Genomic DNA, 57,264 nt, shown 5'->3' on the forward strand with positions numbered 1-57,264 from the left:
CCCCGCTACGCACCCCGAAACCGGAAGAGCCGTTAATCGATGAAAACGTTGCACTGAGGGCATAGCCGGCCTTGGGGTCCTGCCGCAGTTTTGTTGTTCTTAACCAGAAAGTGGCCGCACATATCGCACGACAGCCGATTCCTATTAGCCATATGAATTGGCATTACCGCACCAGCAGCAGTCCTCCCACCACAGGTCTATGGCTATCCGATGTCGATTTCACCGATCAGGCTGTTGGAACCGATTCAAAATCAAGATCACCGTATTATCCCAGGCTGCCTTGGGAATCCGTATCGGTTTATCCACACGAAAAGTCCCTTAAGCCGTTAATTCTCAGAAGCCGATTTCTGCGAAGCAGCAAACTGATTTCACCACGTATAGAACTCCAGAATGTTTCCGTCTGGATCCGAAATGTAGGCGGAATAAGAACCCCATGGCATTTTCTTGGGTGAGGCAGAAGCCTCGCGATAGGAATCTGGAAGTTGACCCCAATACTCGTCGACGTCCTCGACAGAGAATTGGATTACTGCTCCGCCGGGGGTTGCCGGACTAGTGTTAGTGGCTGAAGCAAAAACTGAAGAATCGAATACGCCAATTACGCTGCCATCAAACGACACTTCAAAATATCCTTCTTCAGCAGACAATGGCTTTGCTTCGGAGTTTGGAAGTTGATGGTAGAACTCCCATGAGGCTTCGATATTGCGGGTCAAGATGGTCAAATGATCGAATCGCATGATTGGCATAACCTTTCTCGCTGGGCCAAAGATTAGTCGCGATTATTCCAAATGCCCTTTGCCCGTGTGCGGTATTAGAAATCGAGGCTATTGGATTCTTCATGCGGTGGCTTGGAGCCTTCAAGCAAAGGAACCAAAGCAAAGGCACCATTTGCGGGGCCCAGGATGGAAAACCCCAGGTGATTACATGCGGAGTTTCGCATAAGGTGTCAGTACTTTGGTTCCTTTGCGGCTGGGGGGCACTCGAGCTGGGCACCTCATCGAACGCCCATGGTCAACCGCCCCTAATCGAACTCGGGGGCCGCGAAACCGTCTTCCTTGAGCCACTCCACGTGCGGCGGGGTGTTCATGCCCCACTCGGTGCGGGCGAGCAGGAAAGCCTCTTTCACCTCGTCCTCGCCATAGCCGCCATCGCGCAGGAACTGGCGGAAGCCGCGGGGGCCAGGTTCTTTGATCCACAACCAGACGTAGTCTTCCAGGGTGTGGTCGCCCAAGATGTCTTCCATGCCTTCTGGCAACAGCTCACGCCCGGCGCGCACGCGCTCCTCCAAGTCAGCGTCGAAGAAGTCGTAGAGGTAATCCAGGCCGTCTTCCAGCTGGGCGTACTCATAGGCGTCCATTGATTCGCTCCTCTCGCCACCATTCTTAGTCACGGATCAGCGCTCCCCTCAACTGTGTTTCTTTGCGCCGAGGGACATCCGGTCGACGTCGGCAAGCACTTCGTCCACAATCATCGGGTTGAATTCCCTATCGCGGCGCAGGCGCAGCAACTCTTGTTGGGCGCCGGCGAGGGCTGTTCGCCGTGCCGCGAGGGCCACCTCACGGGCCTCGATGGCCATGCGCAGACGCGTTGTAGCGTCCTCACCATCCTCGTCCTCACCGAGGCGGTCCTCAAACCATTGGGCGATATTCGCCGCAATGTCGGGGTCCAGTTCCTCATACTTCGCGCGCATCGCAGCAATGCCGGCTTTACGCGCGCGGGAGGTAATGGTCGCGCGCATCTTATCCGTGGCTGCCTGCGAATACGTAGTGAGGTCGAGCTGACGCATAAGCCACGGCAGCAACAGGCCGGGAATCACCATGGTCATGAGCAGCACCACGAGGGCGATAACGGTCAACTCGTTGTAGAAGCTCAAACCACTTGGAACAGACAGAACCAGCGCAAGAGTCACCAAACCGCGCATGCCGGACCACGTCATAAGCAGCACTTCTTGCAGGCGCAGCGGCGCCAGGCGTGGCTTCCCGCGGCGCCTATTAATGAGATAGAAGGCGTACATCCACACCAAGCGCACGAGGAAGGCAACAACGGACAGGATGACGCCGATGATGACCGCGTGCCAGAGGTCCGCACCCGCGGCGTCGATGGCGCTGAACACGGTCAGGCCGATGAGGCCGAAAGCCACGCCCGTGAAAAGCAGCTCGACGGTCTCCCAGAATGACTGGCCGGAGAGGCGGTCCTCCGCTTGAATCGGTGCGCGGGAGTGCAGTTCCACCGCGGCAATCACCACCGCGATGACACCGGAGGCACCGAGTTCCTCCGCGGCGATGTACACGGCAAAAGGAATCACCCACGTCAAGGCATTGCGAGCGACAACCTCGTGAACCGCGCCGACGAACCACGAAGACACGCGCCCCACGACGAGCCCGAGGATGGCGGCTACAGCCGCGGAGTAGAGGAACCGCGTCACCGCCTCCCCGGCGTGCATCTCACCCGAACTCGTCACGGCTTCCAAGGCGAGGTGGAAGGCCACAATAGACGCGGCATCATTGAACAGGCCTTCGGTCTGCAGCACGGAAATGATGCGTCGCGGGATACCGGCAGGTTCTGCCACGGCCTCGACGGCCACCGGATCCGGCGGGGCAATCGCGGCGCCGATAAGGATGGCGGCAGCTAGCCCCAAGCCTGGCATGAATGCGCGAGCGGTGAATCCCACCGCAAGGGTCGTAGCCACCACGAGCAGCACGGACAGAGCCAGGATGGTCATCCACTGCTCACGAATAACACCCCACGATGTTCTCCTTGCCAGCGCCCACAGCAATGGCGGCAAGAAGATCGGAAGAATGAGGTCGGCGGGTACGGCGAACTCGAATGTGCCATTCGAAAAAGTGGCGTATACCGAAACCGCCACCGCCGTGAGGATGGTCAGAAGCGCTGGCCAGGGAAGCCCGATCTTGTCCCCCACCGCCATGACAATGACGGTCAACAGCATCAGGCCAATAAGGACAAATAAAACTTCCATACGCGCTTCTTTCCCCGTTTAAGTTTTTCTGTTCTCAGACTACCGTTGTGCGGCCGGCGAGGGAGAGGAGCTACACAGCGCCATCCCAGACGAAGGCCTCCCGCGATAGCTTCTCCGCCTGAAACTGTTGGCACAGCTCCTGTACGGAAGAGGCCTCATACCCTAAGGATTGGGCCAAGAGCTTGACGACGTCCCCCGCATCCCTACCGTGCCCCTCGAGCAGCTGACGCAGGGTCACCGCCCCATCGCGCTTGGACAAACGCACACCCTCAGCGTTGAGCACGAGCGGCACGTGAACGAACTCCGGCTCCGGATAGCCCAGCTTGTGCGCCAAGTATGCCTGACGCGGGGCAGAAGACAGGAGATCATCGCCGCGCACGATCTGATCGACGCCTTGGAAGGCATCGTCGACAACAACCGCCAGGTTATAGGCCCAGTCCATGCCCTGGTTCGGATCCGCCGGGGGCTGGCCGCCGCGGCGCAGGATGAAGTCATCCACTTCCCCGGTGTATTCGCCGGCGAGGTCGTCGTGGATGGTGAAGGAGGAAGCGTCGGCACGCAGGCGTATGGCTGGCACGCGGTTCTGGGCGGCGAGTTCGGCGCGTTTGGCGGCCCGCTGATCGTCGCTAAGCGCACGGCACGTCCCCGGATACTGCCCAGGGATGGCATGCGGCGCGCGGGAGGCTTCCTGGATATCTTTGCGCGAGCAATAGCACTCGTAGGTAGGAAGCTGCGCCAGGGCCTCCTCATAAGCCGCGTAGCGATCCTGCTGGTAGATGACTTCCCCGTCCCAGTCCAGGCCGAGCGCGGCGAGGTCCTCCAACTGGCGCTGCGCTGCCTCCCGCGAGGAGCGCTGCGTATCGATGTCCTCCACGCGCACAAGGAAGCGGCGCCCGCTGCTCCGGGCGTAGAGCCAGGCGAGCAACGCCGTGCGCAGGTTACCCAGGTGAAGATCGCCGGACGGGCTCGGGGCGTAGCGTCCGGCGGGGCTAAGAGAATCCATGGCCACCAGTCTACGAGGAGCCCCGCGCGCACCGGAGTCCTCTACTAGACTCTCCCCCATGGCTTCTGATGCGACGTATCCCCTGCTTGATTCTGCCGACGCCGAAAAAATGCTCGCCTATGCGCGCGCCCAGGCTCCCGGGCTTTCTCTTCCCACCGATGAGTCCGCCCACATTGATGAGCAGATTAGCCGAGTACTCGCAGATGATACTTTCCTAGGCAGCCTGGAAGATGCCGTTCCCGCCGCCCTCTATTTGGAGGCCCGGGAGACCCTCCGCGTGGCCGCCGGCACCATCAAGAACGTCGACGATTCCTTCACCATTGCCGCACTCGGCGCGCTGACCGGACAGCCATCGCTGGTGGCCGCAGGCTATACCCGCGTCGCCCGCGCATGGCTGGATCACAACGACACCGAGGAAGCAGAGAAGTTCGCCGCCAAGGCAGCCGCGGCTGGAGATGACACGGCGTTGAATGAGATTGCCGCCGCCCGCATCGCAGCAAGCCACAAGGACTTCTCCGAGTCCGCCCCCGCCAGCGTGGATGCTTCAGCCGACGCCAATAGCCCATCCTCGAACTTCGGCAACAGCGTCTCGCTGGCCGAGCTCCAAGAGCGCCTAGAAGCCGCCAAGAGCGGCGAAGCGAAAACACACGCTGCTGAATTCGTGGCTATCAACGACGCCGTGACCGCAGGAGAATTCGACGGCGCAGGGGCCACGATGGGGGATATCCTCCGTACCATCCTCGAATCCGCCGTAGGCGCGCTGTGGGCATCAGACTCTGCCGCCGACTGCGAGCGCGTTGCTGCGCAATCCTTCACCATCCTGTCCAACGCACGCGCGGATGAGGAATACCAGCAGCTCCCGGCACCGATGCTGGCCCGCTTTTACAGCGATGCTGCACAGCACTCCGCTGCGGATGTGGAGCAGCGCGTGGCCTGCTTCACCGCTGCTGCCCGCGAGTTTCAGCGCTACGGAGACCTCGACGGCGAGCTCCGTTCGATTCTCAAGACCGTGACCCTCGACGTACAACACCGCGCCCCTGAGGAAGCCTATGACATCCTGGCCTCCCGCTACGTGGATTCACTCAAGCTCCAGAGCCTGCCCGTATCGGCCAAATGGACCGTCCTTTATTCTGAAAGCCTGCTTTTACAGGCGCAGGACATGTACAAATCCAAGCAGGTCTTGCTCAATTTCTTAGACCGGCACCCTGACACCGAGGCCACGACACCTTCGGAGCACAACGCCCTCGCGGAAGTCGCCGAGCTCCTAGGTGATCGCCACGCCTCCACCGGCAAGGCCGACCTCGCTCGCAGCATGTACTTCTTGGCGTACAACCTGTTTGAAAAGGCCCACAATGTCCGCGCGCTCGAGGAGCTACGCAAGAAGGCCTAGGCCCCGCGATGCACGAGGCCTAGCCTCATCGCGCCTGGCCACCGAACCACTGCCGGTTCGCCGGCAACCACAGCAGCACAATGACCACCGCCGATGCGATGGACGCGGGCATGACCGAACTCGCCGGAATGAGCAGCACCACGATGGCGCTGATAACGGTCAACGCAACTCGCGCGGACTGCTGTGCATGCAGCACATAGGTGGTGAGGGCACACACCAAGAGAACCAGTACGGCAAGTAACACGCCCAGCTCGGTGGAAAGCTGGTCCGTGCGGGTTACCGCCGCCGGGCTGTTCTCAAAGGCGATGAGCCGGCAGATGTTGTAGACGGTGTAGCTCGTGATGAAGACCTCCAGCACCGCTACGATCTTCAACGGCCACGGTGCCCATTGCGCCTTCATATCGGCCGCGCGGCGGGCCTGGCGGACGGTGTCGCTGACCTGCCCATAGCGATAGTCCGGCGCGGGTGTGGCAGGCGAGCCCGGCTGTGGGGTTCCTGGAGACTGCGGGTTGCCGAAGGTCATGACACATCCTCAGCAAAGACGCCGCGTTGACTCAGCAACCAGCGAATGGGATCCAGCACGCGATAGGGCGCAATGCCGCTGCGGGCTAGCTGGCGGCCCGTCGGGGCCTCACCCAACGCGGAGGTCACGAAGAAACTACCGCCACTCGGCGCTGCCGAATAGATCTTGTTGATGAGGTCGTTGGCACCCAAGAAGCGCAACAACGATTCGGCTTCGAGGTGAACCATCCAGCGGTCCGAATCGCGGAAATTCCACCCGGTATCCCGGCGGAAGGCGGAGCCGCGGTTGGCCATGAGCTTCTTCCAGCGCACGTCATCAACTTGTTCCAGCCTCTGCACCGTGTCGAACTTCGAGATTGTCACGGCCAGCGGCGGCGGAGTATCCGTGTCGAGCAACGCCAGCAGGTTATCCAGGACCCGCAAGGAATCCGCACCGAGCTCACCAATATTGGGGATCAGCCCGTGGATAAAGTCCTGAATCTGCTGCACGCGCAGCGGGTCAAAGAGGAAAATCACCAAATCCGCGTGGGAGAAGAACGCAAGATTCTCGCGGTCGGCTTCGTTCTCCGGCGGGTTCTCCAAATCCTCGCCCGCCACGTCACGGAAGACCAAGTAATTCATGCGCTCAAAGCCCTGTTCATCGGGCCACTTGCCGAGCTCAAAAATCAGCGGATCGCGCTGGTAGGCGTCGGTAGCCACCGCGCTCGGCGTGGGGTCCATGGCCCGCATCTCCTCAAAGAGCGGCTTTTCATATACCTCCGCGTAGCGCTCCCGGGTGGATTCATCCGCCGCTTGCACGGAGCGGTTGTGTTTGTGCGCCAGCTGCTTGAGCTGCTTAATCATCACCGCGGTATACAGCGACTTACCGGAGTTACGCGCGCCCGCCATGGCAACGCAATGCGTCACGGCGTCGGTCCATCCCTGCGGCAACTCCCGGTTGGTGTACGGGCTCACCGTCACACCATCCTCGAGCGGTTTAAAGGTCCACGGGCAACGTGCCTGGGTCATTAGTTCCTCTCCTTCAGCATGGCGGTGACGCGGTCAGTCAATTCCGAAAGCTCAGTGTTGGCTCCGGATTCGAGCTGCTTGACGACGTCCCCGTCGATCACCGCATAGGCCACATGAGCCGGAGTCCCGTTGATGCGCGCGAGCTCGAGCTCCTGGCGGCCGATGGCGCTGGTGATGAGTACAACGGTGGGCACCTGGGTCTCCAGCATGGAGGCCACGGGAGAATCGGTGATGTAGATGACCAGCGAGGACGTGGAGGTGAGAGTCGGCAAGCGCCACGGCCGCTGGCCTACGCGCTCCGCTCCACTATCAATCACACCCGCGATGAAACGGGTGAGCTCATCCACCTTATGGGTCTCGATGCTGTCCTGCCCGTCAGTGGCGCGGAAGTGCCGGAAAGCATCTGAGAGCGCATCGATGTACTTAGCGGCCGCTTCAATGATCTTCGGAGTGACGTTGACCTGCATGGAGGCAGAGCCATCGATGACCACGGTGACATCATCGAGGCCAGCGACATCCAGCTCCGCGCGGCGCATTTTGGAACGCACCTCGCGGGCGGAATCTGTGATTCCGGCGCCCTCGGTCGTGCCGAATGCTTCCAAGAGGTAGCTCCCAGATTCCGGGGTGACCTCGGCGAGGCGTTCGGCGGAGTCCTCGGCGGCGTCGATAAGCACGCGCGGGAACGTCACCGAATCACCGGCGTTGCTTACCGTCAGGCGCACCTCGCTGCGCAGGCCGAAGGTCCCATTCCGCTTGGGGCGTACGACGATGGTGGCGCGCTCAGGCAGGGAGTGCACCATGATGGAGAGGTCGTGGACGCGCACGGCATCAACGCCTTCTCCCATAATCGCCAGCTCCATCGAGGCGCCGCCAGTTCCCATCTCGAAGGCTTCAACGCGCAGGATGCCGTCTGAGCCGATGCGGCGGGACTCTCCGTCCCGCAGTGTGTATTTAGCCATGACGCTTCTTCCCTTCTCTTACCTTCCGTGGAATCCCATGTTTCGACCGTGCTCACCGAGAGCTGCTCCCCGGTGTTGCCATGCTGTGTTCGGTTCAAAATGCGATGGGCCCGGTCGTTGCTGCATGGGAGCTGAGCGCTCCGCCAGCAACTGTGTCGTGCCATCTAGCAACATGGCGACGCGCCCCGTGGCATAGCGCTCGCAATGATCCAGTGCGATGATTCCGGCGAAGTGCGTAGCGGTGAGGTATCCGATGTGCTCGAGCTCGCGGTCCTCCCAGGGCTGCAGGGCATCCTCTGCTAGGAGGTTGAAATCCCGCGGGAAGTAGAAAACCCAGGAGGCAACAATCGCGGACATCAACAGCTTGTCCAACCCCTCACCCAACGAGTTTTTATCGAGGTAGGCCAGCTGGATGGAGCGACCACGGTGGGTATCAAGGTGCTCGATCCACCAGCGCGGATCGAATTCCTTGAGCCTATGCCACTCCTCGGCGCTGAGCCCAGGAACGTTGGCGTTGCCGCCCGACGCCGTTGCCGGCGCGGTGTCTGCACCAGCTGACGGCGCGGCCTCCGCCTTCGTGGCAAAAGGGTTCTCCTGCGCCGTGTTCGGCTCAGGCGCATCGAGGGGATTTGGCGGAGTACCCGCGGGTCCATGACCCGGGAGCGCAAAAGGTGAGGAGTCTGCGATAGGTGCTCCGAAATCAGCTGGGTCCTGACCCCAAGAATCGTCAAAGCTCTGCGCGTCTCGCTGTGCAGGTTCGCTACCCGTTGCAGCGTTCTCCTCTGCTATGGGTGTCGAAACAGTGCGCTGCTCGGCCTGCTCTTGCTGTGGCTCCGGAGCCGCAGACTCAGCTTCTTCCGCGGCATTTTCTGCATAGGAGCTGACGTCTGGCAGGGCCTCATCGAGGGCGAACACGACCGGATTGCCGGGGATCGCCGTCTCCGCGAGACGCTGCTTCTCGCTCGGCGGCACCACGAGCATGGTGGAGGTGCTCAGCGGGAACTCATTGATGGCGGCGGCTTTTTCAAAAGTGGAGAAGCCGAAACCATCCTCCCCCACCTCGCGGGCGGTGGCAGCAATCCACAGCGCTGCCTGGTTATCAGGGGCCACGAGGATGACCAGGCCGTTGCGGGAATTCAACACTGTGGCCATGGCAGAAACCAGCGCACGGTTGAAGCTCGGATTCGGGTTCGGGGCTACCGCCTTGAACGGTGCGGGAAGCTTCTCTGGGTAGCGGAATTCGCCATCCAAAAACTCTTCCAACAACACGTCCGAGTGCAACGGTCCGCGCGCTGAGATCTTTTCCGGAATCTGCACCTTATCCACCTCGTAGATGGAAAAAGGTGCTGGGATGTCAGGAGAAAACAGGACCGTCGCCGGTGCCGGCGGGGTTCCCGTGCGCGAAATCGAGGTGTAGGTAAAGACGTTGCCGCCGCGGCCGGTCGCATCCAGGCCCGCGGGGACGGATACCATGGTGACCCACTTTTCCGCCTCAGGGGTGAGCGCAAAGACCGCTGTACGGCGAACCAGTTCCGCGCGCTGCTGGGCAGAGGGGAAATCCGGGATCGTCGTGCCGTTGTTGAGAGAGGTCGGCACGAAGGACACGAGCTCAGCCAACTCTTCTTGGGTGATATCACCGGCCTTCTGGCCTACACCCCAGCCACCGGCGCGGCCATTGGCACGGGAAAATGATGCATAGCTAAAGGCGCCGCCCATAACTACTGGCCTCCTTGAAAGTACTGATCCTGCGAATAATCCTGCCCGTAGTTCTGCTGGTCGTAGTTCTGCTGCTCATACTGCGCCTCATAGTTCGGAGCCTGATTCTGCATGGGTGGGTACAGCCCCAGTCGGTAGGACACATCGCCTTCTACCACCACAGCTTTATCTGATGCGCTCAGCGTCGAGGAAGCATCGCTGTAGCTTTCCGAGAAACCACTGAAGGCATCATCACCACCGAAGCTGTCGAACGAGGTATCAACCTGGCTATCAAAGCCCTCGACGGCGAACAGGCGGATGAAGCCGCCGCGCTGAATGCGCTCGCCTAATGCCACCGTGAAATCTGGGTGCTGCCCGCGCATCGGGCCCAAGCCATGAGCCACGTGCGTGGTGCTCTGCAGATTGGTCTCCACAATGCCGAGCGCCTCGCCGTCTTCGGGGAAAAGCGGCAGGCGGTCAGCTCGGTAGACCACCTGGCAGGAGAACTGGCGCTTATCGCCGTTGCCCAAGCTCCAGAGGAACACCCTGGCTTGGCCTTGGGAGGAATCGACCTCAAAGTCATAGGTCACTGGGCGCAGACCTTCGTACTGGATCACGCGCTCATTGCCCTCGGTGCGCTTGCCTGCGAAGACCGCATAAGGCTTCAGCCGCACGGTATCACCGTGCTGATCGAGGTGCAGGCGGATGCCTCCCTGGAGGTCGTAGTCCTCTTCGCGGATCTGATCGTGCTCGCGGTTGGTGGAGTACTCCACCGCCGTTGCACCCTTCGGCCAATCGAAGGTAATGAGCTGGCTGTCCACGCGCTCAATGAGCCGGAACTGGTCATCCTCAATGGACTGCACGCGCTGCAGCACCTTGGATTCACCTACCCAGGCATCAGCATCGTTGAAGTTCACTGGGGTGATGTAAACCTCGTACCAATCTGGCGGCCACGGCACCGTGGTGGTTTGGAAGGAGCCCGGTTCGGACACACCACGGGTCTCACTGATAGCACTCGACAGTGCGCTTTCGACGTAGGTCTTCGGCACTGCGGACGTGCGCAGGTCCGCCTGCGGGGCGGTGGGCGTGAGATAAATCTTTACCTCGCCGGTCTTGGGCGAGTACCAATCCACCTCGATGGTGTCCTGTCCGTATTCGCTGCGGCGCTCGCAACGGGAGAGCTCCAGCTTCTCCAGCTCGCTGGCGAGCTTCACGGAGCGCTGGACTGCGACTTCGTCTTGGCTTTGCTCAGTAGCGCCGTGGAACTCCGCCTGGCCCAGCAAGGAGATGACGACGGTCTGTCCGGTCTCTTGCACCGGAATAGTCGCCTTGCGCCCGCTGCTGTCCACGTCTTGTTCGAAGCGCGGGGACAGCTTTTCCTTCTCGCTATCGCGGCAGGCATAAACCATGGCGCTCGAGTGCCCCGGCAGCAGGTCCCAAGACACCTGAATGGCGCCCTTGATGGTGGACACCTGAACGTTCACCGGCGGGAAGACCACGCCCGTGTCTCCCATGAATACCGGCTGGCTGTTGACAAGCTCACGAAGGTCGCGGCCCTTATAAGCCCATACCGCGTAGTGGCGCAAGCCTGTCTCGCCCGGCTCGTGTTCACGGTAGGCGGTTCCCTTCGTGTAGACGAGGGTGTCACCGGCATCCGGGGACGCCACCATCTCTGCGTCATCGGCGACGACTCGGTAGAACACCACCTCATCCGGCGCGTGCTCGAGCTCCGGCCACCACAGGCGCACCGGATGGCGCTGATCGGAATCCTCCGGCTCCGGTTCTGGCTCTATGCCGTAGCCAGGCTCTTCTTGAGATTCCTGCTCCAGCGCCGCCTCTTGCGGCACCTCGACTTCAAACTCGATGCCGGGGGCTTCCCAGTTCGGGTCCTGGCGAAACTGGTACTCCGCCTTAATCCCGAAACCAGGGATGGTGATGTAGTCCTCTTCGTTAACCTGAGTCTTTTGCTCTTCCTCTGCCTGCAGTGCCTCCCACTCGGCGAAGAAATCGTGCGGCTGTGCCGCTGCTTGCGCCGGTTGGGGTTGAGCCGCGGAACCTGTCTGCGCTACACCGGCGGCTGCAGCGGCACGCTGTGCTTGCTCGCGTTGGCGGGCCTGCGCTTCAGCCTGTGCGGCGCGCTCGCGTTCTGCGCGCTCCTGTGCCGCGCGTTCTTGCGCGGCACGTTCTTGCGCTGCCCTCTCTTGTGCCGCGCGCTCCTGCGCAGCACGTTCCTGGTCCACCGCAGCATTGCGCGCCTGCGCGCTCAGCTCCGGGTGCTCGACCGCTTCGCCGTTATACGCGGCGGCAATCTGCTCGGCGAACTGCCTAAACGGCGCTGATACAGCTGCACGCACATCATCGGCGTTTACGCGCTTGAGCTGGTGCAGGGACTTAAGCTCACTCAGCGGCACATCCGCAATCGAAGGTTTCTGATTGTGTGTCATCAACGTTCCTTAAGAAGGTCTCGTCAGAAAGTTTCGTCGAGGTCTGAGAGGTCCGGCGCTTCCGGCCGGCCAAACGACGGCTGCGCAGTCGGGCTTTCGCTATTGCTCTGCCCCGGCGACTTGAAGCCCATGTGGTCCATGTCATCCAGATCATCCAAGGAGAAGTCCGAGGAATCCTTAAAGGACGGAGCACCAGACGCCGCATCCGGGATCAGGTACTTGAAATCAGTGATCCTTCCGTACTGCACCACGGTCACAGAACGTGAGAGCTGACTGGTCAGTGCGGTCTGGCTGTCCACCTCCACGATGCGGGTGCGCGAGCCGTCGATTTCGGTATATCCTTCAGCGCCGCCCGCATTGGTCAGCGCATTGGGGCTAAAGGCCTGAAGAGCACCCTTTTCCTGGTTCATGCCGTCGAGGAACTCGGCGGTGCTCTGAACGCGGCTGCCGCCTTCCTCGCGGAAGGTCACGCGACTGAGGTATTGCTGCAAGCTGCGGGCCATGCGTGGATCCGTAATGACCTTCTGCCATTCCTGTTGCTTGAGGTCGCGGTCCTGCATATAAGGGTGGTCAAGGCTGCGCGATAGGTTATCTAACGCAGTGCTGGAGCCGAGGCCAGCCATGCCCCACATCTCATTGAGCGCCACGGCCGAGTGGCCAGTGCGGTTGCGCTCAAAGGTGTCATTCATGTCATCGAGGAGGGACTTGAGCGAGCGGTGTGCCCACTCCGTCTGGAAAATGTGGGAGCGGATTTCATCCGTCATGCGCACGGCATCATCGCGGTTGAGCACGGCCTGAGCAATGCGAGCGTTCTCCGGAAGGCCCGACTGCGGCGTCCGCAGGTGATCGCTCGACGTCTCCTTGCGCCCAAAGGGCGCGTAGATAGCGCGGCCCAGCAATGCCGACCAGCTCAGGAACTGGTTATAGGCATTAGAGATACGCGAGATTTCGGCCGAGGCCGTCGCCAGATTCTGCGCGGCGATCTCTTGGTTGCGGTTCAACAGCTTGCGGCGCTGCACGTAGTCAAAGATCTCACGCTGAGCCTTGGTAAAGACCGCCCAAGAACACACAAGGAAAAGAAGAACAGCCAGGATGATGCCCACGACGTACCACGGCCAGTCGAACCACTGCAGGTACTCACCCAACGGCAAGTCCGGGTTGTAGCGGCCGGCCACCATGTAGGTCATCAGAGCAAGCACTACGAAGAACACAATCCACATCGTGCGCAGCTTTCGGGTCAGCGCTTTGTTCTCCGCGTTGAAGTCACGCGCTTGGAAGCTGTTGGCCAACTCTTGCAGTTCACGTGCCTTGGCGTGTGCGTCGCGGTACTTCTGCTGGGCGTGCCCCAGCTTCTCCCACAGGCCCTGGCCCACCTTCCACGCGAAGGTGGTGCTGTTCTTTGCTCGCCACGAAGCAAACTCGTGCTTCTTGCGGCTGACAGCTTCATTGCGGGTCTGCTGGCTGGTGTACTCAATATCGGCGGCGAAGCGCTCGGCACCCACCGGATCGAAAGGCGCGACGGTTGCTTGGGACTCGTGCGTATAGCCCAGAGTGCTGGTCATGAGCGGATGGAAGCCCTCGAAAGAAGCGCTGACATCCTGCACGGACTGGCCACCGTATTGCACGATGTACATGTTGCCCTGGTTATTGCGCAGCCCCTTGGTGTCGATGCTGTCGCGCCAGGATCCATCGACAAGCCCCAGCGCATAATCGTGATAGGCCTCCCACGTGCGCGAGAGTTGCGGCTCCTGGCCCAAGGAGAACTGCTGCTCGCGGGCAACTCGCATGGTGTGCTCACTGGCTTGGCGCAGCTCGTCGACGCTCGTCGCACCGCTGCCCTTACCGGAGTGCCCGGCCAAGACGACCTCCACGCTGGAGTCCGCACCGTAGAGCATCTTCTGCAGGAAGGTAGCCGCGTTCTTGTTCATTGCACCGCGCTGGCCCTCGACCCAATCCTGCGGCTTGCCCACCACGGTGGACCAGTACAAACGCAGGTTATCCTTCAACGCCGCCCAGCCGCTGACTTTGTGGGACTGCAGCTCCTCATAAGCGGTCGGAGCGCTCACCAACGGGGAAATCTCCTGGTTGATGAACATCTGGGCGCACTGATCCGTCAGCTGCTCCGGATTGGCGTAGTGCACGGCGCGAGAAATGTTATTGACCTGCGGCTGCGGTAGGCGCTGGCCGGGATCGAAGACGGCCTTCCTGACCTTGTCCTCAATATCACCGGCATCGATGGTGCGGTGGAAGGCACGCACCAAACGGAAGCGCTGCCGGTCACCGGTCTCGATGACGCGATGCGTATCCGGGTCCAGCACTGCCGGCTCGGGCATGCCGCGCCACAAACCGAAGATGCTGGCTACGGCTGGGGCTGCAAACTGTGCAAGCTCGAAACCGTTGGCAGTGCGCTTGATGGGGCGAATACGCGAGGAGGCCGGGGTTCCACCCTCCTCTGGGGAGAGCACGAGGTTACTCCAGCCCTGCAGCGGAGCGATGTCCACGCTCTCGCGCGGAAGAGCTGACAACAACAGACGCACGCGCAGGTTGGAGGCTTGAATCAGGCGCTGATCGACGGCCCCGACCCACTCCGTGAGCTTGGCGACGTCCTGCGGCTGTGCCGCATCCATCGGGTCAATGGTGGCGAGGAGGACGTCCCCGCTGAAGCTGCGGAGGGCATCGTCGAGCGTCGACAAGCGCGCCGTGCCCTCCTCCGTAAAGGAGCGCACAACGGCCCCGTTGATGGGGTGGGCATAGTCAATCCAAAGGAAGTCCTGCAGAAGGCCAACCGCACGCAAATCACTAAGACGCGAACGGATATCATCCGCCGTGGCGCCGTGTCCGAAAAAGATTACGTTCGTCATTAGAAGGTGTCATCCAGGTCGTTGAGGTTGAATTCCGGTGCGACGTCCTGGCCAAAGCCGGAATCGGAGCTACGCACCTGCGGGGCAGGCTGGGCGACGGGATTCTCCGCCACAGTCTTGGCCTGGTTCAGGTAGTTGCGGATAACCGGAACTACCTCGATGACGTCCAGCGCCAAGTCACGGTAGTACGGCGTATGCGATGCGACCTCGCGGGAGCGTACCTCCGCAAAGGGCTTTTCCTTCCGTCCCTGTCCCGGCAAGGAATTGGTGTGGCCCGGCACAAAGTGATCTGCGCCGCGGGTGAACTTATCCAGCTCCTCCACGAAGGATTCGTAGCGGTCCTGGATGGAGGTACCCATGACTCCGCGGTTCGGAGCTTCACCGGATGCCAAGAACTGCGCGAGGCGGTGAACCACCGGGTGCGTGGATGCACCGGAATGGGCGAAGTCCAGGCCGTCGTCGAAAAGCCCGCGCAACAGCTGGTATGGGTAGAGCGAGGAAGCGAATCCGTAGCGCCCGGTTTCCTGCACCTTCGCGTAGGCGATGAAGATGGACTCCAGAACCGAAGGCATCCAGTCGGATTTCTTGATCATGCGGCGCGGCGAGATAAGCAGCGGATCCGGGAAATCAACCCAGCCATTCACGCCACCATCCGTGTCATCGAAGATGTGGGCTGCCGCATTGGCTGCATCGGCGTTGGAAATGTAAACGCGGCCGGTAATGCGTCCGATGATCCAGCCCGCCACCATGGCCTGACGCTCCGTCTTCGTCAGCGGCAGGGCTGCCGGCAGCGGACGGGTGCGGCGCTCCGACCACCAGGAACCATCGAAATTGTCCTGCTTCTCGATGTCCTTGGCGATGTAGTTGAACATCGAAGAGAAGACGATCGGCGAGTAGTTGGGGTAGGAACCGAAGATCTCGATGTGCTGAACGTGATCCGACATGTTTAGCGAGTTGCGCAGAGCCACCGTGGAAGGCCCGTCAATCTCCGGGCGGCTGAGCACCGACTCCAGCTGGGAGGCAATGCCAGTTTCTGCGGAGCCAAGCTCCGCAAATGGGATATCGGAGAAGGAGTAGGTGTACTGCACGGACTTGCCGTGGATGCGCTGAACCATGTCGTCGTTAACAGCAGCCAACGGGCGGGCATAGCTCAGGGCCAGCTGGAAAGCCTCGATGAAGCGGCGCTGGCGCTCAGCGTGCTCGACCTCGTTGATGTCCGGGGTAAGAGTGAGGTAGCGGCGCAGATCCACCGAGTTGAACTTCTGGAACTCATAATCACGGCGGTTAATCCACTGGCGCGAGCGCTCCAGCAGATCAGTCGGGCGGATCTTAGCGTGGTAGTGCGCGCGCTGCGATTCGCGGGACTCACCACTTTGCGGATGGCGCGAGAGGTACTTGGACACCCAACCAGCACGGTTGGAGTAGGCATCGTTGGTACGCTTCTGCGGGGCCAGGGTGTCATTCGGCGCCTGGGCCGCATCGAGCGACTCCCATTCACCGCGGATGACCGCACGCACCGCAAAGGGATAAGCCTGCTCGTAATTGGTGACATCCGAGGTGGACTGCTGGCCCTGGATGGTACGCAACATCTGGTCCCGGTAGTCCGAAATGAAGGTGTTGACATCAGTCAGCATGATCTCGTTCTCGGCACCCTTGAAGCGGGTTTCCACGACCTCATCGAGCTCTGTTGGCCACGAGTTGACCTCGTCTGTGCGGACGTCGGCCAACTTGTTGGTCTCCGGGCGCTTTGACACGGCCTTCTCCAACACCGCGTGGGCATCCCCCAGCTCGCGCTTAAGGTGGAAGAGGTTCTCATCGGCATAGTCCTGCAGGACATCCTTGAGCAGGTGCGCAATGGCCATAAGGGCGTAGCTGTAGAACTGGTTGAAGTACAGACCCATCAGAGCATTAACCGTAGGAGTCGGGTCCGTCATCTGGCCCTTGCCAGTCAGCGGGCTGAGGATTGGATCCGCGCCTTCCGGCTTCGCCAACACGCGGGTGTTCTGGTAGTAGCCAGAGTACTCAGACAGGCACGGCAGGAGACGGTCAGAGTTGGTGAGCACATCCGTGATCTTGGAGAGCATCTCGCGCACATAGGGCACGCCCACCGCAGCCAGCTCCGACTCCACGGTGGCGAGGACACCATCGCTGAAGAAGTTGGCGTAGCGGTAAACAATGTCATACGCAGCATTGTTCAGAACCGATGCGATGGCCTGCTCATTGCGGGGATCGGCCATGTTGCCCTCAAACTCTTCGCGCCATTCGTTGACGTTGCGGCCCTGGCCCACCGGAATGAAGTTCTGCAGGTGCTTCGCGGCGCTGTCCGCGGCTTGCTGGGCTTGGCCACCGAACACACTGTTGAGCCAGTTCCAGACGCTACCGCTATCGATCTGTCCGCCCTGTGCCCAGGAAGGATCAAGCGTCATAGAGCTAAAGGCGCTAGGCAGGCGCTCCTCCAACTTCTTCGCAATCTGCATCTCGCCGGCCTCGGGGTTCTGCGGATCGAGGTGGCCGTTGAAGAGGCGCTCGAAGGCGCTGCGGGCAAGGCGCTGGGAAGAGTATTCGGCAAAGCGGTCACGGCCCATCGAAACCTGGGCATAACCCAGCGAACCCCAGGGCAGGCGCCCCCACGGCGTGCCGTCCGGGCGATCCCAACCGAAGAAACGGCGGCCGCCATCACCGGCCGGGGTGTTAGTCAGCGCGTAGGACACGAGGTTATCGCTGGCCTTGGTGGAAGCCATCAGCCCCGCCAACGCGCGGCCCAAGCCGCGGTAGATGGACATGGCGGAACCATCGCCGAAGCGAGCGCTGGTGGTGCCCATCTTGGAACCAATGGGGAAAATACGGCCGAAGGTCTGCCCCTCCGGCGGGGTTCCCATGTCGAAGGCCTCAAAGATAGCGCGGTCGTGATCATACGCATTACCCATCTGTGCGGCGACAACCTCACCGAACATAGCCAGCGAGTTCGGCCACGCGCCGGCCATGTCATCCGCCTTGTTATCGGCGAAGATTTCCGGGGTGTACATGAAGATGAGGGTGCCCTGCGGGTTCACGTTCGGAATAGTGGTGAGTACACGGCACACATCCAAGAACATCGAGGCGCCCGCGCCACCTGCCATGGAGGAGACAACGAGGACAACCGGCTGGGAATCACCGGTATCGGTGTCCAGCTTGGTCTGCTTGTAGTTGAGGCGGTTGAGCTCCTGGATTGCCTCCTGCGTGAACATCTCATCCACCGCTTCCTTGAGCGACTGGCGGATCTTCTTGAGATTCGGCAGGGTCAGCATACGGCCAATCGCGCGGTACTGGCCGGCGCCATCAGCCAGCTTCACGTCATTGGTAGAGGGGTTGCGGGTGGCCCACGTTGCGATCTCACCGAGCTTGCCGGCACGGCCCAGGATGCTGGACACGCCCTCATCGAAGGTGTTGTAGTTCTGGCGAGCACCAATGCCCACGTAGTGGCCGCCATTCTGGGTAACATTCGGCAGCTTCTGCGGGCCTGCCTCCTCCTCGAGCGGCACATCGATGTTGACGAACTGCCAGGCCTTGGGCAACTCGGTCATGTCCGGGTCGATGCTTCGCAGCTCGGCCTTGAGCTGGTCCATCATGAACGCCAGTGTCTTGGCGCCGGAGCCACCGCAACCGACGACGAGGAACTTCTTCATCTTTAACTACCTTTCGAAGGGGAGGTTCGCTTCTGTGCTGTTTATGTCTGTTGTGTGCTGCTCTGCCGGCTTAACCCTGGGAGCCAAATCCCGGGGCTGGGGGCCAGCCGCCGTTATTACCAGGGTTACCAGGATTGTCTGGGCGCTGCTGGCCCGGTTGGCCAAAGCTCGGGCCGCCGCCGAAACCAGATCCACCACCAAAGTGTGGTGCTCCGCCGAAGCCGGGGCGTCCCGGCTCTTCAGCGCGACCTGGCTGGTTCTGAGGTGACGGTCCGGAAGGCTGGGACTGGCCGAAACCGCCAGGTTGCGGCGCCTGCTGGCGCCCACCCGGGTGGGGAGCGCCCTGCTGCGGTCCACGTTGCGGCGGCGGACCGCTCGGCGGCTGGGAGCCGGGCTGGTTCTGCTGGACCGGCTGCCCCGGTTGGCCTGCCTGCGGCGGCGTCTGTGCCTTCTCAGCCTTTTCGGCTGGGAATTCGACTTGGTCAAAGAGTTGCAGGGCCTGGCGGCTGATCTCCTTCGACATCTCGTCGTATGCGCTGGCCTGTGCCAACGTATCGATGGTCATGACAATCTCGCCAGAATCGCGGTCCTTCTTGTTACCGATGAAGAACCACGTGTTCTGCACCGCAAGCGGCAACACTGCCCGGTAACCGGACTTCTTGCCCTTGCCGGAGATAGTGCCATCGCGCTGGACCTCCACGTGGGCGGCAGTGAAGGGGCTCAGTCCCATCTTTACCTTGGCATCATTGCTGCCCAAGCGGGCAGAACGTGCAGAGGCTTCCACCGGAACGGCACCCTGGAACTCATCCTTGGACACCGCAAACGGGCGGCCGGTGTCGGTACGCACGAGGTTCGCACCATCACGGCGTACCGGGATGGTCTTCGTAAACATGCGGGGCTTTTCCGGAATGCGGCCGCTAAACCACTTCATGAAGTACAGAAGGGCCAGCGGAATCAGCAGTGCCAGCAGTACCGCCAAGACAAAGGAGAGGCCGAAAGCAGACTTGCTCAGTGGTGCGGTCATGGAGCCCTGCAACGTCAGCGGCAGCTCCATCTGCTGGTTGTCCTCAGCAGACTGCAGGTTAATGACCGGCTCCACGCGCAGTGGTCCATCCGCCATCTCTTCCACGCTGAGAGTCACCGGGATGGTTGCCTTCTCATCCTTGGAGAGCTCGAGTGCGGAATCTTCCGAGTTGTGCTGAGAACTCACTGCAACGGAAGGAACTCCCGCGGGAAGCATTCCGCCATCAGAATCCATGGTCTGGTCTGCCACCCACACCTTGCCGGGGCCGGTCACGGGAACGTCGACGGTAATCTCTTTCTCCGTCATGGTAATTGTCTGCGCCGAGCCCACCGTCGGCATATTGACCGGGGTAACCGTCAGCGGCGTTTCCGCGTTGATGGGATCCAGCTTCGAGCCCGGGCGCTCACCCGTTTCTTTGGTGGTGATCTCCACGCGGGTTCGCAACTGACCGGATGCCGCGTTTTCCACCTTGTCCAGCGGAATATCTACCTGCTGTCCATCGGTGATCGGCGCATTCTCTACAAGGGCGACCGGGGCGCCGTCCTCTGGTACGAACTCCGCATAGAGGGTTCCCTCACCCTCCAGCGCACGTGGCTCGCCCTTGCCATCGACCAACTGTCCCTTCAGGATCTGGTCCGAGTTAATGCCGCCTTCTACCTTGGCCCCGTCTTCGGTCTTGAGGTCCAGGTTAAGGCCCGGCACCATAACGACGGAAGCGAGGTATTCGCCGTCCGTACCCTCAGCCGCCTTGTAACCAAAAGTCCATGCTCCGGCCCAGGAATCGCCATCCTTTTCCATAGCGATATCAACCATGCCCGGCAGCTTGTTGTTCTCCGTCACGGAGACCTTCGCGCCAGCGACGCTCGTGGTATCGGGTTTAAGCTCCACCGTTTCGCCATCGGGACCAGTCAGGGTCGGAATGAGGTCGCCTTCACCCACCGAATTCTTCGGCACCGCGGACAAACGCACAGGGGACACGGAGTTATCAAGGACGAAATCAAACTGGTCCTTGAAGTTACCTTCCTTGGTTACGCCACCCGAGGTAGGGATGAGGTTACGGAAGGCCGCGAACAGCGCTGCTGGGTCCTCACCCGCGTCAAAGAATGCACCGTTCGGGGCACCCTGGCCACAGTCTTCACCCTCCGCCATGCGGGTGAGCTGGCGGACTTGATCCTGGGCTTCCGCAGCTGGCACGAGGCCCACGTTAAAGAGGCGGATATTGGAGTTACGGAACGCGGTGACAGAGGAATTGACCTCACACAGCTTGTCCTGCGCGCCCTGAAGATCGTTGGCCTCGGCGTCGGTGTAGTACTTACCATCGGTAAAGAACACGATGCCGCGGCAGCTACTACCTTGATGAGAAGCGAGTTCCTTCAACGCGCCTTTGTAGGCCGCGCCATAGTTGGTCTCTAGATCCGCAACGCGATCCTCCTTGCGGAACTTATCCAGTTCGCCCTGCAGGGCATCAGCGTTACCGGAGACATTGGTCCACCCGCCATACTCGGCAGGATCGCTGTAATAGTCGGATCCGAAGCCAGCGAGTTTCACGTTAATGTCTGCGCCGTTGTCTTCCCCGAGGTGGGCCAACTGCTTCACGATGTCCGCCGTGGCATCAACGCGGAAGGCATCGGCATCCGTCGGCTGCGAGCCCTCATAGCCCACCAAGGACGCTGATTGGTCAAGAACAAAGAGCAGGTCCGCAGACTTCTCGCTAGCAATACAGGAGCCAAAATCGGAGAGGTTCTTTTGTGAGACTTCTGAGAGCGCAGATTCGGAGCCGATTCCCTCAGGGCGCTCTTCCGGCTGAGCTTCTGGAGCTTCCGGAGGCAGCGGAGCATCCTGCGCCACCGCTCCCAGGCTGCCACCGAACCCAGTGATGGCCATCGCAGCGGATAAAGCAAGTACTCGTGTGAACTTCTTCATTAGGCGCCAACCGCCTTTCCTACGTAGAAGGCGATTTCCACCGCAGCGACAATGACAAGGACAAAACTTCCGCCCATGATGATGCGGTAAAGCAAAGTTTGCGTGGTGTCCTCAACATAAAACGTCTCGGCTTGGCGCTGCGTGTTCTTCAGCGTGTACAGGCCCAAGAGGATAAAGGACACGATTCCGGCCAGCAGCCATCCACCGATAGCTAGGACAAAGAACAGAGTCTGCGTCGGCGAAGCAATAAGCGGCGCAATGACCAAGAGGATCAGTGCGATAACTGCGGAAACGCCAGCAGCAATGAGCAGCGGCCACGGCCCCTTCGTCGGACTCGTCGGTGCTGCCACCTGACGGCGATAATCCGGTGCAGGCGAGGACTCACCAAAACCATCAGACGAGCCCGGCGCACCAAAAGAGCCACCTGCCCCTGAACTAGGGTTAGCCCCCGCAGGGCTTCCCGGGGCAGAGCCGAAACCGGAGCCCCGACCAAAATCAGTACCGGAGGAAGGCTTCTGCGCTGGGGTCTGGGCAGGATTCTGTGCTGGATTCGGGGCACCAAAACCACCGGGACCCCCAGCCCCACCGGGCGCGCCGAACCCGGAACCTGCACCTGGCTGATCAGCCCCTTGCGGCGGGCGCCCGCCAAACTGTGGCGACGAGCCTGGGGAACCAAACGTCATATCGATGACCTTCCCTTAAACGAAGTTGGGCCACCGGCGAACCTGGTACCTTCCCCATCTAGCGACGCAGAAGGTAGAAGATCCGCCGGAAAGCTCTAAGGACCAGAAACCAAGGTAGCCGCACCCCCTGACATGACGTGTCTTTCTCTGGCCTCGAAATTCGAACGCGCCCGAATCTCTTCGAGCGCGCGCCATGCACACAATAGACAGGAAACGTTCAGGGAATACGAAAACGTTGCAAGCAAAAGAATGCCATACTGCGTGCATTATTTCTGCCCAGTTCATAGATCTTTATGGGCACAGCACCGAGAGCGCACCCCCGAAACAGCCAGTTCCGCTGCAGGTTCTCAGGAAACAGCCGGGTGAGGGAGCACTCCCCATTTCTGCTTCCCCCAGTTTCGTGGAAAAATGCTGTTCCATGACAACTCAATCGGCAACCGCAACCACCACAAACGGTGGCGAGAGCATCCGATTCATCCCGGTACATTCCACCTTGTACCCGTGGCTGGTCGCGGTGTTCGTCGTTACCTTCCTCATTTCGAACATCAACGCCACGAAGGGCGTCCAGCTCGGCCCACTCATCACCGATGGCGCCTTCTTCCTCTTCCCCATCGCCTATATCGTGGGCGATGTTCTCTCTGAGTGCTATGGCTTCAAGTCCACCCGCCGCGCCGTTTATATCGGTTTCGCCATGGCGCTTCTGGCCGCAGTTTCCTTTTATATTGCAATTTGGCTGCCCGCGGCTGATTTCTACGAAGGTCAGGAAGCCTTCGCCGCCACGCTGGGCCTCGTCCCGCAAATCCTGCTGGCTTCCCTCGTCGGCTACGTCGTGGGCCAGCTGCTCAACTCCTTCACCTTGGTCAAGATGAAGGCCCGCTCAGGCGAGAAGGGTCTCATCGCCCGCCTTGTTGCTTCCACCGTCGTCGGCGAATTCGGCGATACCCTGCTGTTCTGCGCCATCGCAGCACCGGTCATCGGCATCGATTCCTTCAGTGGCTTCCTGAACTACGTCATCGTGGGCTTCCTCTGGAAGACCGCCTGCGAGGTCATCATGCTTCCGCTAACCACGCTGGTTATCTCCTGGGTCAAGCGCCGCGAGGATTACGCACCTATCGACGAGGCCGAAACCTCTACGGCAACACAGCCTCAGTAACAGCAACAGCTACCCGTCCCGAATTTTCACCCCCTTGGCACACACTGTGCTGAGGGGGACTATTTCTCTCTTCCCTTTACTCTCCCCATTGAATACAATGTATTCACGATGGTTAAGGAGGAAATATGGCTACTTTGACAATTCGCATGGATGATAACGACGCTGAACTCGTTCGAAATCTAGCCACATTTGAAGGCCGTACAATATCTGATTTTGCCCGAGCAGCGCTTTTAGAACGGGTCGAAGACTACTACGACCTTCAGGAACTGCGCGCAGCAATGGCAGAGGATTCTGACGAACGGTTTAGCCTTAATGAGGTCCTCGAGGATCTCTAAAGATGCCGGAGAGAATTACTTCATATCACGTCGAATTCACGTCGAAAGCCCGCAAACAGCTAAAGAAGTTTGACCGATTCGATGCGCGAATCATCGTGACGTGGATCCAAAAGAACCTCGAAGGCTGCGAAGACCCTCGAGCTCTCGGAAAAGGGTTGACTTCAAACCGTTCAGGCGAATGGCGCTATCGGGTCGGTTCTTACCGCATTCTGGCGTACATCCACGACCAGAAAGTAACGATTGAGGTATTCGCTATTGGCCACCGGAAGGACATCTACGATGCATAAGCATCGACGAACTTCACTCCTCCCTATCCTTGGCCTGGCCACAGCCTTAAGTCTTGTGGCGTGCTCGGGGACGGAAGAAGACCCGTCGCCTGAAACGACGAGCCACGCGGCACCGGAAACGACGGCGGTGAGCAGTGAGGCGTCGCCAAGCACAGCACCCAGCACCACCCCTACCCCGCCGCCGCTCAATGAGGGCCCGGCACCCGCACTGACCGGCACGTTTGAGATGGACGGCCCAGCCACCATCACGGGCGCGACCTATGACTCAATGCCCTTCGTCGTGCCCCTCAACCCCGCAGGGCCGCAAGAGACCATGGTGCGCTGGGTCCAGGACTGGGGTGAGTCACCCGCCACGGCGGAGCAGGGCACCACCTACGTGTTGGGCCATGCCTGGGGCCAGCAGAAACTGGTATTCAACCCCTTCTCCGAAGTGGTCACCGCCGACGTTGATCTGAACAACCCCACCACCGTGGAGGGCCTCGACGGGGCGCAGGTGCAGCGCTTTACGACGCCCATCCTCAACGGCTCCCACATCCGCATGACCTCCGAGGGCGGTGCCGGGCGCGAGTGGATCGTGGATAACGCCTTCCTGGTTGATAAGGAGCAGCTGGGCAGCGACGCCGACCTCATGAATACCGAGGTCCCCGGGCGTATCGTGCTCATTGCGTGTGCGGTGGACGGCACATCAGACTTGGAGTACAACGTCATCGTCACCGGTCACTTGGCGTAATAGCGCCCCAGGAATTCATCGCGATAAGCCTCGTAATAGCCGCCGTCGATGGACTCCCGAATGTTATCTACCAGGCGGATCATGAACTCCAGGTTGTGGATGGTGCACAGCGTGCCAGCCAAGAATTCCTTGGCTTTGAGCAGGTGGTGGAGGTAGGCGCGGGAGTAATTCTCCGACACATAGCCGCCGAATTCCTCATCCACACCAGCAAAGTCACGCTTGAAGCGTGCATTGGTGAGGTTCATGCGGCCATCAAGGGTGTAGACGCCACCGCGGCGCGCCAGGCGGGTCGGCGCCACGCAGTCGAAAGTATCGGCACCAGCCTCAACGGCGGTAAAGATGTCATCCGGTTCAGAGATACCCAGCAGGTGCCGGGGCTTATCGACGGGCAACTCATCGCATACCCAGCCCACAATCGTGCCCAGGTTCTCCTTCTCCAATGCGCCACCGATGCCGAAGCCACCGAATCCGCGACGGCCATTCGCTTCGGCGCGATCGGAGAGCTCCACCAGCCCGCGCGCGGCCTGACGGCGCAGGTCCTCATACTGCGCGCCCTGCACCACGCCCCACAGGGATTGGCGCGGTTTCTGCGGGCCGCGGGCGAGCGTCAACCGGTCGTGCTCATCCAGGCAGCGCTGCGCCCAGCGGCGCGTGCGCTCGACGGATTCCTCCTGGTAGGTGCGGGTATCCACGAGCGTGGTGAGCTCATCGAAGGCAAACATAATGTCCGCGCCCAAGCCATGCTGGATCTGCATGGAGACCTCTGGGGTGAAGCGGTGTGTGGAGCCGTCGATGATGGATTTAAAATCCACGCCATCCTCATCGACCTGCGCCATACGCTCCTTCTTGGCCGCACGGATATCGGAGTCCGTTAGGTCCGCCACGTCCATGGCGAGGACCTTTTTGAAACCCACGCCGAGGGACATGACCTGGAATCCGCCTGAGTCGGTATACGTCGGCCCATGCCAATTCTCGAAGGCAGCCACGCCACCGGCCTCGTCCACGATGTCGTGGCCCGGCTGCAGGTAGAGGTGATAGGCATTGGACAAGATAGCCTGGGCTCCGGTGAGGCGAATCTGCTCCGGGGTCAGCGTCTTCACCGTGGCCTTGGTGGCCACCGGGATGAAGGCCGGGGTCTGGATATCACCGTGCGGGGTATGGATAACACCGGTGCGGCCGTGCTTTCCCGGTTGTGCTGGACCGCTTAAATCTAGCTCCTTCTTCACGTCGAAGGAAAGGTCGGTCTCAAGCTGCGGCTTAGGGTGAGTCATAGGGAACTATTCTACGGGCTGCGCTGCCTTATCCTCTGCTTCACGGGATGCTGCCGCGTGTTTGCGCTCCCATTCTTCTTCCAACGCCGTGCCCTCGATGTCGAGCTGTGGGATCAGCTTGTCCAGCCACTTCGGCATCCACCAGGTGGTGTGCCCCATGAGGAACATGGTGGCGGGGACAAGCGACATGCGGACTAGGAAGGCGTCGAAAAGCACGCCCGCCGCCAGCGCGAAGCCGAAGATCTGGATGAAGGGCAGCGGCTGGCTGATAAAGGCCACGAAGACGGAAATCATGATGATGGCCGCGGCGGTGACCACGCGGGCACCGGCGGTAAAGCCGGCGATGGTGGCCTCATCATTGGCGTTGTACTTGCTGTACTTGCCACCGCTGCCCTGCGGGTAGCGGGAGAAGTGCTCACGCATGCGGGTGACCAGGAAGACCTGATAGTCCATGGCTAGGCCGAAGGTCACGCCGATGAGGAAGATGGGCATGAAGGAAATCAGCGGGCCCGGCGCGGGCACCAGGCCGGTGAGACCGTCCTGCCACACCAGCACGGTCAGGCCGAAGGCACCGCCGACGGAAAGCAGGAAGCCTAAGCCCGCCACCAATGGGACCAAGATGGAACGGAACACCGCCAACAGCAGGAAGATGGCCAGGCCTACCACGATGGCAAGGTATGGCCCCATGGCTTCCTCAAGGCGCTCGGTGATATCGAGCTGCACCGCAGTCAGGCCTGTCATGCCGATCTCGGCACCGGTGGCATCCTCCAGCTCCGCGCTGGCGGTGCGCAAAGCGGAGGCGGTGCCAACCGTGGCCTCATCCGTCGGCGCGGTAGTGGGACTGACCATGATCTGCGCTGCCTTCATATCCTTGCTCACGCCCACCAACTGGGCGTGCTTGACCCCGCCGACCTGGTTCAGGCGCTGCACGGAATACATAAAGGAAGAAAGAGCGGCCTTCTTCTGCTCATCCTCTTCGCCCTCCTGACCCTGGATATAGGGCTGCAAAGCCGCGGAATCCGGGTTGGCGTTAGCGCCATCCACGATCACTAAGAAGGGGCCGTTGATGCCGGGGCCGAAGCCCTCGGACAGCAGGTCCGCCGCCTTGCGCTGGGTGGTATCCGGATTAGACGTGGTATCCGCCGGAAGCGCCAGCTCCATGTGCAGAACCGGAGCGGTCAAAGCACCGAGGCCGAGCACCACCAAGGCCATGACGACACCGGGGACACGCTGCACCGTGCGCACCCAACGGTTGCCCATCGTTGGTTTCGTGCGGCGCGGTCGGCGCTTCGTGGGGTTGCCGGCCACGCCGGGGATGCGCCCGGCGAAGGCCTTATCACCGAGCAGGCCCAGCATCGCGGGCACCAAGGTCAGCGCCACAAACACGGCCATGAAGACCGTGCCCGCAGCCGCCAGGCCCATCGCCGTCAAGAAACTAATGCGTGCCACCAGTAGGGCGAAGAGCGCGATGAAGACCGTCGCACCGGCAAAGACCACCGAGGAACCCGCCGTACCAACGGCCATGCCGGCGGCATCCGGCCCGTCCATGCGGGAGCGCTCCTGCCGGTAACGCGACATGATGAACAGCGCATAATCGATGCCCACGGCCAGGCCAATCATGACGGCCAGCACCGGGGTGAGGTTGTTGAGCTCCATCCAGTGGGTCGCGATCATGACGCCCATCGCACCGAGCCCCACCCCCACAACCGCGGAGATAAGCGGCATGCCCGCGGAAGCCAAGGAACCGAAGGTAATGATGAGGACGATAAACGCCACGGCCAGGCCGATGACCTCAGAAATCGAGTTGACCTGGATTTCATCACCGAAGCCTGCGCCGCCGGCCTCTACCTCCAAGCCCACCGCACGGCCGATATCCATGGCCTCATGGACCACGTCTTTATCCGCGGGGTCCACCGAATAGGGGCTTTCCGCATCAAAGTCGAAGGTGGTGTAGGCAATCGTCTCATCGGCATTGACCATGGCCAGGTTGTCGGCATCCGCCCGCGCGGTCTCCTCCGGCAAACCCATGGAGGTGAACTGCTCAATGACCTGCTGCTGAAGTGCTGGCGATACCTCAAGCGGGTTACCCCAGCGCTGCTGGCTGCCCTCTGGGATATCAAGGCCTTCAGCAATGTGGTGCACCACGTCCTCGACAGCTTCTTTGTTCTGCGGATCGCTGAGCTTCTGCCCTTCCGGGGCCTTGAAGACGAGGTTGACCGACGGCGCATTGGCCGGGTTACCGTTCTCGGGGAAGAGCTCCACCGCGCGGCGGGTGGCATCAATAGCGGGCGTGCCGCTGATGGAGTACTCCGTGGTCATCGGCTTCATCAAGCTCAAGGTCGCTCCGCCTGCAGCCACCACGATGAAGATCCAGGCGATGATGACCTTCCATCGGTTGATGTAAGACCAACGGCCTAGGTGGTAAAGCAGCTTTGCCACGGAAATTCCCCTTCACATGCGCGATTATTGCTCGCGGAAGCTTTGGTGGTGGACACGAATGTGCACCAGTTTAACCAGTTGGGCTGTGAAGCCCTAACGGTATCGCACGCCCAGCTGGGCACCAGGATGAGATGAAAGCGCCGCGAAAAGAATCATTCCAAGCGGGGTACCGGCAGTAAAGACCAGCTGATCCTTTGTAGCGAACTGGTGCACCAGACCATCATCCCCCAAAGACTGCCCGAGAGAATCCCACGCAATACCTGCAGCAGTCATCGACAAGGACGCAGCAGCACCAACTGCGGCGATGAGCACGAAGACAGAGGAGAATGCCAAAGCCAGGATCTGCCCGGCCAAAAGAATCAGCATCAGGATTTGCAAGGTGCTAAAACGCACCCGATCTAATGCCTTCAGAATTGTTGCGGCTGAGCCAAACAGCGAACCGACCGCAAGCGCAGTTGCCATAAACCCCCACGACTTTTCGTCGAAAGTATTCATAATCCATGTAGGTCCAGCACTTCCCAGGAAGCCGTTGACCACTGCCGCGACCAGCCAAGTACCGAGTCCTACCCGCACCCAGCTCGGGAGTGTTGGAGACGCAAGAGGTTTGTTCGAAGTCGATGAACCTGCGCTGTCCGGTCCTGGTTCAACCGCTGCGCCATTAGAGCTTTCGCCTGCTGGTTCGCTACGTACTGAGAGAAACGGAAGAACAAAGAGCATGGCCACGAGGAAAGTGGCGCCGTCGATAAGCAATACCGTGTTAAATCCCAAGGTGAGCACTGCCGCTGTACCGATGAGGGGGCCGGCGATAAACAGCACATCACCAAGCATCGACAGGGTTCCGTTGACGCGGGTGCGCTGCTCATCGGAAAACAGCTGCGACAAGAGGCTAAACCTTGCTGGCCCAAAGAATGACGAGGCACAACCGTACACACAGCTTGAGAGCGCGAACGCAGCAATAGAATCGCCGCGAGCAACCACCCACGCCACGAGTCCCCACTGCGCCAACATCCGAACGACATCACTACCCTGCATCCAGGCCACTGGCCGGTGAGGTGGCGGCAGCTTTCGGACCACTAAAGAACTGACGAAGCGGCCCGCCCACAGCGCGATAAGCACCACCGTCAAGCCGCGCCCCGACGGATCTACTCGGTGTGCCTGAAGCGCAAAAGCAATCGGGATGAGGCCGTCACCTAACCCGGAAACGACAGCGGCTGCGAAGACGAGCGAGAACGTAGATCTGAAAGAAAGACTATTCATCAACCTCAACGTCTTATAGTGTTACACATCATAGTATTCCCGCATAGAGAGTCAGGACACCCCCTGCCCCACCAGAGTTTTATCCGCTGAAGTGCTCTAGGAGACCCCCATGTCTACTTTCGTCATCGTTGCCATCGCGGCCATCCTTCTCATTTCTATCCCAGCAGGCATGATGAGCCGGCGGATTCACAAACGCACGGAAGACCACGACCCCGAGGCACGCCAAGCCGCGCTAGATTTCCAAAGAGATGTTGATAGAGGGCGGGCCGGCTTCTAAAACACAAAAAGACCGGCACCCCAGAGCTAAAAACTGGAGTGCCGGATCTGGCGGTGGCGGCGGGATTTGAACCCGCGGTTGGGGGTTACCCAACAATCGCTTTCGAGGCGATCACCTTCGGCCGCTCGGACACGCCACCGCGTTCCAGATTACGGGAGTCGTCCCGAGCGACAAAATCGCTGCCCACACCACGCGGCGCGGACAGCGATTCAGCTAGATGAGGCTAGGAATTAGTCCTTGAGGTTACCGATAACCTCGTTGGCCTTATCCTTGACGCCCTCAACGGCGTCGGAAGCCTTCTGCTTAGCCTCGGAGGTGACCTGGTCGGCCTTGCCCTCGTTCTCCAGCTTCTCGTTATCGGTCAGGCCGCCAGCGGCTTCCTTAGCCTTGCCAACGAACTCGTCCTTCTTGTTCTCGAAATCACCCATGGTTTTCTCCTTACTCTCTACTTCTCTCACGTGGGACTCTCTACTTCTCTCACGTGGGCCACCAAGCCTACACCCGAACTGGAAGGCGGCTCCGGGGCCACTAACCCGCTCAGGGGCTAAGCGCCGCTGCCGCGAAGACCCCCGAAGAAGCCCGTGAGCAGCTCCGCGCACTCCTCCTCCAGCACGCCGCCGCGTACCTCGGGAACGTGGAGGGCACCGGGGGCGCGGAGGACGTCGACAAGCGAACCGCACGCCCCCGTCTTCGGCTCAAAGGCACCAAAGACTACCGAAGACACCCGGGAAGCCTGAATCGCGCCAGCGCACATCGCGCAGGGCTCCAAGGTGACAACCAGCTCGCAGCCTTCCAGCCGCCAGCCATCGCCATACACTCGCACCGCTTGGCGGATGGCTTCCACCTCTGCGTGTACTGTTGGGTCATCCAGCTGTTCGCGGCGATTAACGCCGGTGGCGAGTTCGTTGCCGGAGGCGTCGTAAAGCACGGCACCCACAGGGATATCCCCCGCCGGCGTCGTGCGCGCGACCTCTAAGGCGCGGCGCATGCGGGCCTCCGCGCGCACCAGCCCCTCCGCTGGTTTAAGAATCATCCGAGTCAAGGCCGTCGATGAAATCCTCTAGCTCATCGCCAAAGCCCAGCTCGCCGGCGATGCGCAGGAGCATGTCAGAAGGCCAGTCCTCATCGTTATCGATGATGTAGCCCAACTGGTTCTCATCGAGGCCGAGGTCAGCGAAGATATCGAAATCGCCGTCACCGTAGGGGTCGGCGTCCTCCCACTCGTCCTCGTCCAAATCCGGGATATCGATATCGCGCAAGTCCAGGAAATCCGCGGCGAAGTCGTCTTCGGAGGCGTAGGTGGCGTCGGAAAGCAGCATGCGCACATCCCCCGGAACCGGGCGCACGACGACGAAATAATCATCTTCCACGCACAGCAGCGCGAATGCCGCCCCCTCGGAACGCAGGTTGCGCACCGCTTTGATGGAGGTGTTGACGTCGGTGAAGTCATCCTTGAAAGGGCGAATCACCCAGCCGCCTTCGGCACTGGCGACGGTGATGGCAAAGGACAGATCGTCGTGGCTCATACCTCGTCAGATTAGTCGGGTTGTGCCACAATTGTCACCGTGAGTTCTCAAGATGTTCAACGCCCCGTCTGCATTATCGGCCTCGGTCTCATTGGAGGTTCCCTCCTGCGTGACCTAGCTGCTGCACGCCATTCCGTGTACGGCTACAACCACTCCACCTCTGGTGCCCGAACGGCCATTAAGCAGGGCTACGACGTCACCGATGATCTGCCGGCCATCCTGCACCGGGCCGAGGAAGACAACGCGCTTATCGTCGTCGCGGTGCCCATGGATGCGGTTGCCTCGGTCCTCGATTCCATTCAGGAACACGCCCCGAGCTGCGGCTTGACGGACGTGGTCTCGGTCAAGACCGAGGTGCGCCAGCTCGTTGTGCAGCGCAACATGGAGTCGCGCTATGTGGGCGGCCACCCCATGGCCGGGACCTCCAAGTCCGGCTGGGAGAACTCCCACACCGGGCTGTTCAACCGCGCTGCCTGGGTTATCACCTATGACTATGCCGCCGAGTGCGACGCGCGCGGCGAGCGCATCCCCGCCGAGTGGGAGAACATTTTTGCGGACGTGGTCCGCATGACCCAGATGGTTCACGCGGAGGCGGTTCCGGTGCGCGTGGCTAACCACGATGCCGCGGTCGCCCGCATTTCGCACCTGCCACACGTGTTGGCGGAAACCCTCGCGGTGGTCGGCGATAATGGCGGCATCCTGGCGCAGTCCTTGGCGGCTGGCTCCTTCAAGGACGGCACGCGCGTGGCGGGTACTCGCCCGGACCTGGTGCGCCAGATGTGCGAGACCAACTCGACTGCGCTGGTCCAGGCCCTCGACGAGGCCCTTGAGTTGCTGCAGGATGCGCGCGAATCGCTGGCCTCGGATGAGCCTTCCATCGCCGCGCTTGCCGACGCTGGCTTCCGCGCCCGCACCCGCATCGAAGCCCGCTCCGGGGCTCGCAAGGAATCGGTCTCCCCGGTGAAGATCTCCTCCCGCCCGGTCTTGCGCATGCACCCGGGTGCGCCGAACTGGGTGGCGCAGCTGCGCCAGACGGAGTCTTTGGGCGGGCGCATCGAGATTTTCTAACCCGTTGGCGAGCTTCCAGCCCTGACCTTCTGCCCTTAATCGGTAGTTTCCCAACGGGTTCCCCTCACCCGGTTCCAGTCAAAAGGTTTGTTTGCCCCCAAACGAACCTTCTACCTGGCTAAAGATGGTTTACCTGCCCCCAGAGGAACCTTTTGACTGGAGACTTCTGAGTGAAGCCTTTTGTAGGAGTGCTGGCCAGTGGGCAGCAGCAGTCAGCAAAAGGCATCTTGCAAACGGCATCTGTCAGAAGGCGTCTGTCAAGAGGCGTTTTCTCGCCTGAAAACGCCTTTTAGATCCTGCAGGTGGCGTTTTTGGCCCCAAAGATGCCTTCTAGCGGATGCCTTTTGTGGGGCGCCATTTGTCGACGGTTTGTGGGGTGCCATCTAGCGACCGACCGTGGAGGAGCGTGCGCGGCGGCGTCGGGCGGCGTAGTGCGGTGGCGTGGGGTGGGACGCTTAGTCGCGGAAGGTGTCGTCGCGGCGCTTGCGGGCTAGAGACTCGTCGCGAGTCATGCCAAGCAACGGGTAGCCCGCCAGGCCCACCGCGAGGCCCACCGGCAAGAGCCAGAGCATACCGGAGGCCAGCCACAACACCACCCCGAGAATGACACCAGCGATCAGACACGGAACGAGTTTCTCCTTCATGGAGATTCAGCCTAGCCGCACCATGGCTCTGGGCATATCAGGCGCAAAGTCCAGCAGTTATTTTAGCGTGTGCCCTTGCGGCGAAGAACGCGTGAGGCGATGGCGACAACCACCAGTCCTGCCACCCCAAAGATGCCGGCGCGCATGGCATAGGGCTCGCTGACCTGCATGGTTTTCGGAGGTTTCGGGGAGTTATCGGCATTCAACACACCATCAGTGTCGCGGCCACTGGTGACGTCCTCAATCCAGTCGCGGACCTCAACCACGGATGTAATCGCCGCGGTTGGGGAAGGCAGATCCGGATCCGCATTAGACGTTCCGGCCGTAGCTACGCCCACGAGGCGGCCGTTGACGAAGAACGGCCCGCCCGAGTCGCCGCCCTGCATGCCTTCGCCATTGAGGGACTTCACGTCCATGATGGCAGCCGCAATCATCGGGCCTACTCCCCCAAGCTCACCGGCGGGAATGCTTTCCGCGCCGTCAGGTCCAACGGCAATATCTGGCATGTCGCCGCCCTTCATCACCTGGGGCGCATCGGACGAACCAGGGGCGGGAGCGACCATTCCACCGGGGGCAGGCACTGCCATGTCACCAGGAGCCATAGCCCCGGAATCTCCTGGCGCCACCGGCGTCATCTTCTCGCCGGATTCATCTGGGCTTGCCGGCGGGGTGCCGCCGGAGAGCAGTTCGCCCACTTCCATCTCGGCTATCGGTAGCTGGCCTTTGCGGGCCATGCGGGAGCTACTACTCCAGCCGTAGAAGTGCCCTTTCTCGCCGGCGGTGGGGACCGCATCCGCGAGCTTGGCGGGCTTAACGCCCTTGACGGGCTCGGTCAGGTGCATGAGGCCGGCGTCGATAGTCGGCGAAACAGCCCAGGAGTCCACGTCATAGACGCGGGTGTCCTTGCCCTGGCCAAAGCGGGCCTGCGAGCCCTCGTTGTTGACGGACTCCAAGCAGTGGCGGGCGGTCAGCACCCACTGCTCAGCCACCAGCGTGCCGGTGCAATCGCCGAAGTTTCCGATTTTGCCCATGCGCAACGCAGCCACGGCGGCGCTTTCCTCCGAGTGAGGTGCGGGCTGGGCGAATTCCAAGGCCATGGCCGGCGCAGCGCCTAGCCCCACGACCAGAGAGCTGGCCACGACAGCAGTTATCTTTCGTGCCACCATTACGCGGCCACCTCCTTGATTGCCCAAGCCACGGCCCTCTCGGCCGGGCCCTTTCCACAGAACTTCTTCCACAGCGCGCTCAACAGTAGGAACGCGAGCACAAAGCCCACTGCCGCCATGGTGTTGTGTAGGGAGACGTGTGCTTGCCAGTAGCGAGCGGTGAGAATGTGCAGGATATAGATGGTCAACGACATCGAGCCCAATGCCGCGAAGGGGAAGGTCAAGCGCGGCAGGTGACGGCCAATGATCAGGCACAGGTGCAGCACCACCGCGGTGACCGCCACGGAGAGAAGGATTTCACCAAGCACACCCGTATGCCCGGTAAAGCGCAGCCAGCCGGCGATATCCGGGTTAAAGCGCTGCCACAGGCCGATGCCAGTAACGACGACGGCCACCGCGGTCGTGACGATCTGGGTGCGGGTGGGGCGGGTGAGGTAGACGTCGTAAAGCAGCATGCCCGCCACCATGTACGCCAGGAATGCCACGAGGGGGTAGACCTGTGGGAGTGTGTACGGCGCGTAGAGCACCGTGGCGCCCGCAGTAGCCAGCGCGAAGAGCAGGACCTTCCAGCCGGTGGCCAGCGGCGGCACCCAGGCGGTGAGAGCCATGGCCGCGCCCATGACCACGAGCACCACCTGAATCTCACCGCCGACGGGCAGCAAGGCCAGACCAATGAGCATGATGAGGCAGCCGCGAGCCACCAGCTTCATGAACACCCGCAGCGAGTAGTCACGGGCGAGGATCATCATCGTGGCACCTGCAATGATGGCGAACCCCGCCGCCGGCAATCCGGAGAGCACCACTTTGACACCCCACACCAGGTTGGCCATGTGCAGGATGATCATCCCGATGATGGCCAAGGAACGTGCAATATCGAGACCCACTATTCGGGCATGCGCTGACACCTATTCATCTCCTTGCAGTCAAAAACGTTTAAAGACCGACCAGTGGCTCTGGCCGGTCTTTTTATTTGTGTTCGTTTTCAGCCCTGCGTTTCACCCAGCGCTGCGTGATATGCATCTCAGCGAATGAGCGTGATGGCTTGGTCCCCGTTCACAAGGTAGATGCGCTGCGGCGTTACGGAGGCAGCAGGATCCACCTTCACCATTACTGGGCTCGCAAGAAGTTTCATGATGGCCCCGTCCGATTGTGGGCCAAAGCAGACGTGATCCGATATCAAATCCCACGTGATATCTATCTGACCAGCCTCATTGCTTTCAAAGTGGAAACCGGCGATATCGCAGGAGAACTCCATGACCTGATCCCTAAAGTTCACATAAAAAGATTCCGGCTGTTCCGCGGACTTCCACTCAGAATTCTCCACGAACTCCATCTGCTGTGCATTAACGGTAACTAAGCCCGAGGGCACGCTAGTAACGATGTTTCGTTGTGAGGATCCAGCTTCCGCTATACCTGAGCTCCCTGGCAGATCCGAGGAGCCAGCCAAAGACAACAGAGAGGAAAAGAAAAGCAAGATAGCGGAGAGAATCGCTTGAATCATGGGCACCATTATATCCCCCGCTGGCGGGCCCACCGTGCGATCCTCCAGTACTTACTTGCCCAAGTCCTCCAGGATGCGCTTAGCCAGATCAGCCGAAGACTGCGGGTTCTGGCCAGTGTAGAGGTTGCCGTCCACAACGACGTGGGAGCTCCAGTCTTCCGCTGCCTTGTCATACTTGACGCCCGCGTTCACAAGCTCACTCTCCAGGAGCCACTTCGCATTCTCCGCAAGCCCAGTGGATTCTTCCTCGGTGTTGGAGAAGCCAGTCACGTTCTTGCCGGCAAAGGCGTTGGTGCCATCGTCGTTCTTCGCTGCCAGAAGTGCGGCCGGTGCATGGCACAGCAGAGCGAGGGGCGTGCCGGCGGCGAGGCGCTGCTTCAACAGCGCACCAGAGGCGGCGTCGCCGGCCAAGTCCTCCATGGGGCCGTGGCCACCTGGGTAAAAGACCACGTCATAGTCTTCCTCGTTGACATCCGCCAAGGCCTTTGGATTATCGAGCTCATCCTTGATGGACTCAAGGTAGGAACGAATTTCCTGAAGTTCCTCGGGCTCACCGGCCCCTTCACCAAGGCTCATTTCATCCAGCGTCGGCGCTACCGCGTTGGGGGTAGCGATGGTGATGTCCCAGCCGGCCTCGCTAAACAGGCGGTGCGGAACGGCAAGTTCCTCAGCCCAGTACCCAGTCGGGTGAACGGAACCGTCCTTCTGTGTCCAGCCATCTGCCGCACTGACGACGAACAATACGCTAGTCATTTTTAATCTCCTTCACATCACGGTTTCGGTTAGGCGCCCCACTATGTCAGAAAACTCGGATCTGTGCCGTTAGTGCGGTGGCGGGACTGCAAGAGAAGGGGCCTGCTGACGGCGAGCAGTAATACACTGCCGCCAATCATTCACCGTCGCGTAGCGCCCGAACTCTTTATTCAATGCCTGCGACATCTCGGCTAAGTCCCGATTAATCTGCGGCAGGTCTGACTCATCGTTAACCTCGATGGCAAGACACGGGGACGCGGGCACTTTGCCTCGTCACAGTAGTCATTCTGGTCTATCTCCTCATGCGGATTGGGAACCCCCACACAAACCATCAGACACTCTCCTCTTCCGCTTTCTTGGCGAGCAGATCTGGTTTCTTGTTCTTTAGTCAGCATTTCCTCTTCCTTGCTTCCGATGCCAGGCGCGCCTAGGCGGCCGCGATTCCGACGTTGATACGGGTGCTGTTTGCCGCCTGCATGACTTGGACGAATGTCGGGAGACTTGGTGTCCGCTTTTCGGAGTCCTTGCACCGCCCGGAGTGAGATCCCTAGGTTTCGGGCTAGAGCTTCGCCACTTCCTAGCTGCTGTTCTTCTCGATTTTTGTCGAGAACTTCAGGACGGATTCGGTACTTCATTTCTCGGTTCACCTCCTTGCGCATTTTGATTTGCGTAGCGCACCTTGGGTTTCGTAACCCGGATTGCGCAAGCTCAATCACAAAGAAGTTCCGTTTTAGCTGGAAAGTACGGGGCTGCGCAACTCGCGCAATGTTGCCATATTGCGCATAATGGGCCACATGGAAGCGCACAAAGCATGGTTCTCACGACTCACTAGAGAGGCCTCCGGACGGCAGGCCGCAATAAAGGCCGGCATTAGCATCTCGACCCTTAACCGGCAGCTCGCAAAGGATGAGATTTCGGCGGATTACGTGATCGCACTCGCTCGTGCGTATGGCGCTTCTGTAACTGCGGCGCTTGTAGCTACCGGCTATCTGCGTCCGCATGAAACTTCATACCAATCTCTAACCGATGTGGCCGAAGTCCTAAGCGATCAAGCACTCATTCGCGAGCTGGCCCGACGTATCGACTCGGATCCGTCGGCTTGGTTCGGAACCTTTGCAGAGCTCACAGAGGACGGACCAGATGTCCAGGCCGAGGTTTACGATTTGGACGACCAAGGCAGAAATGACCGGATCAATGCCGACCTGGAGCCAGTGGCTGCCCAGGAGGCTACGGATCCTCTTGAGGAAAATCAGCCCTAGCGAAAGGAGGAAAGTATGCCTACCCCAGATCAAATAGCGCTCTACACCACTGATGATGGAAAAGCCCAGGTAAGACTTCAGCTCAAAGAAAACACTGCATGGCTTAATACTGCTCAAATGGCAGAACTCTTTGACGTCGGTGCACCGGCAGTCAACCATCACATTCGCGAAATTCTCCGCGATGGAGAACTGGACCAAGCTACATGTAAAAAACTTTTACAACAGCCAGGTCAGGACAGGTCTACGAACCACTACAACCTCGACATGATCCTCGCAGTGGGATACCGCGTCCGAGGACCACGCGGCACCCAATTTCGAAAGTGGGCGACCGAGGTTCTCCGCGAATATCTCATCAAGGGTTTCGCACTTGACGACCAACGGCTCAAGAATGACGGTGCCGACACGCACTTCGATGAACTACTCGAGCGAATCCGTGAGATTCGCGCATCGGAACGACAGTTCTTCCGCAAGATTTGTGACGTCATTTCCGAGACAAGTGCTGACTACGAAGAGCGTAGGAGCTTCGATGATGTCCGTAATTTCTTCGCCAACCTGCAAAACCGACTGCACTACGCAATCCACGGCTCCACGGCTGCAGAACTCATCTACGAGCGTGCAGACCACATGAAACCAAACGCCGGTTTGACCAATTGGCAGGGAGAGCGACCACATGCAGCCGATGTCATCATCGCCAAGAACTACCTCAATGACGCCGAGCTACGTCGGTTAAACCGTCTCACAACGATGTACCTGGACTACGCCGAAGATCAATCAGAAATGGGCAAGACCCTCCTGCTCAAAGACTGGGAGCGAAAGACGGCGCAATGGCTGGAGTTCAACGAACGTGAGCTGCTTCAGGGGTTCGGAAAGCGAAACAAGAAGCAAGCCGACTCCAAGGCCAAGGCCGAGTGGAAGGCCTACCTTCAACGTCTCGACCAAGAAGCAAATGAAATCGATATGCGCCAGCTTGAAAGCGAAGTCAAAGCCCTGCAACAACGACACCACCACAAGCCTGAATGACAACCACCCATTTCCCTAAAAGGAGCCCACCATGTTCCCTATCAAGGAGCGCTTACACCTCCTGGTTGCGTAGGTAGGGTCCGGAAAGCTCGACATGAGGTTCAACGCCTGTTGCCACCGCTCCACGAACACAGTCATCGTCCGCACGGGCCTCGACCCTGCCACGCGGGCATGCGCCATCGCCGCCGAACTAGGCGTCACGCCGCGGCTCCTGACCATCTAGATGCAGCTCTGGGAGTCCGGCAGGATTCTTGCTTATGGGCGCACTAGCCGCATGATCCTCTAACCACTCTCAACTCCCAATGAACCACCCATGAAAAAGCTATTCCCTGTCCTGACCGCGGCCACTCTCCTCGTTGCCGGCTGCTCCATCTCCGGCGACACCCCGGCCACCTCGACGAGCGCGACGAGCTCCACAACGAGCACGTCGACATCGACAAGCTCGAGCAGCACCACCGCAACATCGACCAGCATGGCCACCTCGACCACCGAGGAACCCACCGCGGAGGCCGCAGCCCCCACCACCGCGCAATCCGAGGAACCCTACGTCGTCCAGTGCCTCGAGGGCACACCCGGCCCGGCACTCTGGCCAGACGGAACCACCGCCTACTCCGATTGGTGCTGGCAGCAGATGGGTGGCGCTGCCAGCGCTTCCGCCGAGGGAGCTGCCGGATTAACTGGTAGCGCGCCAATCGGCGGCAGCTACGCGGGCTATGACACCGAAGTCGAGATGTGCGCAGCACACCCCGAATATCCGGCCTGCAACGGCGGCGTCGATCTCCCCATGACCTACACGCCTACCTACAACCCCAACAGCGGCGATGGCTACGGCCCCAGCCAGCAATTGCCACCCCTGTGCGTCCGGTTCCCCTCCGAATACGGACCCTGCTAACCAACAACGCGACACGCCGCAAATCCACACGAAATGTCCCTTAAGGGCTTAAGCCAGATACCAGGTCGGATGTTTGCAATCCGTTTGCAGGGTGTTTGCACCGCGTTTGCACCCACTTCGGTTTACCTGGGATTACTCGGGTCTACTTTTAGGCGACTAAAACGCGAAGAAACCCCCAGGCTATCCGGTGTTTATGCCGTTTAACCTGGGGTTTTAGGTGGTGCGCCCGGAGGGATTCGAACCCCCAACCTTCTGATCCGTAGTCAGATGCTCTATCCGTTGAGCTACGGGCGCAGTCCGTTGGTTTGCAGTGCTTGACGCCGGAGCGTGTGCGCTCTGCTGTGCAACGAGGAATAACTATACCCACACTCCAGAGAACTAACAAATCCCGATGTCAATGCATGTTTTCGCCCCAGGGAATGGGCATAGCAATTCACCCCGTGTTCACCTTAATGACGAGCTAGACAAGGGCGGCGACTTCGGCGTCGGAAAGCACGGCGTCATTGAAAGCCTGCAGGGTGGACTCGTGATCGAAGTCGATTCCGATGAGCACCAACTCCGTGCCGGGAGTAACCCCGTTGGCCGCCCACAATGACGCCGGCATAATCTGCAGGTTGGGCCCTGCTTGCTGCCAGGCATGAGCCACGCGCAGGTCGGTGTCAATCCAGCAATAACCTTTCGAACGCACCAGGCCGGTGCTGCCCCTCAACGCAGCCAGCAGGCGTTTACGATTGAAAGGCCGATCGGAGCGGAAGACCACGGAGGAAATGCCGTATTCCTCAGTTTCCGGCGTGTGCGGGTTAGCCAGTTCCTCGGCGTAGCCGTGGTAGGCCGCGGCGGTTGCGGTGTCATAAAGATGGGCGTCAAGGACCAGCGCAGGGTCGATAACCCCGTTGGTTACGGGCACGACGCGAGCGCGGGGGTTCATGGCGCGCACGGTGGCGATGACGCGTTCGGTTTCGGCGGCCTCCACCAGGTCCGTCTTCGTCACGAGAATGAGATCGGCGAATTCGACCTGGTCCACAAGCAGGTCGGCGATGGTGCGGTCGTCATCAGGCGTGGCCTCGATATTCTCAGAGACCAAGCTGCGGCCACGGCGTAATTGAGAAAGGAACGTGGAGGCATCCACGAGGGAGACCATGGTGTCGATGGGGGCAACGTCGGCAAGCGTGGCGCCGTCTTCAAACTTCCACTCAAAGGTGGCGGCGACGGGCATGGGCTCGGAAATACCGGTGGATTCGATGACGATTTGATCGAAACGGCCGGAACGGGCCAGCTTGCCGACGGACTCAATAAGATCCTCGCGCAATGTACAGCAAATGCAGCCGTTGGAGAGCTCAACGAAGCGGTCTTCGCCGCGTTCAAGATGACCCTCGCCAGCGACGAGGGCGGCATCGATATTGACCTCGGAGAAGTCGTTGACAATGACTGCCAGCTTGCGCCCCTCGCGATTAGCCAGCAGGTGGTTGAGAAGGGTGGTTTTTCCGCTGCCTAAAAAGCCGGACAGCACGGTAACGGGTGTAGCCATCCCGTAATGATAACGTTTTTCATCAAGGGATGGCTACGCCAGCTAGACCGCGAGGCCGAAAATAGGCACCGCCAGCAGGTAAACGGTCAGGGTAATGAGGAAGATGCCGATGATATTGAGACCCAGACCGCCCTTAATCATTTCACCAATCTTGACGTAGCCAGAGCCGTACGCAATGGCGTTCGGCGGGGTAGCCACGGGCAACATGAATGCACACGTTGCCGCGAGTGCCACCGGGATGGTGAGGAGGAGGACGTTGACGTCACCGTCAGCGGTCAGACCAACGCCCACCGCGACGCCGCCCATGATCGGAATGAAGGTCGCGGCAGTTGCGGTGTTAGAAGTGATTTCCGTAAGGAAGAGCACCAGCGCAGCCACGGCAGCCACGATGAGCACGACCGGCAGGACGCTAAGCCCCTTAGCCATCTCACCAATCCATAGGGACAGGCCAGACTGATTGAACATTGCCGAAAGCGATAGGCCACCACCAAACAAGAGAAGCACGTCCCACGGCATCTCGTTCGCCGTCTCCCAGTCTAGGAGGCGGATACGGCGCTCGTTGTCCGCCGGCAAGATGAAAAGCAGAATACCGGCTGCAATACCTACGATGGCGTCATCGTAGTTGTCGAATTCCTTAAGCACGAGCGGCAGGGCCACCCAGGAAGCGGCGGCGAGCAGGAAGATAATACCCGTCATGATTTGGGGGCGGGTCCACGGGCCGAGGGCCTCAATTTCCTCATCAATAAGCTCGCGCCCACCCGGAATCTCCTTCATCTCCGGCTGAAAGATGGTGATGAGCAGGAACCACGCGATGAGCAGGAAAATGGCGGCCAGCGGCACACCTACAGCCATCCAGCGACCAAAGCCGAGGGTCACACCCCAGGTATCCGCCATATACGCATTGAGGAAGGCATTCGGCGGGGTGCCGATGAGCGTGCCCAGCGAGCCAATGGACGCCGAGTACGCGATACCAAGCATGAGAGCAGTGGCAAACTTCTTCTGCTTATCCCAACCACCAACGGTCTCCGCAGTCAGCGCTAGCACTGACGTACCAATCGGCAGCATAACCACGGCGGTTGCAGTGTTAGAGACCCACATGGACAAGAATCCAGTAGCCACCATAAAGCCCAAAATGAGACGCTTGGGCGAGGTACCAATCAGCTTCACCACGTAAAGTGCAAGGCGGCGGTGAAGGTTCCAGCGCTGAAGCGCAAGGGCAATAAGGAAGCCCCCCATGAACAGGAAGATAGTGGCGGAGGCATACGGTGCACCGACTTCCTTAATGGCACCCACACCAGCTAGCGGGAAGATAACCAACGGCAACAGTGCCGTAGCGGCCAACGGAATGGCCTCCGTCATCCACCACACGCCCATCAGAATGGTCACCGCGGCTACAGCACGCAATGCACCCTGGGTGTATTCGGCGTCATCCTTGGCGCCGGGGGATTCCAATACCGTGTCGACAGCGTTGCTGGGGAAGATGAACCACACGAGTATGGCCAATGCGAGACCGACAATGAGGCCAATGGCCATGCGGCGCCAGTCTTTGCGGTCGACACCGCGATCGTCCTCGCCCTCCGTGTGCGCGGTTGAGACGTGAGTTTGCGGGGTAGTCATCTGCCCCCTCCTTTTCCTGGTTAACCAGCCCCCATTCAGCCGAGAGAGTTATCGGGATCACCGAATGGGCCTACACGTTCAGGCTATCGAGACCACAGACAACCAACAAACACTTTCGTCTCATTACCCCCACTAAAGAACCAAATTCACCCCTGTTTGCAAAACTTTTTGCAGATTAGCTGCAAAGAATTCTCACCAATGTGTGGGCAACCCCTTTAAGATTCGCGTTGAGCACCGCTACCAGATAGCGGCGAAGGCAACTGCCCCGAGGAGCATCGTCCCCAGCGCAACGGCGGCAAGCGCCGGAGCTCCGGGCAGGGCAGGTGATTCGGTCCGAGCCAGGATCTCGTCAACATGGCGGAGCTTAGCGGTGGCCAGCCACAACACAACGGCCACCACTACCCCGACAATCAGGGCGGCCCATGGCGCAATGGAACGCACGACAAGCAAACCCGCAACAAGGCCCGCGAGCCCCGTGCGCTGCCAGGCCAGGCGGGTGCGCTCGGGTTGGAGGCCAGGATCAAAAAGCTCGCTCACGCTAGCAGCTCGCCCACCAGAATCATCAGGCCGATGATGATCACCACACCAACAATCAACGCCAACGCCGGGCTGGCCGGGAGCGGACGCCCATGGCGCATCGCTCGTTCCGAAGCACCCCAGTGAAACCATGCCACCGCCGGCAGGACGATGGCCACGATCAGCATGATGACGGAGACGACGCGAGTCAGCGTCGTGTTCAACGGCAGCTCGAAGGTCTCCAGGGCCACACCACCGGCAATAAAGGCCAGCGACGTGCGGATCCAGGCCAAGAACGTGCGCTCATTGGCCATGCTGAAGCGCGGGTCGGGTTCCTCCCCTGTTCCATACACCGAGCCCGGGAAACGTGCCTTCGTCATAGGCGCTACTGTAGCGTCCGACGCTTCATTCCACAGCGCGCAGCACCCCAAGCGCCGCGCTTAAGACTGCGAGAAGGCCTCCAGATCCGCGGGGCTACCGGCGACGACGATGAGGTCGCGGTGGGTGAGCTCGGTGCCGTCGACAAGCGGGCGCCACTGGCCAGGCCCCTCACAGCGGGAGATGAGCTGAACGTTGTGTGCTTCCCACACCTGGTGCAGGTTGAGCGGGTGCTTGCTTATCGACGCCGGCGGGGTCATCGCCGTCACGCCATAATCAGTGGCGATCTCCGCAAAATCCTCGAAGCGACCACCCAGCAGGTGCGCCACGCGGCGACCAGTATCGCGCTCTGGGCGGATAACGTGGTGCACTCCCAGTTGGCGCAGGATACGGGCGTGCGCATCCGAATCCGCCTTGGCCCAGATATCGCCTACCCCCAGTTCCACCAAGTTCGAGGCGGTGAGGATGGAATCCTCCAAGTCGGAGCCGATGGCCACGACCACGCGTTCCACTTCATCAACGCCCAGCTGGCGGAGGGCCTCGGCGTCGGTCGTATCCGCGGTCACCGCCTCGGTGAGATACGCGGCATATTCGCGCACGTGTTTCTCCTCGGCATCGATGCCAAGAACCTCCACGCCGTGCTCCATCAGTTCACGGGCTAGGGAAGAACCGAACCGCCCCATACCAATGACGACGACCGGCGGGATATTGATGGAAGACTTTTCACGCCGCAGGGCGCTGAACATGTTAGCCAATGAACGGCCTTTCTTCGGGGTAGCGGTAGCGCAGGCTAATAGTCCGGGCGGCCAGTGCCGCCACGAAGGTGGTAGGGCCTACGCGGCCAACGTACATGATGAGACACAGCATGAGCTGCGATGGTGCGGACAAACTTGCAGTAATACCCGTGGACAAACCCACGGTGGCGAAGGCGGACATGACTTCGAACGTGACCTGGTCCGCGGTGAACTCGGGATCCCAGACGCGCAGCGTCGCCACGCCTACGGCAACGACGATCATTCCGGCGGCCGTTAGCGCGAGGGCCTGCCGGAAGGTGGACAGCGGCAAGCGGCGGTGCCCGATAGACGTGTCCTCGCGGCCCAAGAATTCCGAGATCATGGCGGCGCCCAGCACGCAGGCTGTGGTGACCTTGATGCCACCCGCCGTACCGGCGGAACCACCGCCGATAAACATCAGGATGTCCGTAACCATCAGCGTCAACGGGTGTGCTTCCCCATAGTCGATGGCGTTAAAACCTGCCGTTCGGGGCGAAGCGCTCATGAAGAAGGCGTTGATGAGCTTCTGGCCCAACGGCATCCCGTTCAGCACACCGGAGCCCTCAGAGAGGAAGAAGATCACGGTGCCACTAAGCAACAAGAACGCGGTGGCGCCCAGCGTCATCCGGGCGGTCATGGACATGCGGTGAATGCGCGGCGTGCCGCCGCGCCAGCGCGTTAGCCGTGCGCGGGCCCGTCGCACGAACTCCGCCAGCATGGGATAACCCAAGCCACCGATGATCAGGGCGAAGGCAAGGGGAAGAAGAATCCAGCCATCAGCAGCGAAGGAGATAACGCTGTCTGAATAGGTACTAAACCCTGCGTTATTGAAGGCCGAAATGGCGTGGAATACTCCTTCCCACGCTGCGCGCCCAGGTGCCACACCATGCTCGGTGGCTAGGCGCACGCCGATGAACACAGCGACGATGGCCTCGCAGATCAGGGTCATGACCACGGTAAGCAAGAGCGCGCGGCGAATGCCGCCGGAGGCCACGGCGCGGCCCTCCGCAGCCATGGTCCGGCGGGCTTTGAAGCTGATACGGCCGGTCAACAGCATGCCCGACAGCGACGCCAAACTCATGATGCCCAGCCCTCCCAGCTGGATGAGCGCGATGATGACCGCTTGGCCGAAGGACGTCCAATAGGTCCCGGTGTCCTCCACCACCAGACCCGTCAAAGAGACCGCCGAGGTCGCCGTAAAAAGCGCTGGCAGGAACGGGGTCCACTGCGGAACGTTGGCGGAAATCGGCAGCATCAGCAGCAGCGTTCCCACGAGGATGAGCAGGATAAAGCCCACGGCGGTGAGCCGAGCCGGGCCCAAGAAATGACCGCGTTTCACAGCGCTTCACACTACGCTTCGCGCCCTCTTAAATCACCCCCATTCCCTGTGAATTTGCCGGCAATTTTATAGTTATATCTTTTGTAATAACTGCCCGAAAGGTAGTTTCCCATTAGACAATCGAACGACAGGTATTAGGAACGAATCGGCCCTTTACCCGGATATGAAAGCGAGGCCACCATGGATCATAAAGCGACCACGCACACGGCGGACGGCGCTGAAGCTGCCAAACCAAGAATCGAATGGCCAACCATCAAGGCTATTCTCGCCGCATCCAGCGGCAACCTTGTGGAATGGTTTGATTTTTATATCTACGCCTTCTTCAGCGTCTATTTTGCAGACCAGTTCTTCAGCGGCACTGGTGAAACCGGTGCGCTCATGAAGTCTGCGGGCGTCTTCTTTGTCGGGTTCCTCATGCGCCCTATCGGCGGTTACGTCTTCGGGCGCATCGCCGACCGCTATGGTCGCAAGCGCTCAATGCTGATCGCCATCATCATGATGTGCGCCGGCTCCCTCCTCTTTGCGGCCTTGCCCACCGCGGCGACCGTTGGCGCCTGGGCTCCAGTACTGATGCTCATCGTGCGCTGCATCCAGGGACTCTCCGTGGGTGGTGAGTACGGAGCAACGGCCACCTACATGTCTGAGATTGCTTCCTCAGGACGCCGCGGCTTCTACTCCTCCTTCCAATACGTCACGCTCATCGGCGGGCAATTGCTGGCCAGCCTCCTCGCCGTCATCATGACCTCCACGCTGGGAGAAGAAGCAATCACAAATGGGTGGTGGCGCCTGCCTTTCGTAATCGGTGCACTCGCCGCTGTGGTAAGCCTCTGGCTACGAAACGGTCTTGAAGAAACGACGTCGAGCACCGAGCGCAGTGAGGAGGGAGCCGGAACACTTCGCCAACTCATGCAGCACCCGCGCTCGTTCTGGGTCGTCCTTGGTATTACCGCAATCGGCTCACTGACCTTCTACACCTACACCACATACATGCAGAAGTTCCTCATCAATACGGGTGGTTTTGCCAAAGGCGACGTTGCCCGGACGATGACAGTATGCCTCTTCGTCTTTATGATCCTGCAGCCGCTGACAGGCTTGCTTTCTGACAAGATCGGCCGCAAGAACACCATCCTCATTTTCGGTGTGGCATCCACGGTCGGCACCATCCCCGCCTTCATGCTCCTGGAAGCCCAATCCACTCTGATCGGCGCCGGGGCAGTCATCATTCTCATCTTCGTCTTCGAAAGCGGCTACACCTCGATTTCCGGAATTCTCAAAGCCGAGATGTTCCCCACCTACATCCGCGGCCTCGGCGTGGGATTCACCTACGCCGTAGGCAACTCGCTCTTCGGCGGCTCGGCCGAATACGTCGCTCTGGGTCTAAAGAACGCCGGTCATGCTAACGCCTTCCCCATTTATGTCACTGTCATGGCGGCGCTGGGTGTGGTTGCCATGCTCTTCCTACATGACAGCCGCACTCACTCCACAATCGACAACCCCGAAAGCAGCGCCTACGCCAAGAAATAGGCGCTACATCAGCTTGGTCTTGTCCAAGGTCTCCACCCAGCCGTTGGTGAATTTCTCCAACGGCTTGTGGAAGACCACGCCCAGAACAAGCATCGGTACAGCAAAGAGCAGCAGGCACAGCAACGCCAGCCAGTAATCACCGTGGTAGGTTCCGGCGATAGCCGCGCGGAAAGCACGGATGGTATAGGTCGCCGGCAGCCACGGGCTAATGTTCTGGAACCAGTCCGGGAGCACCTGCAAGGGGTAGGCACCGCCCGACGACGATACTTGGACCACCAGCATGAGCACCGCTAGGGCCTTGCCCGCGTTGGCGAAGGACACCACGAAGGTGTAGCAAATCAGCATAAAGATGAGCGAGCTAACCCAGCCCGCCAACAGCATGAGAATCGGGTGCGCGGGCTCAATGCCCACGAAGAAGATGAGGCCCAGAATCAGCATCGTCGACTGCACGAGGCCAACCGCGGCAAACATTCCGAAGCGGCCGAAGAAGCGCTGCATCGGCGAATATGTATCCTTATCCACCACATCCGTGCGCACGCTCACCGCAGTCAGCAGCGCGCCGACCCACAGCGCCAGCGCCGTGTACATGGGTGTCATGCCGGCACCGAAACTCTTGACTGGGTAGACCGCTTGCCTGTCGACGTCCACCGGAGCCGCAATCGCGTGCGCCAGAGCGTCCGGATCGGAACCGATGAGGTCCGCCAGCTTCTTCAGGTCACCAGATGCCGCAGCGGAGTCGATATCCTTCCGCAGGTCGCCGAACTTGTTGGCCTTATCCTGCAGGCCAGAGGCGAGCTTCTGTACTGCATCCCGAGCATCCGTCAGGGAAGAGGAATCAATGGTGACGGGAGTCTTCGCGGTATCCAGATCCGCGCTTACCTGGCCCAGGGAATCCTGCAGCGCGCGCAAGGATTCACGCAGACCAGAGGTGGAGATTCCCTCCACTGCCTTCTTGGCATTGTCGATGCTGGAGAGATCCGGCTTCGTGGGTTCGGGAGCATTCGCGGCCGCAGTGAGGCGCGCGTGGAGAGTGCGCTGCGCGTCGATGGCCTCCTCGATACGGCTGAGCGCCTTCTCTTTATCCCCGGCAGGAATTGGCAGGGCCTCAATGTGGCCGTGCAGGTTCTGATACTGGGCAATGGTGCCTTCTACCTGGCCGGCCAAGGTGTTGAGCGCGGCGACGCGGTCGGCGCGGGAGGCGGAGGCGTCGGCGTAAAGCGCATCAATGCGTTGGCGCACCACGTCATAACTAGCGCTGGTGGCATCGAGCGATTGCTGCAGCGCATCCGTGGACACGTTCAGTGAGGAAGACTGAATCTCCGGCAGCTTCAGGTCCGCCGAGTCCGCAATGCGCTGGGCGCTTTCCATGAGCGGAACCGCAGTATCCACGAGGCCAGCGAGGGAACGCGCGGTACGCGCCGCCATATCCAGCTGAGTCTGCACGCCATCCGCGCGCGCCTGCATCCGGTCCAATACAGCCTTGGTATCGCCCTTGCTCAAGAAATCGGAGAGTGAGGTGACCAGATCGAAGGACACGTTACCGACCGTCGTCGTGAAAGCCTCGGCAACCTGGGCTGACACCCCCTCTGCGCCTTGACCGGTGATCTTCGGCGCCAGCGCGTTCTTCTTCTCATTCATGTAGAAGGACAAATCCGCGGGCTGGGAACCATCCGTGTAGAAGTTCATCATGTCGGTACTGAAATCTTCGGGGAGCACGATGGCTGCGTAATACTCGCCGGACTTGGTACCTTCAATCGCCTCATCAGAGGTGGTCACAACCCAATCCAGCTGATCGTTCGCGCGCAGCTCATTGAGTACTTGGTCGCCAACGTTGATGGGCACCGGCAAAAGATCGCTCTCATAGCCGGTGTCCTTGCTGGCCACCGCCACCTTGAGCTGGCTGGTGTTATCAAAGGGATCCCAGCTAGCCAACACGTTAAACCACGTGAACAGCATCGGAATGACGACGAGACCCACGAGCATCACCGCGCTCATCACGTTGCGGCATGCGGTGCGGATATCGTTGAGGAAAAGATCGAGTGTTCCACGCATTAGTTATCCCCCTCCGTGGACTCTGCGCCGATGCGGGACGGATGAATAAGGTCATCTTCATCCAGCGTCACGAGCTCCGCGGACTGCTTCAGACTGATGCGCAGGTATTCCAGGGTGACCGCGGCGACAATGATGAGGAAGCACCACGCCGTCCAAATACCCAAGAGCAGCGGCTTCTGGTCGGGCAAGAGGCCCGAGACGACGATGAGGATGACCACGCCGACAACGCCCGCGATGGCCACCATCTTGAGCCAATAGCCCCAGTTATGAGCGCGGCGGTCCAAATCCCTCTTGAGGCCACTGCGGCTATCCAGCGCCTGGATGACGTCCGCGATGCGGTAGCCGGAGCCCACAACCTGCACGTTTTCATAGTCGAAGAGCTCGGAGTCCTTCAGCTCGCGGTTGAAGATGACGTTGAAGTGCGCCAACGCCTTGCGCAGTAGAAGGCCGAAGACGAAGAAGAGAATGAACATGAAGGCGAGCACGCCCATCTTCTTGAAGTAATGGTCGCCGTAGAACCCGCCGATGGTTTCGCGCATGGCGTCAATGCCGTACGTGAACGGAAGCAGCGGGTAGATGCTGTGGAAGAAGCTGGGCAGCAGCTCAATCGGGTACAGGCCCGACGCACCTGGAATCTGAATGATGGCAAAGACCACGCAGAGGCCGCGGCCGAGGTGACCCAGGGACGTCGACAACCCATAGATAATGCTCAAGTAGGCCAATCCCACGAGCACACCCGTCAGGATGAAGGCAGGCGCGTTCACGGTCTGCACGCCGATGAGCAGATCACCCACGGTCACCGTGACGGCCTGGATGATGACCATCAGGGCCATGAGGAGGAAGCGGCCCAAGTAGGCCTGGCCCACCGTGATGCGGTCGAAGCCCTCCTTATCGACCTCAACCCGGAAGATCACCATGAGGACGAAGGCACCAATCCACAGAGAGAGGTTAGTAAACAACGCCGCCATGGCGGAGCCGTAGCTGTCCACCGGGTACACGGTTTCGGTCTTCAGCTCGATGGGCTCCGCAAAGAATTTACCGATTTCTTCCGCGTCCAGCCCGGTGACATTTTGAACGACTTTGGAGTTCATCGCGGCACGCAGCGAGCCTACATCGCCCTGCATAGCGCTCAAACTGTCCTGGAGGGCCAGGAGGTTGGTATCGAAATCGGACAAGGTGTCCTTCGTCGCTCGCAGCTGCTTGGCCACGCCGTCCAGGAGGCCATCGGCCTCCTGCATGGTTCCCTTCTGTGCTTCCAGGGTGGAGCTCAAAGCGCTCGCCGTGGAGCTCAGGCTGCTCATGGCACGGTTGATCTCCGGCACGGCCGTCGTCACGGTATCGCGCAGTGTTTGCGAGGTGGCCTTTGTATCGGCCGCCGCCTGGTTGATGGCCTCCGCACTAGCCTGGACATTGTCCGCTGCGGCCTGGGTATCCTTGCTCAGCGCAGTCAGGTTCCCCACCAGCTGACGGTTGGATTCATTGCCCTCATCAAGGCGCTGGATGGCGTCATCAATTTCCTTGGCCACCTGCGGTGAAAGCGTTGCGGAATCGCGCAGGGCTTTAAGCTGCGCAATCGATTCCGCACTCGCGTCAATAGCAGTGTTCGCCCGCTGCGTGGCGTAATCGAAACGGTCACCGGCCTGGTTCAGGCCAGCTGTGACATCCGCGATGGATTCCTGCGCCTTGGCGGTACCGTCCGCCACCGCACTTGCACCACTGACGAAGGCACCGGTGGTCTGGTCGGTGAAGTCACCGATGCCCCCTTGGGCCTGCTCGACTAGGGAGGAGACCTCGGCGAGGGCTGTTTGGGCGTCGCCCAGCGCGGTGCTCACATCAGCCACCGTGGACTTGGCTCCCAACGTGGAATCAGCGGCGGCGTCAAGCTTTCCCTGGATCCGCGCGAGGTTCTCGCGGTTGCCATCGATCTCCTGCGCGGTCTCCCCGAACGCGGAGCTGGTGTTGTTCATCGCCCGCGTGACTTTTCGCTCGAAGTCGGTACCGGTGTCCTTGACGTTCTCCGCCGCGACAGTGGCCACCTGCTCCTTGAAGGCCGCAGTGATCTGCTTGTCCAGACCTTTGGCACCGGTATCCGTGATCTTCACGGCGATGGCGTTATTCTTCTCGTTAACACGGTAGACCAGCTGCGGCTGCGTGAACTTCCCGTCGAGCATGCTCACGAGGTTTTCGCTGAAGTCCTCAGGAATCGTCACCGAGGCATACACGTCCCCCTCTAAAAGGGCTTTCTCGGCTTCATCGCGCTCGAGGAATTGCCAGCCTAGCTGGTCATTCTTTTTGAGTTTCTCAATGACCTCACTGCCGACATCTATCTTCCCCGTCAGCTCGTTGTTAGCACCCTTATCCTCGTTAACCACGGCCACCTTGATGTTGTTGGTATGGCCGTAGGGGTCACGAAAAGCCGCGATGTTAACCCATGAATACAACGCGGGGGTGATGACGAGCCCGATGAGGATGATCCACGCCCTGGGGACGCGGCCAAGCCTGGCTACATCTCTGATAAAAATCTTCCAACTTTGGCGCACTGAAGGCAGTGTACCCGTTGCACCTCCCTGTCTCTAACCAGCCAAAATACATAAAGTAATTTAAATAATTAACAAATAAACTTTAACATGGTTTGCCGGATCAAACCCCTGGCTTGAACATATGGCGATGAAAACTAGACTTCAAGTAGTTGAACTTTTGGTATGGAGATGCCTATGCGTAAGACCTTAATCAGCCTCACCGGCCCCGCCTTCGTTGCTGCAGTGGCTTACGTCGACCCCGGCAACGTAGCCGCCAACATCAGCGCCGGCTCCCACTACGGCTACCTCCTGGTGTGGGTACTCGTCGTGGCCAACCTCATGGCCATGTTCATCCAGTACCACTCCGCCAAACTGGGCCTAGTCACCCACCGCTCCCTGCCGGAAATCATGGGCGAGCGTCTCTCCCGCCGCGCGCGCCTAGGCATGTGGGCCCAGGCCGAGCTCATCGCCGCGGCCACCGACCTCGCCGAAGTCATCGGCGGCGCCATTGCCCTGCAACTCCTCTTCAACCTCCCCCTGTTCGCGGGCGCGCTCATCATCGGCGCGGTCTCCATCATTCTCCTCATCTTCCAGAAGAAGAACCAGTGGTTCGAGGGGCTTGTCATCGGCCTGCTCCTGGTCATCTGCATCGGCTTCCTTGCCGGCCTCGCCATCGCCCCGCCCGACCCCGCCGACGTGGCCGGCGGCCTCATCCCCCGCCTAGAGGGCAAGGACAGCATCCTGCTGGCCGCCTCCATGTTGGGCGCCACCGTCATGCCGCACGCCATTTACCTACACTCCTCCCTGACCAAGCAGCGCTACCCCGACCTGGAAATCCCCCACGTGCTGGCCGGCACCCGCGCGGACATCGCCGTGGCGCTGTCCATCGCCGGGCTCGTCAACGTGGGCCTGCTGGTCCTGGCGGGCTCGGCCCTCTACGGCGTGGACGGCACAGAGACCATCTCCGGGGCCCACACGGCGATTGCCAGCCACCTCGGCCCGCTGGCCGGCGTTCTCTTCGCCATCGGCCTGCTGGCCAGCGGCCTCGCCTCGACGTCAGTGGGCGCCTACGCCGGCTCCGAAATCATGGACGGCCTGCTTCACATCAAGGTCCCCCTACTAGTCCGCCGCCTGGTCACGCTCATCCCGGCGCTGGTCATCATCGGCTGCGGGGTCGACCCCACTATGGCACTGGTGGTCAGCCAGGCACTTCTTTCCCTGGGCATCCCCTTCGCCATCATCCCGCTTTTCCGCTATGCCGGCTCCCGGGACGTCATGGGTGAGTTCGCCGCGAAACCCTGGTCTATGGCCGTGGGCTGGACGCTTGCCGCGCTGGTCATCGCACTCAATCTCGCCCTCGTGCTCCTGCCGCTGCTCTAGGCCGCCTACAATCAGCAGCCATGATTGAAGTAGCAGCCGTCGTCATCCGCAACCCACAAGGCCACGTGCTTACCGTGCGCAAGAAGTCCTCCACCAAGTACCAACTGCCCGGCGGCAAGCCCGAGGCGGGCGAGGCGCTTGTCGACGCCGCCCTGCGCGAAGTTGCCGAAGAAGTAGGCCTCACCCTCGACGCCGAGAGCCTCAACAAACTCGGCACCTTCGACGCTCCCGCCGCCAACGAACCGGGCGAGGTCGTCGTCGGCACCATCTTCACCTACACCCGCACCGTCACCACCGACGAACCCCACGCCGCCGCCGAAATCGGGGACACCGCCTGGGTCAACCCAACAGCACCCGACCGCGAGCTTGCGCACCTGTTGCGTGACCGCGTCTTCCCCGCGCTGGCTGGGTAGGTACGTTTTCGTAAATTGCATCTCGAAGCCACAGGCCGCATCGCCTGTTTCTACGCATCTGTAGCAGCGCACCTCCGCGCCCATTTTCTCGGCTCATCAACATAAGACAGAGGCAGGTCCGCTGAAATACCCACCCCTACTCAGGCATTTACTTCTTCCCGCTGGGAAGAAACACAAGGACAATGACCAAAACTGCTAGAGCAATCGTGACAGCATACGGCCATTGAACATAAACGGAAAGCGTCATCAGAATAACGCCAATAGTGGCCAAGATTTTTTTCCACATAAATTATTCTCCCTAACCGGTAGATTCTCTTTGACTGCTCTCCAGACAGTTCAGCAACGTCCATATGGCGAAATTCCAAGCACGCTACCCTAAAACCTTCGCCATTTAGTGCAACGATAGTTTTCAAAAACCAACCCGCTGAGGAAGTGCTTTAACTGGAGCGAGAACTGATACTGCCGCAATCAGCACTACCAGAGGCGCACATTTCTTGGGGCAATACATGCCCTTATCCCTTTCGCGAGAAGATGGCCGAGAACTCGGACACCCCCTAGAGTTACATGTGGTAGACAAATTTGGAAGCAAAAAATGGAAACCGTAGACGAACGTATACACTTCCCCAAAAATCCTTGCGAGAGCCCGCAAGAGGGCGTATCTTGCCGCAATTCGCCCTGCTGACATTTAGCCTCCTTTAGGCTTCGGCCTACCTGCTGCTTCTGTCATTGTCGGCACCATCTTCACCTGCACACGCACCGTCACCACCGACGAGCCCCACGCCGCCGCCGAAATCGGCGACACCGCCTGGGTCAACCCAGCTGCACCCGACCGCGAACTTGCGCATCTGTTGCGCGACCGCGTCTTCCCCGCGCTGGCCTAGCGCCAACTGTCAACACTTCGGCGTCATTGACCCCGAAGCCATCAAGAGCTACCCTTTTGAACATGTTCACTGAACACGTTCACCCATCGCGTTCGGCCGCCAAAGCTGGCACCGACAGCAAGGTCCTGGCCACCGCCTACGATCTCTTCCTCACCCAGGGCTACGCCACCACCAGCATCCGGACCATCGCATCCGAGGCTGGCGTCAGCGTGGGAACCGTCATGGGAGTCGGCGACAAACAAACGCTGCTCATCCGCACCATTGGCCAACACATTTCAGAGCTCCACGACGAGATTCGGGGGCAATCCGATAGCCTCCTCGATGTCCTCAAGCCATTCCTCCAGATGTTCACCGGCCACGAAGAACTCTCCCGTGCGTTCGGCGCGGCACTCATCCAACAAGGAAATCAAGGCGAAGCACTCACCGCGCTCAAAACACTCCTGACCGATGAAATCACCCTGCGCCTTGGCTCCAGACTCAACAGTGACGATGCAGCCGAGTACTCCAACCTGCTATACAACGTCTACCTCGGCTTTCTCATCGGGTGGGCCGCGGGCCTCTACGACACCGAACAACTCACCTCCCAAGCCGCCTCATCCATCGAACGCCTCAACACCGCATTCGGAGTAACCCAATGATCCTAGAATCCTCCCCCGCTTGGCCCTCCCTGCTACTGGCTGCCATCCTGCTTGGCGACGCCGCCCTCTCCCTCAAACCAGTCCCCTTTATCGAAGCCTGCCTCAGCGGCGTCAAACTCCCCAAGGACTGGTGGTGGGCGCTCATTGTCATCAAGTATCTCGCCGCCGCAGGACTCATTGCCGGCCTCTGGTTCCCCGGCGTAGGAATTGCAACCATGGTTGGCGTCATCGCATACTTCTGCGCAGCCGCAGCAGCCCATGTCCGCGCCCACTTCCTCGGTAGCGCATTCTGGATCAACTGCTTAGGCATGCTCGCACTCTCCATCGGAGTACTGATCCTGACGCTCGCACTGAATTAAGACACCAGTCAACCTTTCACGGCTTCCTGAAGGCAGATGCATCATTGCACCCCTTGATTGATGACTTGATGCTTTTTACCCTAAAGGTATGTGCACCACGATAAACCTCCCCTCCTTCGATTGCGGCGGACCAGCTCTAGTTGATCTCAGCGACAAGGAAGCCGTGTGGGCGGCGCTCGATGATCATTCCTGATGTCAACATTCTCGTTCATGCCTTCCACTCCGCAGCACCACAACATGAACCCGCTCAACAGTGGCTAAGTAGTGCTCTGAATCGGCATGAAACAATTGAGCTCCTGGATGTTGTGGCAACAGGCACCTAAAACTCTGCCATCAGGCTCAATGGTAACTTGGCAAATCCCCTGTAAAGTTTGACGCTTATTTCCACTATCCATATCTGAAAAGGCAGACAACGCAGCACGAAAACTTGGTTCCTCAGAATACTCTCTAATTTTCTCTGGGACTGCAGTAAACGAACGCCAGTCTCCAAGTTCGTTCGTCAACTTCATCACCTCATCAGCCGATAGCTTTCGCTTAAGACCTTCGGAAGGATCTCTGTCGAGCCTCTGTTTATATTGACTAGCTTTTGTTATTTCCACCCATCTCCAGATATTTCAAAATCACGGTCTTATATTCCGGCAAGAGATTTTGCAAACCCGAAATCTCATCCTTTCCAAATAAACCTAGCTTTTCATGCTCGATGCTTTCACTAATATCAATCCCTTCATTCAATGACACGGTGACCCCATATGCGATAATCGCAACCGGATTTTCCACTTTCGGATCTCTTAGAAGAAACGCATCTACTAGGGTATCGGGGAGAGTCTCTAAATTTGCCTCTTCTTTCAACTCGCGCTGAGCTGTCTCGCGAAGCGATAAGTCTCCCCTGTCCGGCCAGCCTCCGAGTAGCTCCCAATCCCCCCTAGGATTAAGCCCCAATAGCACCTTACCGCCGAGGACTGGAATAACCTTCACACTAGCGTGAACAAAAAACCATCCAGTTTGAGAGTCGATCATTTTTCTCCTTAGATCACGTTATTGAATACTTTTGGGGACAAAAAATCTGTAGCTGAGCAAATTCCCGTTACCAATATTACCGAAAGCACGAATGGGTATCCTGCAGAAGAAGCTTGCGCTAAAGCGGCCCTTCCGGTTTTAGAGTGCCTCGCAGCCACAGGACGCAAGTGCTGAACTAGGTGACCAATAATTCTTCGGAACCACCCTGCCCCCATTTCGCCATCAAGCACATTCGCCCGATAATTACTTCTTTTTCATCCCCCACCTCACTACACCGTTCGTTGCTTCGGGAAGTGGCTGCGGGGAATAGCACTCATGAATTTTGGAAAGAGCAAAATATTCGGAGAAAGGGATCTGTTCACAGTGAACTTTACCTTTTGAATCCCACGCGAAAGCGTTCAAGCCATACCAAGCCTTGAATTGTCGCTGCAAGCAATCGAAACCGTTAATTCCAAAGAAACTACACAGCTCGGCAATAGTAAATTCAGCTACAACGCTGTCTTCATGCAGCCTAATTCGAACAAAGCTCTCATCGGGATCGATGTTCGCGTTACTTTCCACATCCCAAATTGGCTCTTTTAGTAACTCCATGACGCTCCCA

At 59.9% G+C, this 57,264-nt stretch carries 49 protein-coding genes and 2 tRNA genes; 15 read left to right on the forward strand and 36 right to left on the reverse strand.

The annotated features are described in order from the left end of the window. Window positions 1–368 precede the first annotated feature (368 nt). The 4 genes from HMPREF2822_RS10790 to gluQRS all read right to left on the reverse strand — a co-directional run bounded on the left by HMPREF2822_RS10790 (window position 369) and on the right by gluQRS (window position 3,977). Complete coding sequence (locus HMPREF2822_RS10790) at window positions 369–734, reverse strand: VOC family protein (protein WP_070524538.1); 366 nt, start codon at window positions 732–734, stop codon at window positions 369–371. Between the two features lie 284 nt (window positions 735–1,018). Next, on the reverse strand, window positions 1,019–1,354 hold the full coding sequence (locus HMPREF2822_RS10795; protein WP_070524540.1) for a hypothetical protein: 336 nt from the start codon (window positions 1,352–1,354) through the stop codon (window positions 1,019–1,021). A gap of 48 nt (window positions 1,355–1,402) precedes the next feature. Then, entirely contained in the window at window positions 1,403–2,974 is a 1,572-nt protein-coding gene (locus tag HMPREF2822_RS10800; protein WP_070524542.1) for a cation:proton antiporter, read from the reverse strand. Window positions 2,975–3,044: 70 nt separating this feature from the next. Further along, window positions 3,045–3,977 carry a tRNA glutamyl-Q(34) synthetase GluQRS gene (gene gluQRS, locus HMPREF2822_RS10805; RefSeq protein ID WP_070524627.1) on the reverse strand — a complete coding sequence of 311 codons (933 nt, stop codon included), beginning with the start codon at window positions 3,975–3,977 and terminating at the stop codon, window positions 3,045–3,047. A 58-nt stretch (window positions 3,978–4,035) separates the two neighbouring features. On the opposite strand from gluQRS, the gene HMPREF2822_RS10810 reads away from it, so the two are divergent. Further along, window positions 4,036–5,367 (forward strand): hypothetical protein, encoded by a 1,332-nt coding sequence (locus HMPREF2822_RS10810; protein WP_070524545.1) that lies wholly within the window; start codon window positions 4,036–4,038, stop codon window positions 5,365–5,367. A 25-nt stretch (window positions 5,368–5,392) separates the two neighbouring features. On the opposite strand, the gene HMPREF2822_RS10815 is transcribed toward HMPREF2822_RS10810, so the two are convergent. From HMPREF2822_RS10815 to HMPREF2822_RS13735, 9 genes are all read right to left on the reverse strand, one after another. Then, the gene (locus HMPREF2822_RS10815) at window positions 5,393–5,890 is read right to left on the reverse strand and encodes a hypothetical protein (protein ID WP_070524546.1); all 498 of its coding nucleotides are present in this window, start codon (window positions 5,888–5,890) and stop codon (window positions 5,393–5,395) included. After that, a complete protein-coding gene (locus HMPREF2822_RS10820) occupies window positions 5,887–6,897 on the reverse strand; it encodes a TRAFAC clade GTPase domain-containing protein (protein WP_070524548.1) in 1,011 nt (336 codons plus the stop codon). The genes HMPREF2822_RS10815 and HMPREF2822_RS10820 overlap by 4 nt, the downstream gene beginning before the upstream one ends. Then, window positions 6,897–7,856, reverse strand: a complete 960-nt coding sequence (locus tag HMPREF2822_RS10825) for a hypothetical protein (protein ID WP_070524550.1) — start codon at window positions 7,854–7,856, stop codon at window positions 6,897–6,899. Before HMPREF2822_RS10825 ends, HMPREF2822_RS10820 begins: the two co-directional genes overlap by 1 nt. A gap of 18 nt (window positions 7,857–7,874) precedes the next feature. After that, window positions 7,875–9,572 carry a GAP1-N2 domain-containing protein gene (locus HMPREF2822_RS10830; RefSeq protein ID WP_070524552.1) on the reverse strand — a complete coding sequence of 566 codons (1,698 nt, stop codon included), beginning with the start codon at window positions 9,570–9,572 and terminating at the stop codon, window positions 7,875–7,877. A 2-nt stretch (window positions 9,573–9,574) separates the two neighbouring features. Then, window positions 9,575–11,995 (reverse strand): SaeA-related protein, encoded by a 2,421-nt coding sequence (locus HMPREF2822_RS10835; RefSeq protein ID WP_070524554.1) that lies wholly within the window; start codon window positions 11,993–11,995, stop codon window positions 9,575–9,577. A gap of 23 nt (window positions 11,996–12,018) precedes the next feature. After that, complete coding sequence (locus HMPREF2822_RS10840; RefSeq protein WP_070444262.1) at window positions 12,019–14,856, reverse strand: AAA family ATPase; 2,838 nt, start codon at window positions 14,854–14,856, stop codon at window positions 12,019–12,021. Then, window positions 14,856–18,521 carry a tubulin-like doman-containing protein gene (locus tag HMPREF2822_RS10845; protein WP_070444263.1) on the reverse strand — a complete coding sequence of 1,222 codons (3,666 nt, stop codon included), beginning with the start codon at window positions 18,519–18,521 and terminating at the stop codon, window positions 14,856–14,858. The genes HMPREF2822_RS10840 and HMPREF2822_RS10845 overlap by 1 nt, the downstream gene beginning before the upstream one ends. 70 nt (window positions 18,522–18,591) lie before the next feature. Continuing rightward, window positions 18,592–21,468, reverse strand: a complete 2,877-nt coding sequence (locus tag HMPREF2822_RS10850) for a vWA domain-containing protein (protein ID WP_070524557.1) — start codon at window positions 21,466–21,468, stop codon at window positions 18,592–18,594. Then, window positions 21,468–22,151, reverse strand: coding sequence for a PMP-22/EMP/MP20 family protein (locus tag HMPREF2822_RS13735; protein ID WP_012714759.1), 684 nt, complete (start codon window positions 22,149–22,151; stop codon window positions 21,468–21,470). The genes HMPREF2822_RS10850 and HMPREF2822_RS13735 overlap by 1 nt, the downstream gene beginning before the upstream one ends. 418 nt (window positions 22,152–22,569) lie before the next feature. Between HMPREF2822_RS13735 and HMPREF2822_RS10860 the strand changes: the two genes are divergently transcribed. The 4 genes from HMPREF2822_RS10860 to HMPREF2822_RS10875 all read left to right on the forward strand — a co-directional run bounded on the left by HMPREF2822_RS10860 (window position 22,570) and on the right by HMPREF2822_RS10875 (window position 24,656). Continuing rightward, a complete protein-coding gene (locus HMPREF2822_RS10860) occupies window positions 22,570–23,304 on the forward strand; it encodes a queuosine precursor transporter (protein ID WP_070444267.1) in 735 nt (244 codons plus the stop codon). Between the two features lie 125 nt (window positions 23,305–23,429). After that, window positions 23,430–23,639 carry a type II toxin-antitoxin system RelB family antitoxin gene (gene relB / locus HMPREF2822_RS10865; RefSeq protein WP_070524559.1) on the forward strand — a complete coding sequence of 70 codons (210 nt, stop codon included), beginning with the start codon at window positions 23,430–23,432 and terminating at the stop codon, window positions 23,637–23,639. A 2-nt stretch (window positions 23,640–23,641) separates the two neighbouring features. Continuing rightward, window positions 23,642–23,926, forward strand: a complete 285-nt coding sequence (locus HMPREF2822_RS10870; RefSeq protein ID WP_070444271.1) for a type II toxin-antitoxin system RelE family toxin — start codon at window positions 23,642–23,644, stop codon at window positions 23,924–23,926. Next, the gene (locus tag HMPREF2822_RS10875) at window positions 23,919–24,656 is read left to right on the forward strand and encodes a sortase family protein (protein ID WP_070524561.1); all 738 of its coding nucleotides are present in this window, start codon (window positions 23,919–23,921) and stop codon (window positions 24,654–24,656) included. Before HMPREF2822_RS10870 ends, HMPREF2822_RS10875 begins: the two co-directional genes overlap by 8 nt. On the opposite strand, the gene tgt is transcribed toward HMPREF2822_RS10875, so the two are convergent. The 3 genes from tgt to HMPREF2822_RS10890 all read right to left on the reverse strand — a co-directional run bounded on the left by tgt (window position 24,644) and on the right by HMPREF2822_RS10890 (window position 29,623). Beyond that, window positions 24,644–25,927 (reverse strand): tRNA guanosine(34) transglycosylase Tgt, encoded by a 1,284-nt coding sequence (gene tgt / locus HMPREF2822_RS10880; RefSeq protein WP_010188410.1) that lies wholly within the window; start codon window positions 25,925–25,927, stop codon window positions 24,644–24,646. The genes HMPREF2822_RS10875 and tgt overlap by 13 nt on opposite strands. Before the next feature lie 6 nt (window positions 25,928–25,933). After that, window positions 25,934–28,366: an MMPL family transporter gene (locus HMPREF2822_RS10885; protein WP_070524563.1), complete on the reverse strand. Its 2,433-nt coding sequence runs from the start codon at window positions 28,364–28,366 to the stop codon at window positions 25,934–25,936. A 93-nt stretch (window positions 28,367–28,459) separates the two neighbouring features. After that, complete coding sequence (locus tag HMPREF2822_RS10890; RefSeq protein ID WP_070524565.1) at window positions 28,460–29,623, reverse strand: MFS transporter; 1,164 nt, start codon at window positions 29,621–29,623, stop codon at window positions 28,460–28,462. Between the two features lie 109 nt (window positions 29,624–29,732). Here HMPREF2822_RS10890 and HMPREF2822_RS13555 point away from each other — a divergent pair, with 109 nt between their 5' ends. After that, the gene (locus tag HMPREF2822_RS13555) at window positions 29,733–29,900 is read left to right on the forward strand and encodes a hypothetical protein (protein WP_167595823.1); all 168 of its coding nucleotides are present in this window, start codon (window positions 29,733–29,735) and stop codon (window positions 29,898–29,900) included. Between the two features lie 48 nt (window positions 29,901–29,948). On the opposite strand, the gene HMPREF2822_RS10895 is transcribed toward HMPREF2822_RS13555, so the two are convergent. From HMPREF2822_RS10895 to HMPREF2822_RS10910, 4 genes are all read right to left on the reverse strand, one after another. Next, window positions 29,949–30,039 (reverse strand) — tRNA-Ser (locus tag HMPREF2822_RS10895). Window positions 30,040–30,130: 91 nt separating this feature from the next. Beyond that, window positions 30,131–30,328: a CsbD family protein gene (locus tag HMPREF2822_RS10900; protein ID WP_046648854.1), complete on the reverse strand. Its 198-nt coding sequence runs from the start codon at window positions 30,326–30,328 to the stop codon at window positions 30,131–30,133. 116 nt (window positions 30,329–30,444) lie between these two features. Further along, on the reverse strand, window positions 30,445–30,888 hold the full coding sequence (locus tag HMPREF2822_RS10905) for a nucleoside deaminase (protein WP_070524629.1): 444 nt from the start codon (window positions 30,886–30,888) through the stop codon (window positions 30,445–30,447). 34 nt (window positions 30,889–30,922) lie between these two features. Then, entirely contained in the window at window positions 30,923–31,426 is a 504-nt protein-coding gene (locus HMPREF2822_RS10910; protein ID WP_070524567.1) for a tRNA adenosine deaminase-associated protein, read from the reverse strand. 39 nt (window positions 31,427–31,465) lie between these two features. On the opposite strand from HMPREF2822_RS10910, the gene HMPREF2822_RS10915 reads away from it, so the two are divergent. Further along, entirely contained in the window at window positions 31,466–32,494 is a 1,029-nt protein-coding gene (locus HMPREF2822_RS10915; protein ID WP_070524568.1) for a prephenate dehydrogenase, read from the forward strand. 455 nt (window positions 32,495–32,949) lie between these two features. On the opposite strand, the gene HMPREF2822_RS10920 is transcribed toward HMPREF2822_RS10915, so the two are convergent. The 5 genes from HMPREF2822_RS10920 to HMPREF2822_RS10940 form a co-directional block, all read right to left on the reverse strand. Beyond that, window positions 32,950–33,138 carry a hypothetical protein gene (locus HMPREF2822_RS10920; RefSeq protein WP_070524570.1) on the reverse strand — a complete coding sequence of 63 codons (189 nt, stop codon included), beginning with the start codon at window positions 33,136–33,138 and terminating at the stop codon, window positions 32,950–32,952. A 62-nt stretch (window positions 33,139–33,200) separates the two neighbouring features. After that, complete coding sequence (locus tag HMPREF2822_RS10925) at window positions 33,201–34,304, reverse strand: trypsin-like serine protease (RefSeq protein ID WP_070524572.1); 1,104 nt, start codon at window positions 34,302–34,304, stop codon at window positions 33,201–33,203. After that, window positions 34,304–35,209 carry a DUF418 domain-containing protein gene (locus tag HMPREF2822_RS10930; protein ID WP_070524574.1) on the reverse strand — a complete coding sequence of 302 codons (906 nt, stop codon included), beginning with the start codon at window positions 35,207–35,209 and terminating at the stop codon, window positions 34,304–34,306. The genes HMPREF2822_RS10925 and HMPREF2822_RS10930 overlap by 1 nt, the downstream gene beginning before the upstream one ends. A 116-nt stretch (window positions 35,210–35,325) precedes the next feature. Beyond that, entirely contained in the window at window positions 35,326–35,805 is a 480-nt protein-coding gene (locus HMPREF2822_RS10935) for a hypothetical protein (protein WP_070524631.1), read from the reverse strand. Between the two features lie 51 nt (window positions 35,806–35,856). Continuing rightward, window positions 35,857–36,558, reverse strand: a complete 702-nt coding sequence (locus HMPREF2822_RS10940) for a type 1 glutamine amidotransferase domain-containing protein (RefSeq protein WP_070524576.1) — start codon at window positions 36,556–36,558, stop codon at window positions 35,857–35,859. 794 nt (window positions 36,559–37,352) lie between these two features. Between HMPREF2822_RS10940 and HMPREF2822_RS10945 the strand changes: the two genes are divergently transcribed. The 3 genes from HMPREF2822_RS10945 to HMPREF2822_RS10965 all read left to right on the forward strand — a co-directional run bounded on the left by HMPREF2822_RS10945 (window position 37,353) and on the right by HMPREF2822_RS10965 (window position 39,729). After that, window positions 37,353–37,817 carry a helix-turn-helix transcriptional regulator gene (locus HMPREF2822_RS10945; RefSeq protein ID WP_070683149.1) on the forward strand — a complete coding sequence of 155 codons (465 nt, stop codon included), beginning with the start codon at window positions 37,353–37,355 and terminating at the stop codon, window positions 37,815–37,817. A 15-nt stretch (window positions 37,818–37,832) separates the two neighbouring features. Then, a complete protein-coding gene (rhuM, locus tag HMPREF2822_RS10950; protein WP_070524580.1) occupies window positions 37,833–38,837 on the forward strand; it encodes a RhuM family protein in 1,005 nt (334 codons plus the stop codon). A 313-nt stretch (window positions 38,838–39,150) separates the two neighbouring features. After that, window positions 39,151–39,729 (forward strand): hypothetical protein, encoded by a 579-nt coding sequence (locus tag HMPREF2822_RS10965; RefSeq protein ID WP_141746440.1) that lies wholly within the window; start codon window positions 39,151–39,153, stop codon window positions 39,727–39,729. 218 nt (window positions 39,730–39,947) lie between these two features. On the opposite strand, the gene HMPREF2822_RS10970 is transcribed toward HMPREF2822_RS10965, so the two are convergent. The 7 genes from HMPREF2822_RS10970 to HMPREF2822_RS11000 form a co-directional block, all read right to left on the reverse strand. Further along, window positions 39,948–40,023 (reverse strand) — tRNA-Arg (locus tag HMPREF2822_RS10970). A 166-nt stretch (window positions 40,024–40,189) separates the two neighbouring features. Then, window positions 40,190–41,257, reverse strand: coding sequence for a GTP-binding protein (locus tag HMPREF2822_RS10975; protein WP_070524588.1), 1,068 nt, complete (start codon window positions 41,255–41,257; stop codon window positions 40,190–40,192). A 42-nt stretch (window positions 41,258–41,299) separates the two neighbouring features. Next, window positions 41,300–42,874 (reverse strand): SLC13 family permease, encoded by a 1,575-nt coding sequence (locus HMPREF2822_RS10980; protein WP_070524590.1) that lies wholly within the window; start codon window positions 42,872–42,874, stop codon window positions 41,300–41,302. A 237-nt stretch (window positions 42,875–43,111) separates the two neighbouring features. Continuing rightward, on the reverse strand, window positions 43,112–43,411 hold the full coding sequence (locus HMPREF2822_RS10985) for a DUF202 domain-containing protein (RefSeq protein ID WP_070524591.1): 300 nt from the start codon (window positions 43,409–43,411) through the stop codon (window positions 43,112–43,114). Beyond that, the gene (locus tag HMPREF2822_RS10990) at window positions 43,408–43,770 is read right to left on the reverse strand and encodes a YidH family protein (protein ID WP_070524592.1); all 363 of its coding nucleotides are present in this window, start codon (window positions 43,768–43,770) and stop codon (window positions 43,408–43,410) included. The genes HMPREF2822_RS10985 and HMPREF2822_RS10990 overlap by 4 nt, the downstream gene beginning before the upstream one ends. A gap of 60 nt (window positions 43,771–43,830) precedes the next feature. After that, window positions 43,831–44,514: a potassium channel family protein gene (locus HMPREF2822_RS10995; RefSeq protein WP_070524594.1), complete on the reverse strand. Its 684-nt coding sequence runs from the start codon at window positions 44,512–44,514 to the stop codon at window positions 43,831–43,833. Window position 44,515: 1 nt separating this feature from the next. Next, window positions 44,516–45,880 carry a TrkH family potassium uptake protein gene (locus HMPREF2822_RS11000; RefSeq protein WP_070524596.1) on the reverse strand — a complete coding sequence of 455 codons (1,365 nt, stop codon included), beginning with the start codon at window positions 45,878–45,880 and terminating at the stop codon, window positions 44,516–44,518. A gap of 180 nt (window positions 45,881–46,060) precedes the next feature. On the opposite strand from HMPREF2822_RS11000, the gene HMPREF2822_RS11005 reads away from it, so the two are divergent. Further along, window positions 46,061–47,404 (forward strand): MFS transporter, encoded by a 1,344-nt coding sequence (locus HMPREF2822_RS11005; protein ID WP_070524598.1) that lies wholly within the window; start codon window positions 46,061–46,063, stop codon window positions 47,402–47,404. Window positions 47,405–47,407: 3 nt separating this feature from the next. Here the strand turns inward: HMPREF2822_RS11005 and HMPREF2822_RS11010 are convergent, their stop codons facing one another. After that, window positions 47,408–49,456, reverse strand: a complete 2,049-nt coding sequence (locus HMPREF2822_RS11010) for a YhgE/Pip domain-containing protein (RefSeq protein WP_070524600.1) — start codon at window positions 49,454–49,456, stop codon at window positions 47,408–47,410. Beyond that, on the reverse strand, window positions 49,456–51,996 hold the full coding sequence (locus tag HMPREF2822_RS11015; protein ID WP_070524602.1) for a YhgE/Pip domain-containing protein: 2,541 nt from the start codon (window positions 51,994–51,996) through the stop codon (window positions 49,456–49,458). The genes HMPREF2822_RS11010 and HMPREF2822_RS11015 overlap by 1 nt, the downstream gene beginning before the upstream one ends. Before the next feature lie 174 nt (window positions 51,997–52,170). Between HMPREF2822_RS11015 and HMPREF2822_RS11020 the strand changes: the two genes are divergently transcribed. The 4 genes from HMPREF2822_RS11020 (at window position 52,171) to HMPREF2822_RS11035 (ending at window position 55,646) form a co-directional block, all read left to right on the forward strand. Further along, window positions 52,171–53,355, forward strand: a complete 1,185-nt coding sequence (locus HMPREF2822_RS11020; RefSeq protein ID WP_011272788.1) for an Nramp family divalent metal transporter — start codon at window positions 52,171–52,173, stop codon at window positions 53,353–53,355. A 20-nt stretch (window positions 53,356–53,375) separates the two neighbouring features. After that, entirely contained in the window at window positions 53,376–53,768 is a 393-nt protein-coding gene (locus HMPREF2822_RS11025; protein ID WP_070524603.1) for an NUDIX hydrolase, read from the forward strand. A 943-nt stretch (window positions 53,769–54,711) separates the two neighbouring features. Beyond that, complete coding sequence (locus HMPREF2822_RS11030) at window positions 54,712–55,287, forward strand: TetR/AcrR family transcriptional regulator (RefSeq protein ID WP_010188362.1); 576 nt, start codon at window positions 54,712–54,714, stop codon at window positions 55,285–55,287. Further along, a complete protein-coding gene (locus HMPREF2822_RS11035) occupies window positions 55,284–55,646 on the forward strand; it encodes a DoxX family protein (protein WP_010188361.1) in 363 nt (120 codons plus the stop codon). The genes HMPREF2822_RS11030 and HMPREF2822_RS11035 overlap by 4 nt, the downstream gene beginning before the upstream one ends. A gap of 579 nt (window positions 55,647–56,225) precedes the next feature. Here the strand turns inward: HMPREF2822_RS11035 and HMPREF2822_RS11040 are convergent. Next, window positions 56,226–56,663: an NUDIX domain-containing protein gene (locus tag HMPREF2822_RS11040; RefSeq protein ID WP_010188359.1), complete on the reverse strand. Its 438-nt coding sequence runs from the start codon at window positions 56,661–56,663 to the stop codon at window positions 56,226–56,228. A 243-nt stretch (window positions 56,664–56,906) separates the two neighbouring features. Then, a complete protein-coding gene (locus HMPREF2822_RS11045) occupies window positions 56,907–57,254 on the reverse strand; it encodes a hypothetical protein (protein ID WP_143335909.1) in 348 nt (115 codons plus the stop codon). Window positions 57,255–57,264: the final 10 nt, after the last annotated feature.

Origin of the sequence: Corynebacterium sp. HMSC062E11, from assembly GCF_001811845.1 — a bacterium.
Taxonomy (GTDB): Bacteria; Actinomycetota; Actinomycetes; order Mycobacteriales; family Mycobacteriaceae; genus Corynebacterium; species Corynebacterium hesseae.

Bases quoted from the DNA above. Each gene is read 5' to 3' on its own strand.
- HMPREF2822_RS10790 (WP_070524538.1), bottom strand. From the start codon at position 734: ATGCGATTCGATCATTTGACCATCTTGACCCGCAATATCGAAGCCTCA.
- HMPREF2822_RS10795 (WP_070524540.1), bottom strand. From the start codon at position 1,354: ATGGACGCCTATGAGTACGCCCAGCTGGAAGACGGCCTGGATTACCTC.
- HMPREF2822_RS10800 (WP_070524542.1), bottom strand. From the start codon at position 2,974: ATGGAAGTTTTATTTGTCCTTATTGGCCTGATGCTGTTGACCGTCATT.
- gluQRS (WP_070524627.1), bottom strand. From the start codon at position 3,977: ATGGATTCTCTTAGCCCCGCCGGACGCTACGCCCCGAGCCCGTCCGGC.
- HMPREF2822_RS10810 (WP_070524545.1), top strand. From the start codon at position 4,036: ATGGCTTCTGATGCGACGTATCCCCTGCTTGATTCTGCCGACGCCGAA.
- HMPREF2822_RS10815 (WP_070524546.1), bottom strand. From the start codon at position 5,890: ATGACCTTCGGCAACCCGCAGTCTCCAGGAACCCCACAGCCGGGCTCG.
- HMPREF2822_RS10820 (WP_070524548.1), bottom strand. From the start codon at position 6,897: ATGACCCAGGCACGTTGCCCGTGGACCTTTAAACCGCTCGAGGATGGT.
- HMPREF2822_RS10825 (WP_070524550.1), bottom strand. From the start codon at position 7,856: ATGGCTAAATACACACTGCGGGACGGAGAGTCCCGCCGCATCGGCTCA.
- HMPREF2822_RS10830 (WP_070524552.1), bottom strand. From the start codon at position 9,572: ATGGGCGGCGCCTTTAGCTATGCATCATTTTCCCGTGCCAATGGCCGC.
- HMPREF2822_RS10835 (WP_070524554.1), bottom strand. From the start codon at position 11,995: ATGACACACAATCAGAAACCTTCGATTGCGGATGTGCCGCTGAGTGAG.
- HMPREF2822_RS10840 (WP_070444262.1), bottom strand. From the start codon at position 14,856: ATGACGAACGTAATCTTTTTCGGACACGGCGCCACGGCGGATGATATC.
- HMPREF2822_RS10845 (WP_070444263.1), bottom strand. From the start codon at position 18,521: ATGAAGAAGTTCCTCGTCGTCGGTTGCGGTGGCTCCGGCGCCAAGACA.
- HMPREF2822_RS10850 (WP_070524557.1), bottom strand. From the start codon at position 21,468: ATGAAGAAGTTCACACGAGTACTTGCTTTATCCGCTGCGATGGCCATC.
- HMPREF2822_RS13735 (WP_012714759.1), bottom strand. From the start codon at position 22,151: ATGACGTTTGGTTCCCCAGGCTCGTCGCCACAGTTTGGCGGGCGCCCG.
- HMPREF2822_RS10860 (WP_070444267.1), top strand. From the start codon at position 22,570: ATGACAACTCAATCGGCAACCGCAACCACCACAAACGGTGGCGAGAGC.
- relB (WP_070524559.1), top strand. From the start codon at position 23,430: ATGGCTACTTTGACAATTCGCATGGATGATAACGACGCTGAACTCGTT.
- HMPREF2822_RS10870 (WP_070444271.1), top strand. From the start codon at position 23,642: ATGCCGGAGAGAATTACTTCATATCACGTCGAATTCACGTCGAAAGCC.
- HMPREF2822_RS10875 (WP_070524561.1), top strand. From the start codon at position 23,919: ATGCATAAGCATCGACGAACTTCACTCCTCCCTATCCTTGGCCTGGCC.
- tgt (WP_010188410.1), bottom strand. From the start codon at position 25,927: ATGACTCACCCTAAGCCGCAGCTTGAGACCGACCTTTCCTTCGACGTG.
- HMPREF2822_RS10890 (WP_070524565.1), bottom strand. From the start codon at position 29,623: ATGAATAGTCTTTCTTTCAGATCTACGTTCTCGCTCGTCTTCGCAGCC.
- HMPREF2822_RS13555 (WP_167595823.1), top strand. From the start codon at position 29,733: ATGTCTACTTTCGTCATCGTTGCCATCGCGGCCATCCTTCTCATTTCT.
- HMPREF2822_RS10900 (WP_046648854.1), bottom strand. From the start codon at position 30,328: ATGGGTGATTTCGAGAACAAGAAGGACGAGTTCGTTGGCAAGGCTAAG.
- HMPREF2822_RS10905 (WP_070524629.1), bottom strand. From the start codon at position 30,888: ATGCGCCGCGCCTTAGAGGTCGCGCGCACGACGCCGGCGGGGGATATC.
- HMPREF2822_RS10910 (WP_070524567.1), bottom strand. From the start codon at position 31,426: ATGAGCCACGACGATCTGTCCTTTGCCATCACCGTCGCCAGTGCCGAA.
- HMPREF2822_RS10920 (WP_070524570.1), bottom strand. From the start codon at position 33,138: ATGAAGGAGAAACTCGTTCCGTGTCTGATCGCTGGTGTCATTCTCGGG.
- HMPREF2822_RS10925 (WP_070524572.1), bottom strand. From the start codon at position 34,304: ATGGTGGCACGAAAGATAACTGCTGTCGTGGCCAGCTCTCTGGTCGTG.
- HMPREF2822_RS10935 (WP_070524631.1), bottom strand. From the start codon at position 35,805: ATGATTCAAGCGATTCTCTCCGCTATCTTGCTTTTCTTTTCCTCTCTG.
- HMPREF2822_RS10940 (WP_070524576.1), bottom strand. From the start codon at position 36,558: ATGACTAGCGTATTGTTCGTCGTCAGTGCGGCAGATGGCTGGACACAG.
- HMPREF2822_RS10945 (WP_070683149.1), top strand. From the start codon at position 37,353: ATGGAAGCGCACAAAGCATGGTTCTCACGACTCACTAGAGAGGCCTCC.
- rhuM (WP_070524580.1), top strand. From the start codon at position 37,833: ATGCCTACCCCAGATCAAATAGCGCTCTACACCACTGATGATGGAAAA.
- HMPREF2822_RS10965 (WP_141746440.1), top strand. From the start codon at position 39,151: ATGAAAAAGCTATTCCCTGTCCTGACCGCGGCCACTCTCCTCGTTGCC.
- HMPREF2822_RS10975 (WP_070524588.1), bottom strand. From the start codon at position 41,257: ATGGCTACACCCGTTACCGTGCTGTCCGGCTTTTTAGGCAGCGGAAAA.
- HMPREF2822_RS10980 (WP_070524590.1), bottom strand. From the start codon at position 42,874: ATGACTACCCCGCAAACTCACGTCTCAACCGCGCACACGGAGGGCGAG.
- HMPREF2822_RS10990 (WP_070524592.1), bottom strand. From the start codon at position 43,770: ATGACGAAGGCACGTTTCCCGGGCTCGGTGTATGGAACAGGGGAGGAA.
- HMPREF2822_RS10995 (WP_070524594.1), bottom strand. From the start codon at position 44,514: ATGTTCAGCGCCCTGCGGCGTGAAAAGTCTTCCATCAATATCCCGCCG.
- HMPREF2822_RS11005 (WP_070524598.1), top strand. From the start codon at position 46,061: ATGGATCATAAAGCGACCACGCACACGGCGGACGGCGCTGAAGCTGCC.
- HMPREF2822_RS11010 (WP_070524600.1), bottom strand. From the start codon at position 49,456: ATGCGTGGAACACTCGATCTTTTCCTCAACGATATCCGCACCGCATGC.
- HMPREF2822_RS11020 (WP_011272788.1), top strand. From the start codon at position 52,171: ATGCGTAAGACCTTAATCAGCCTCACCGGCCCCGCCTTCGTTGCTGCA.
- HMPREF2822_RS11025 (WP_070524603.1), top strand. From the start codon at position 53,376: ATGATTGAAGTAGCAGCCGTCGTCATCCGCAACCCACAAGGCCACGTG.
- HMPREF2822_RS11030 (WP_010188362.1), top strand. From the start codon at position 54,712: ATGTTCACTGAACACGTTCACCCATCGCGTTCGGCCGCCAAAGCTGGC.
- HMPREF2822_RS11035 (WP_010188361.1), top strand. From the start codon at position 55,284: ATGATCCTAGAATCCTCCCCCGCTTGGCCCTCCCTGCTACTGGCTGCC.
- HMPREF2822_RS11040 (WP_010188359.1), bottom strand. From the start codon at position 56,663: ATGATCGACTCTCAAACTGGATGGTTTTTTGTTCACGCTAGTGTGAAG.
- HMPREF2822_RS11045 (WP_143335909.1), bottom strand. From the start codon at position 57,254: ATGGAGTTACTAAAAGAGCCAATTTGGGATGTGGAAAGTAACGCGAAC.